This is a genomic window from Staphylococcus sp. Ze2 (assembly GCF_048568365.1).
GTDB lineage: Bacteria > Bacillota > Bacilli > Staphylococcales > Staphylococcaceae > Staphylococcus > Staphylococcus xylosus.
In genome coordinates, this window is sequence record NZ_CP183486.1 from 1499457 (window position 1) to 1557127 (window position 57671).

The 57671-nt window shown below is 33.0% G+C and carries 55 protein-coding genes, 1 riboswitch and 3 other annotated features (2 of these 59 cut by a window edge); of the genes, 52 read left to right on the forward strand and 3 right to left on the reverse strand.

Translation table 11 applies throughout. The features are described from left to right. The 3 genes from pfkA to ACM591_RS06950 all read left to right on the forward strand — a co-directional run. On the forward strand, window positions 1-805 hold the 3' portion of the coding sequence (pfkA, locus tag ACM591_RS06940; RefSeq protein ID WP_029377067.1) for a 6-phosphofructokinase. It extends 164 nt beyond the left edge of the window; only the last 805 of its 969 coding nucleotides appear in the window; its start codon lies beyond the left edge, outside the window; the stop codon is at window positions 803-805. A 20-nt stretch (window positions 806-825) separates the two neighbouring features. Next, on the forward strand, window positions 826-2586 hold the full coding sequence (pyk, locus tag ACM591_RS06945) for a pyruvate kinase (RefSeq protein ID WP_029377068.1): 1761 nt from the start codon (window positions 826-828) through the stop codon (window positions 2584-2586). 237 nt (window positions 2587-2823) lie between these two features. Then, a protein-coding gene (locus tag ACM591_RS06950) for an IS3 family transposase (RefSeq protein ID WP_107539410.1) occupies window positions 2824-3965 on the forward strand; the annotation gives its coding sequence in 2 pieces (ribosomal slippage) (window positions 2824-3094 and window positions 3094-3965; 1143 coding nt in all). Window positions 3966-4059: 94 nt separating this feature from the next. On the opposite strand, the gene ACM591_RS06955 is transcribed toward ACM591_RS06950, so the two are convergent. Continuing rightward, entirely contained in the window at window positions 4060-5421 is a 1362-nt protein-coding gene (locus ACM591_RS06955; protein WP_029377071.1) for an amino acid permease, read from the reverse strand. Between the two features lie 353 nt (window positions 5422-5774). Here ACM591_RS06955 and ACM591_RS06960 point away from each other — a divergent pair, with 353 nt between their 5' ends. The 28 genes from ACM591_RS06960 to ACM591_RS07095 all read left to right on the forward strand — a co-directional run bounded on the left by ACM591_RS06960 (window position 5775) and on the right by ACM591_RS07095 (window position 38803). Beyond that, window positions 5775-6893 (forward strand): citrate synthase, encoded by a 1119-nt coding sequence (locus tag ACM591_RS06960; RefSeq protein WP_029377072.1) that lies wholly within the window; start codon window positions 5775-5777, stop codon window positions 6891-6893. A gap of 113 nt (window positions 6894-7006) precedes the next feature. Further along, window positions 7007-8272, forward strand: coding sequence for an NADP-dependent isocitrate dehydrogenase (icd, locus tag ACM591_RS06965; protein ID WP_029377073.1), 1266 nt, complete (start codon window positions 7007-7009; stop codon window positions 8270-8272). 489 nt (window positions 8273-8761) lie between these two features. After that, window positions 8762-9472: a response regulator transcription factor gene (locus tag ACM591_RS06970; protein WP_029377074.1), complete on the forward strand. Its 711-nt coding sequence runs from the start codon at window positions 8762-8764 to the stop codon at window positions 9470-9472. Then, window positions 9472-11160, forward strand: coding sequence for a two-component system histidine kinase PnpS (pnpS, locus tag ACM591_RS06975; protein ID WP_058625548.1), 1689 nt, complete (start codon window positions 9472-9474; stop codon window positions 11158-11160). The genes ACM591_RS06970 and pnpS overlap by 1 nt, the downstream gene beginning before the upstream one ends. A 420-nt stretch (window positions 11161-11580) precedes the next feature. After that, window positions 11581-14211, forward strand: coding sequence for a DNA polymerase I (polA, locus tag ACM591_RS06980; protein ID WP_029377076.1), 2631 nt, complete (start codon window positions 11581-11583; stop codon window positions 14209-14211). Between the two features lie 15 nt (window positions 14212-14226). After that, on the forward strand, window positions 14227-15099 hold the full coding sequence (gene mutM / locus ACM591_RS06985) for a bifunctional DNA-formamidopyrimidine glycosylase/DNA-(apurinic or apyrimidinic site) lyase (protein ID WP_029377077.1): 873 nt from the start codon (window positions 14227-14229) through the stop codon (window positions 15097-15099). A gap of 15 nt (window positions 15100-15114) precedes the next feature. Beyond that, window positions 15115-15735: a dephospho-CoA kinase gene (gene coaE / locus ACM591_RS06990; protein WP_029377078.1), complete on the forward strand. Its 621-nt coding sequence runs from the start codon at window positions 15115-15117 to the stop codon at window positions 15733-15735. A gap of 281 nt (window positions 15736-16016) precedes the next feature. Beyond that, window positions 16017-17042, forward strand: coding sequence for a type I glyceraldehyde-3-phosphate dehydrogenase (gene gap, locus ACM591_RS06995; protein ID WP_029377079.1), 1026 nt, complete (start codon window positions 16017-16019; stop codon window positions 17040-17042). A gap of 325 nt (window positions 17043-17367) precedes the next feature. Next, window positions 17368-17838 carry a transcriptional regulator NrdR gene (gene nrdR, locus ACM591_RS07000; RefSeq protein ID WP_029377080.1) on the forward strand — a complete coding sequence of 157 codons (471 nt, stop codon included), beginning with the start codon at window positions 17368-17370 and terminating at the stop codon, window positions 17836-17838. Continuing rightward, the gene (locus ACM591_RS07005; RefSeq protein WP_029377081.1) at window positions 17839-19218 is read left to right on the forward strand and encodes a replication initiation and membrane attachment family protein; all 1380 of its coding nucleotides are present in this window, start codon (window positions 17839-17841) and stop codon (window positions 19216-19218) included. Then, window positions 19219-20142, forward strand: a complete 924-nt coding sequence (dnaI, locus tag ACM591_RS07010) for a primosomal protein DnaI (protein WP_029377082.1) — start codon at window positions 19219-19221, stop codon at window positions 20140-20142. It begins immediately after the preceding gene. A 350-nt stretch (window positions 20143-20492) separates the two neighbouring features. Next, the gene (thrS, locus tag ACM591_RS07015; protein WP_038678701.1) at window positions 20493-22430 is read left to right on the forward strand and encodes a threonine--tRNA ligase; all 1938 of its coding nucleotides are present in this window, start codon (window positions 20493-20495) and stop codon (window positions 22428-22430) included. Window positions 22431-22490: 60 nt separating this feature from the next. Next, window positions 22491-22665: riboswitch (Lysine riboswitch) on the forward strand. Between the two features lie 215 nt (window positions 22666-22880). Next, window positions 22881-24371 (forward strand): amino acid permease, encoded by a 1491-nt coding sequence (locus ACM591_RS07020; RefSeq protein WP_029377084.1) that lies wholly within the window; start codon window positions 22881-22883, stop codon window positions 24369-24371. Window positions 24372-24430: 59 nt separating this feature from the next. Beyond that, window positions 24431-24559 (forward strand) — a sequence feature (ribosomal protein L20 leader region). A gap of 23 nt (window positions 24560-24582) precedes the next feature. Further along, on the forward strand, window positions 24583-25110 hold the full coding sequence (infC, locus tag ACM591_RS07025; protein ID WP_029377085.1) for a translation initiation factor IF-3: 528 nt from the start codon (window positions 24583-24585) through the stop codon (window positions 25108-25110). A gap of 29 nt (window positions 25111-25139) precedes the next feature. Next, window positions 25140-25340, forward strand: coding sequence for a 50S ribosomal protein L35 (gene rpmI / locus ACM591_RS07030; protein ID WP_002507378.1), 201 nt, complete (start codon window positions 25140-25142; stop codon window positions 25338-25340). Window positions 25341-25402: 62 nt separating this feature from the next. Then, window positions 25403-25759: a 50S ribosomal protein L20 gene (rplT, locus tag ACM591_RS07035; RefSeq protein ID WP_017724704.1), complete on the forward strand. Its 357-nt coding sequence runs from the start codon at window positions 25403-25405 to the stop codon at window positions 25757-25759. 214 nt (window positions 25760-25973) lie between these two features. After that, window positions 25974-26585, forward strand: a complete 612-nt coding sequence (locus tag ACM591_RS07040; RefSeq protein WP_326026758.1) for an NUDIX domain-containing protein — start codon at window positions 25974-25976, stop codon at window positions 26583-26585. Window positions 26586-26597: 12 nt separating this feature from the next. After that, window positions 26598-27521: a hypothetical protein gene (locus ACM591_RS07045; protein WP_029377087.1), complete on the forward strand. Its 924-nt coding sequence runs from the start codon at window positions 26598-26600 to the stop codon at window positions 27519-27521. Between the two features lie 167 nt (window positions 27522-27688). Continuing rightward, window positions 27689-28999 (forward strand): trigger factor, encoded by a 1311-nt coding sequence (gene tig / locus ACM591_RS07050; RefSeq protein ID WP_029377088.1) that lies wholly within the window; start codon window positions 27689-27691, stop codon window positions 28997-28999. Window positions 29000-29184: 185 nt separating this feature from the next. After that, complete coding sequence (clpX, locus tag ACM591_RS07055; protein ID WP_029377089.1) at window positions 29185-30447, forward strand: ATP-dependent Clp protease ATP-binding subunit ClpX; 1263 nt, start codon at window positions 29185-29187, stop codon at window positions 30445-30447. A gap of 275 nt (window positions 30448-30722) precedes the next feature. Continuing rightward, a complete protein-coding gene (gene yihA / locus ACM591_RS07060; RefSeq protein ID WP_418354315.1) occupies window positions 30723-31310 on the forward strand; it encodes a ribosome biogenesis GTP-binding protein YihA/YsxC in 588 nt (195 codons plus the stop codon). Window positions 31311-31483: 173 nt separating this feature from the next. Further along, complete coding sequence (gene hemA / locus ACM591_RS07065; RefSeq protein ID WP_029377091.1) at window positions 31484-32818, forward strand: glutamyl-tRNA reductase; 1335 nt, start codon at window positions 31484-31486, stop codon at window positions 32816-32818. Between the two features lie 21 nt (window positions 32819-32839). Next, window positions 32840-33676: a cytochrome C assembly family protein gene (locus tag ACM591_RS07070; protein ID WP_029377092.1), complete on the forward strand. Its 837-nt coding sequence runs from the start codon at window positions 32840-32842 to the stop codon at window positions 33674-33676. Window positions 33677-33724: 48 nt separating this feature from the next. After that, the gene (gene hemC, locus ACM591_RS07075) at window positions 33725-34651 is read left to right on the forward strand and encodes a hydroxymethylbilane synthase (RefSeq protein ID WP_029377093.1); all 927 of its coding nucleotides are present in this window, start codon (window positions 33725-33727) and stop codon (window positions 34649-34651) included. A gap of 18 nt (window positions 34652-34669) precedes the next feature. After that, window positions 34670-35356 carry a uroporphyrinogen-III synthase gene (locus ACM591_RS07080; protein WP_029377094.1) on the forward strand — a complete coding sequence of 229 codons (687 nt, stop codon included), beginning with the start codon at window positions 34670-34672 and terminating at the stop codon, window positions 35354-35356. Beyond that, the gene (gene hemB, locus ACM591_RS07085) at window positions 35346-36326 is read left to right on the forward strand and encodes a porphobilinogen synthase (RefSeq protein WP_029377095.1); all 981 of its coding nucleotides are present in this window, start codon (window positions 35346-35348) and stop codon (window positions 36324-36326) included. The genes ACM591_RS07080 and hemB overlap by 11 nt, the downstream gene beginning before the upstream one ends. Window positions 36327-36339: 13 nt before the next feature. Next, window positions 36340-37623 carry a glutamate-1-semialdehyde 2,1-aminomutase gene (hemL, locus tag ACM591_RS07090; RefSeq protein ID WP_029377096.1) on the forward strand — a complete coding sequence of 428 codons (1284 nt, stop codon included), beginning with the start codon at window positions 36340-36342 and terminating at the stop codon, window positions 37621-37623. Between the two features lie 94 nt (window positions 37624-37717). Beyond that, complete coding sequence (locus ACM591_RS07095) at window positions 37718-38803, forward strand: AbrB family transcriptional regulator (RefSeq protein ID WP_135059045.1); 1086 nt, start codon at window positions 37718-37720, stop codon at window positions 38801-38803. A gap of 156 nt (window positions 38804-38959) precedes the next feature. On the opposite strand, the gene ACM591_RS07100 is transcribed toward ACM591_RS07095, so the two are convergent. Continuing rightward, window positions 38960-39538, reverse strand: a complete 579-nt coding sequence (locus ACM591_RS07100) for a DNA-3-methyladenine glycosylase I (protein ID WP_038678696.1) — start codon at window positions 39536-39538, stop codon at window positions 38960-38962. A gap of 58 nt (window positions 39539-39596) precedes the next feature. After that, window positions 39597-39839, forward strand: a binding site (T-box leader). 42 nt (window positions 39840-39881) lie between these two features. On the opposite strand from ACM591_RS07100, the gene ACM591_RS07105 reads away from it, so the two are divergent. The 6 genes from ACM591_RS07105 (at window position 39882) to ACM591_RS07130 (ending at window position 46922) form a co-directional block, all read left to right on the forward strand. Continuing rightward, entirely contained in the window at window positions 39882-42512 is a 2631-nt protein-coding gene (locus ACM591_RS07105; RefSeq protein ID WP_029377099.1) for a valine--tRNA ligase, read from the forward strand. Between the two features lie 11 nt (window positions 42513-42523). Then, window positions 42524-43789, forward strand: coding sequence for a bifunctional folylpolyglutamate synthase/dihydrofolate synthase (locus tag ACM591_RS07110; RefSeq protein ID WP_029377100.1), 1266 nt, complete (start codon window positions 42524-42526; stop codon window positions 43787-43789). A gap of 220 nt (window positions 43790-44009) precedes the next feature. Next, entirely contained in the window at window positions 44010-44828 is an 819-nt protein-coding gene (locus ACM591_RS07115) for a squalene/phytoene synthase family protein (RefSeq protein WP_029377101.1), read from the forward strand. A 252-nt stretch (window positions 44829-45080) separates the two neighbouring features. Continuing rightward, complete coding sequence (locus tag ACM591_RS07120) at window positions 45081-45797, forward strand: prepilin peptidase (protein WP_080661251.1); 717 nt, start codon at window positions 45081-45083, stop codon at window positions 45795-45797. A gap of 19 nt (window positions 45798-45816) precedes the next feature. Continuing rightward, on the forward strand, window positions 45817-46494 hold the full coding sequence (gene radC / locus ACM591_RS07125) for a RadC family protein (RefSeq protein WP_029377102.1): 678 nt from the start codon (window positions 45817-45819) through the stop codon (window positions 46492-46494). Window positions 46495-46640: 146 nt separating this feature from the next. Further along, complete coding sequence (locus ACM591_RS07130) at window positions 46641-46922, forward strand: hypothetical protein (protein WP_029377103.1); 282 nt, start codon at window positions 46641-46643, stop codon at window positions 46920-46922. A gap of 263 nt (window positions 46923-47185) precedes the next feature. Here ACM591_RS07130 and ACM591_RS07135 read toward each other — a convergent pair whose 3' ends face one another. After that, entirely contained in the window at window positions 47186-47362 is a 177-nt protein-coding gene (locus tag ACM591_RS07135) for a hypothetical protein (protein WP_099265706.1), read from the reverse strand. Between the two features lie 151 nt (window positions 47363-47513). Between ACM591_RS07135 and ACM591_RS07140 the strand changes: the two genes are divergently transcribed. The 15 genes from ACM591_RS07140 to secDF form a co-directional block, all read left to right on the forward strand. Then, a complete protein-coding gene (locus ACM591_RS07140) occupies window positions 47514-47972 on the forward strand; it encodes a DUF4930 family protein (RefSeq protein ID WP_029377104.1) in 459 nt (152 codons plus the stop codon). Window positions 47973-48041: 69 nt separating this feature from the next. Further along, window positions 48042-48224 carry a hypothetical protein gene (locus ACM591_RS07145; protein ID WP_380499028.1) on the forward strand — a complete coding sequence of 61 codons (183 nt, stop codon included), beginning with the start codon at window positions 48042-48044 and terminating at the stop codon, window positions 48222-48224. A 582-nt stretch (window positions 48225-48806) separates the two neighbouring features. Next, the gene (gene mreC / locus ACM591_RS07150; protein ID WP_029377105.1) at window positions 48807-49649 is read left to right on the forward strand and encodes a rod shape-determining protein MreC; all 843 of its coding nucleotides are present in this window, start codon (window positions 48807-48809) and stop codon (window positions 49647-49649) included. Further along, the gene (gene mreD / locus ACM591_RS07155; RefSeq protein WP_029377106.1) at window positions 49649-50173 is read left to right on the forward strand and encodes a rod shape-determining protein MreD; all 525 of its coding nucleotides are present in this window, start codon (window positions 49649-49651) and stop codon (window positions 50171-50173) included. The genes mreC and mreD overlap by 1 nt, the downstream gene beginning before the upstream one ends. A 29-nt stretch (window positions 50174-50202) precedes the next feature. Continuing rightward, window positions 50203-50276, forward strand: a sequence feature (ribosomal protein L21 leader region). Window positions 50277-50288: 12 nt separating this feature from the next. Next, entirely contained in the window at window positions 50289-50597 is a 309-nt protein-coding gene (gene rplU / locus ACM591_RS07160) for a 50S ribosomal protein L21 (protein ID WP_017724677.1), read from the forward strand. Window positions 50598-50599: 2 nt separating this feature from the next. After that, a complete protein-coding gene (locus ACM591_RS07165; protein WP_026113597.1) occupies window positions 50600-50920 on the forward strand; it encodes a ribosomal-processing cysteine protease Prp in 321 nt (106 codons plus the stop codon). Between the two features lie 12 nt (window positions 50921-50932). Continuing rightward, on the forward strand, window positions 50933-51217 hold the full coding sequence (gene rpmA, locus ACM591_RS07170) for a 50S ribosomal protein L27 (RefSeq protein ID WP_017724675.1): 285 nt from the start codon (window positions 50933-50935) through the stop codon (window positions 51215-51217). Between the two features lie 131 nt (window positions 51218-51348). Next, on the forward strand, window positions 51349-52644 hold the full coding sequence (gene obgE / locus ACM591_RS07175; RefSeq protein WP_029377107.1) for a GTPase ObgE: 1296 nt from the start codon (window positions 51349-51351) through the stop codon (window positions 52642-52644). Window positions 52645-52656: 12 nt separating this feature from the next. After that, on the forward strand, window positions 52657-53112 hold the full coding sequence (locus ACM591_RS07180) for an ACT domain-containing protein (RefSeq protein ID WP_029377108.1): 456 nt from the start codon (window positions 52657-52659) through the stop codon (window positions 53110-53112). A gap of 12 nt (window positions 53113-53124) precedes the next feature. Continuing rightward, window positions 53125-53727, forward strand: a complete 603-nt coding sequence (gene ruvA / locus ACM591_RS07185; RefSeq protein ID WP_029377109.1) for a Holliday junction branch migration protein RuvA — start codon at window positions 53125-53127, stop codon at window positions 53725-53727. Window positions 53728-53758: 31 nt separating this feature from the next. Further along, window positions 53759-54763: a Holliday junction branch migration DNA helicase RuvB gene (ruvB, locus tag ACM591_RS07190; RefSeq protein ID WP_029377110.1), complete on the forward strand. Its 1005-nt coding sequence runs from the start codon at window positions 53759-53761 to the stop codon at window positions 54761-54763. A 2-nt stretch (window positions 54764-54765) separates the two neighbouring features. After that, window positions 54766-55791 (forward strand): tRNA preQ1(34) S-adenosylmethionine ribosyltransferase-isomerase QueA, encoded by a 1026-nt coding sequence (gene queA / locus ACM591_RS07195; RefSeq protein WP_029377111.1) that lies wholly within the window; start codon window positions 54766-54768, stop codon window positions 55789-55791. 20 nt (window positions 55792-55811) lie between these two features. Continuing rightward, on the forward strand, window positions 55812-56951 hold the full coding sequence (gene tgt / locus ACM591_RS07200; protein WP_029377112.1) for a tRNA guanosine(34) transglycosylase Tgt: 1140 nt from the start codon (window positions 55812-55814) through the stop codon (window positions 56949-56951). Window positions 56952-56968: 17 nt separating this feature from the next. Continuing rightward, a complete protein-coding gene (gene yajC / locus ACM591_RS07205; protein ID WP_017724668.1) occupies window positions 56969-57229 on the forward strand; it encodes a preprotein translocase subunit YajC in 261 nt (86 codons plus the stop codon). Between the two features lie 407 nt (window positions 57230-57636). Continuing rightward, window positions 57637-57671, forward strand: partial view of a protein translocase subunit SecDF gene (gene secDF, locus ACM591_RS07210; RefSeq protein WP_029377113.1) — the start only. 2242 nt of this gene lie beyond the right edge of the window; only the first 35 of its 2277 coding nucleotides appear in the window; the start codon lies at window positions 57637-57639; the stop codon falls past the right edge of the window.

The following is a 57671-nucleotide window of genomic DNA, read 5'->3' on the forward strand; positions in this document are numbered from 1 at the left end:
TTCAGTGGGAGACACAATTCAACGAGGCGGAACTTTTTTATATTCTGCAAGGTGCCCTGAATTTAAAGAAGCAGAAGTTCGTAAAAAAGGTATTGAGAATTTACGTAAAAGAGGCATCGAAGGACTTGTAGTTATCGGAGGAGACGGTAGCTATAGAGGTGCACAACGTATAAGTGAAGAATGCGAAGAAATCCAAACTATAGGAGTGCCAGGTACGATTGATAATGATATCAATGGCTCTGACTTTACGATTGGATTTGATACAGCATTAAATACTATAATTGATTGTGTTGATAAGATTCGTGATACAGCATCAAGTCATGCCAGAACGTTTATCATTGAAGTCATGGGTCGTGATTGTGGTGATTTAGCACTTTGGGCTGGTCTTTCAGTCGGTGCAGAAACAATCATCGTTCCTGAAGTTGAGACAGATATGAAAGATGTAGCTGAAAAGATTGATAGTGGTATTAAACGAGGCAAAAAACATTCAATTGTTATGGTTGCTGAAGGTTGTATGTCAGGTGAAGTTTGTGCTCAAGAACTGACTAAATACATTAATGTTGACGCTCGTGTTTCTGTGCTTGGACACATCCAACGTGGTGGAAGTCCAAGTGGGGCAGATAGGGTTCTAGCTTCACGTCTTGGAGGCCATGCGGTAGATTTACTGTTAGAAGGTAAAACTGCGATTGGCGTTGGGATTAGAAACAATGAACTTACTGATACATCATTTGAAGAAATATTTAGATCAAATGAACATGAATTTGACTTTGAAACTTTTGAATTAACGAATGAATTATCTATATAAAATACTGGGAGGAAATAATAATGAGAAAAACTAAAATTGTTTGTACAATTGGACCTGCGTCTGAATCAGAAGAAATGCTTGAGAAATTAATTAAAGCTGGAATGAATGTGGCGCGATTAAACTTCTCTCATGGTGACCATGCAGAACATAAAGCGAGAATCGATACAATCCGCGAAGTTTCTAAGAGATTAGGGAAAACAGTTGGTATTCTACTAGATACGAAAGGTCCTGAAATCCGTACTCACAACATGAAAAATGGTGTGATTGAACTTGAAAAAGGCAATGAAGTAATCGTTAGTATGACTGAAGTAGAAGGTACTTCAGACAAATTCTCAGTAACTTATGATAACCTTATCAATGACGTAGACGAAGGTTCTTATATCCTTCTAGACGATGGTTTAATCGAATTACAAGTTAAATCAATTGATAAAGCTAATGGCGAAGTTCTATGTGATATTTTAAACACAGGAGAATTAAAAAATAAAAAAGGTGTTAACTTACCAGGAGTGAAAGTTAGTTTACCAGGTATCACTGATAAAGATGCTGAAGATATTGAATTCGGTATCAGTGAAGGCGTAGACTTTATCGCTGCAAGTTTCGTACGTCGTCCAAGCGATGTATTAGATATTCGCAAACTATTAGAAGCACAAAAAAATACAAACATAAGCATTATTCCTAAAATTGAAAACCAAGAAGGTATTGATAATATCAAAGAAATTCTTGAAGTTTCTGATGGTTTAATGGTTGCTCGTGGCGATATGGGTGTTGAAATTCCGCCAGAATCAGTACCAATGGTACAAAAAGACTTAATTAGACAATGTAATAAATTAGGTAAACCTGTAATTACAGCAACACAAATGTTAGATTCTATGCAACGTAATCCACGTGCTACACGTGCGGAAGCTAGTGACGTTGCCAACGCAATTTATGATGGTACAGATGCTGTTATGCTTTCTGGTGAAACAGCAGCAGGACAATATCCTGAAGAAGCAGTTAAAACAATGCGTAATATCGCAGTTTCAGCAGAAGCTGCTCAAGATTATAAAAAACTATTATCTGACCGTACTAAATTAGTTGAAACTTCATTAGTTAATGCTATTGGTGTATCAGTTGCGCATACTGCTTTAAACTTAAATGTTAAAGCAATTGTTGCTGCTACAGAAAGTGGTTCAACTGCACGTACAATTTCTAAATACCGTCCACAATCAGATATTATTGCCGTGACACCTAGTGCAGAAACTGCACGTCAATGTGCATTAGTTTGGGGTATTCATCCAGTAGTTAAAGAAGGACGTAAGACAACTGATGCATTATTAAATAATGCGGTAGCAACTGCAGTTGAAACTGAAAGAGTTCAAAACGGTGATTTAATTATTATCACTGCTGGCGTACCTACAGGTGAAAAAGGTACTACAAACATGATGAAATTACACCTTGTTGGGGATGAACTTGCTAAAGGTCAAGGCGTTGGAAGAAACTCAGTTGTTGGACAAACATTAGTTGTAAACGACGCTAGTGAATTAGAAGGTAAGGATCTATCAGAATCAATTATCGTTACAACTTCTGTAGATGAAACGCTTGTGCCATACATTGAGAATGCAATTGGTCTTATCACTGAAGAAAATGGTATTACATCACCAAGCGCTATCATTGGATTAGAAAAAGGAATTCCTACAATTGTTGGTGTTGAAAATGCTACTTCAAAAATCCAAAATGACGTTTTAATTACTGTAGATGCTAACCAAGGAAAAATCTTCGAAGGTTATGCAAACGTACTATAATCTAAACAAATTTCGATTAACAGCTTAAATTAAGCTTTATAATAACTAGGGATAAATTCGCCTAAGTATATATAAATAAAAGACGAAGTCTATAATTAAAATGACTTCGTCTTTTATTGCTAAGTATGAAACATAAAAAACCGTTATCTCAATTGAACTGACCCCAAATAGTGGGAAGGAAATAAAAACACTTTCGTTGAATTCATTTAAAATGAATCATACGGAGGTGTTTTTTCTATGAAAATAATGTCTTATTCAATAGAAACAAAATATAAGACTATTGAAATGAAAGAAGCTGGATATACTGTAAAAGAAATTATGGAAGTATTAAATATCAAAAACAGCACACAGGTAAAAACTTGGTGGCGATGGTATCGAAATGGTGAAACTTATAGATTTTATCAACAAAGAGGCAAGCAATATACTTATGGCAAAGGAGTGAAAGAATTATCAGAAATAGAACAATTAAAGTTAGATAATAAGAAAAAAGATATTGAATTAGATATTTTAAAAAAGTACAAGGAATTAGAAAGGAAGTGGTACCAAAAGTAATTGTAGAATTAGTTAATCAATTAAAGCATAAGTATTCAATCAAAATGATACTTGATGTTTTAGAAATACCTAAATCGACATACTATAGATGGAAACACAAGAACAATGAAAAAGATAAAGTGACTCAAAAGATTATTGAATTATGTGAAGAAAATAATTTCACCTACGGTTATCGCAAAATTACAGCGTTGATTAATCAATTGTATTCAGCATCAATTAATCATAAAAGAGTTCAGCGAATCATGCGAGAGTATAATCTGAACTGCCGAGTTAGGCCTAAAAAATCTAAAAAAATTGGCAAACCTTATTATAAAACAGAGAATTTATTACAAAGACAGTTTAAAGCTAACCAACCAATGGAAGTATTAACAACTGATATTACTTATTTACCTTTCGGTAACTCTATGTTGTATTTATCTTCAATTATGGATGTTTATAACGGAGAAATTGTGGCGTATAAAATAGATAACAAACAAGATCAAAGCTTAGTAAATGATACATTGAATCAAATAGATATACCTGAGAATTGCATACTACATAGTGACCAAGGCAGTGTTTACACCTCGTACGCTTACTATCAATTATGCAAAGAAAAAGGCATTATCAGAAGTATGTCCCGAAAGGGAACACCAGCTGATAACGCCCCTATAGAAAGTTTCCATTCCTCGCTAAAGTGTGAAGCTTTCTACATAAACAATGAGCTCAATAGCTCTAACCAAATTGTAATAGATATTGTCGAAAATTACATTAAAAACTATAATAATAATCGAATTCAACAAAAACTAGGCTACTTAGCTCCCATAAAATATAAGGAATTAGCAGCCTAGAACAAAGTGTTTTTATTAAGTTCCCATTCTAAGGGTTCAGTGCCCAATTGAGGTAACGGTTTTTTATGATTTATCTGTTATTACTGATTATGGGTTATTGTTGCTTGCGTGACACTTGCTTATATCTTAGATACATAAGCGTTAATAAGATAAACCAGATTGGAGTTAAAAATACTGCTATTCTTGTATCAGTGTTTACAAATAACAAACAAAAAACTAATAAGAAGAAAGCTAAAATAACATATCCCATATATTTTCCGCCGGGCAATTTAAATGTTGCTTTTTTATGTAGTTCAGGATTTCTACGATGATAGTTAATATAAGCTACAGTGATTAAGCCCCAAACAACGATAAATAATACAGTTGAAACTGTTGTGATGTATGTGAAAACAAGTGTTGCATTTGGAATAATATAGTTTAACAACGCCGCAATCATAAGCAATGCACACGATACAAATATTGCAATATGTGGCACACCATTTTTATTCGTTTTCTCAAAGTAAGGTGGAGCTTGATTTTGTGTTGAAAGCCCAAATAACATACGACTATTTGAGAATATACCACTATTACAAGAAGAAGCCGCAGCTGTTAATACTACAAAATTTATGATTCCTGCTGCAAAAGGTATACCAATGAGTGCAAACAATCTCACAAACGGGCTTTCCTCAGGATTAATTTGATTCCATGGAATGATAGACATAATAACAGCTAATGCACCTACATAGAATACTAAAATACGAATAGGAACACTATTAACAGCCTTAGGTAATGTCTTTGAAGGATCTTTCGTTTCTCCAGCTGTTACTCCTATAAGTTCAATACCTACAAACGAGAATAACGCCATTTGGAAAGACATTACGAAGCCGCTCATACCTTTAGGGAATATGCCATTGTTATATAGGTTGGTTAATGATGCATGACCAAATTGTGTGTCATAAGCCATAATAATCATAATTGCACCAACTATAATTAAAGCGATAATTGTAAATATTTTAATAAGTGCAAACCAAAACTCTAACTCACCAAATAGTTTAGCACTTAATAAATTGAGTGACATTAATACAAGTACACAAAATAATGCACTTATCCAGTTTGGTATGTTAGGAAACCAAAAACTAACATACTTTGCAACAGCAGTTACTTCTGCCATACCTGTTATGATCCAACAGAACCAATAAGTCCATCCTGTTACAAAACCTGCAAATGGGCCAATATAATGATTGGTGACATCTGCAAATGATTTGAAATTCGTGTTTGTTACTAATATTTCTCCCAATCCACGCATAAACATAAAAAGCATAAAACCAATTATGATATATGTAAGTAAAATAGAGGGGCCAGTTAACGCGATAGTTTGACCTGCTCCTAAAAATAGTCCTGTACCAATTGCTCCCCCGATTGCAATTAGCTGGATGTGACGATTACTTAGTTCTCTTTGTAATTCATGATTAGCCATAAAATTATACTCCTTTATTTAGTTAATTATTATTATGCTATGCAATATAAAATAAAACAACTATTTTTTTAAACAGAGTCTATAGCGTTTAGTATAATAATACATTAATTATTTGTTATTAATCATGATAACCAATTAAAATGCTATAAAAATTGAAGTGAGACACTTTCCATATTAAAATGAATTTATAACAATGCAAGAGATAGAAGCGTTTTAAAGGGCATATTAATAAATAAGTATTTCATATTGATTTGGTAAGAAAATATACTCAAAATATTCACAAAAGAGTCAATATTGGATATAATGAGTTGTGAAAGCCATTTCATAATGAAATAGAAAAGGGGAATTTATATATGGCAGAGTTACAGAAAGGTTTAGAAGGGGTAATTGCATCTGAAACAAAAGTAAGTTCTATTATCGATAGCCAATTAACTTATGCTGGTTATGATATTGATGACTTAGCACAGAATGCTGAATTTGAAGAAATTATCTTCTTATTATGGCATTATAGATTGCCGAATGAGGATGAATTAAAAAACCTAAAACAAAAGCTTTTTGAATATATGACTTTGAATCCTAGAGTGTATAACCACTTTAAAGAATACGCGACAGGCAATGTTCATCCAATGACAGCTTTAAGAACTTCAGTTTCATACATTGCTCACTTTGACGAGCATGCTGAAGACGAAGATGAAAGCCAAACACTGGATCGTGCTATACGTATTCAAGCCAAAATTGCTTCATTAGTTACGGCTTATGCACGTGTTAGAGAAGGAAAAGAAATTATTAAACCAAGTAGTGATTTAAACTATGCAGGTAACTTCTTGTATATGTTAAGAGGAGAACTACCTTCTGAAATCGAAATTGAAGCATTTAATAAAGCACTTGTATTACATGCAGATCATGAATTAAATGCATCAACGTTTACAGCTAGATGTGCAGTATCCTCATTATCCGATATGTATTCAGGTATCGTAGCAGCTGTTGGTTCATTAAAAGGACCGCTTCACGGTGGTGCAAATGAACGTGTAATGAGCATGTTATCTGAAGTGAAATCTATTGATGAAGTCGATGCATATATTGATAACAAAATTAAAAACAAAGAAAAAATTATGGGCTTTGGACATCGTGTATACAAAGATGGTGACCCAAGAGCTAAATACTTAAAAGAGATGAGCAGAAAAATTACTTCTGAAACAGGCCAAAGTCAATTATTTGATATTTCAGTGAAAATTGCAGATAAAATGAAAGCTGAAAAAGGATTAATTGCAAATGTCGATTTCTTTAGTGCCACTGTATATCATAGTATGAATATTGAGCATGATTTATTCACTCCAATATTTGCAGTGAGTAGAACATCTGGTTGGATTGCACACATCTTAGAACAATATAGAGATAACAGAATTATGCGTCCAAGAGCTCAATATATTGGTGAAACAAACAGAACTTATGAACCAATCGAGAAAAGATAAACAAATAATTAAATAATTAATTTAATTTATGAAAATTGAAAATATTTTTGATTCGTGTATGATAGTGGTTAGTACAACTAAAATAGAACTCAAAATGACGGAGGTTTTTTTACATGGCAGGAGAAAAAGTAGTTAAAACAAATGAAGGTTTAACAGTACCAAATAATCCAATCATTCCATTTATAATCGGCGACGGTATCGGTCCTGATATCTGGAATGCAGCAAGTCGCGTAATTGACGCTGCAGTTGAACAAGCTTATAACGGTGAAAAGAAAATCGAATGGAAAGAAGTATTAGCTGGACAAAAAGCTTATGATGAAACTGGCGAATGGTTACCTAAAGCAACACTTGAAACAATTGAAGAATATTTAATTGCAATTAAAGGTCCATTAACTACACCAATTGGTGGCGGTATTCGTTCGCTAAATGTTGCATTACGTCAGGAATTGGATTTATTCACTTGCTTACGTCCAGTGCGTTGGTTCCAAGGGGTACCTTCACCTGTAAAACGTCCTGAAGATACAGATATGGTAATTTTCCGTGAAAATACTGAAGATATCTATGCTGGTATTGAATTTAAAGAAGGCACTCCAGAAGCGAAAAAATTAATTGACTTCTTACAAGACGAAATGGGTGCTAAAAATATTAGATTCCCAGAAACATCAGGTATTGGTGTGAAACCAGTTTCTAAAGAAGGTACTGAGCGTTTAGTTCGCGCTTCTATTCAATATGCTATAGATAATAATCGTAAATCATTAACTTTAGTACATAAAGGTAATATTATGAAATTTACTGAAGGTGCTTTCAAACAATGGGGTTATGATTTAGCACATAATGAATTTGGAGACAAAGTATTTACATGGCAACAATATGATGAAATTGTTGAAAAAGAAGGTAAAGACGCTGCAAATGCTGCGCAAGATAAAGCTGAACAAGAAGGGAAAATTATTGTAAAAGATTCAATTGCTGATATCTTCTTACAACAAATTTTAACACGTCCAGCTGATCACGATGTAGTAGCTACTATGAACTTAAATGGTGACTATGTATCAGATGCATTAGCTGCACAAGTTGGTGGAATTGGTATTGCTCCTGGTGCCAATATCAACTATGAAACTGGACATGCCATTTTCGAAGCTACACATGGTACTGCGCCTAAATATGCTGGATTAAACAAAGTGAATCCATCTTCTGAATTATTAAGTGCTGTATTAATGTTAGAACATCTTGGTTGGCAAGAAGCTGCTGATAAGATTACAAGTTCAATCGAAAAAACGATTGCTTCTAAAGTTGTAACTTATGACTTCGCACGTTTAATGGATGGCGCAAAAGAAGTTTCTACTTCTGACTTCGCAGATGAATTAATTAAAAACCTATAATTATATATAATCAAAGGTAATTTACCTTGAATTAAAATCAACAGATAAGTCTGGGACATGATTAAATGTCTCGGGCTTTTCTTTTTTTATAGTTATCCAAGATATAACAAATAAAATTTTAAAATGCTTTTATGTTTAAATTAAAAAAATAAAGGACTAGAGCGAGTATAAATAAAATCTTTGATTTAATGTAAAAGTGTAATTTTTTCATGATGTTAGTTTACTCTTACTTGACTATCATAGAATAAATGTTCATATTATGAATTTAATGTTAAGATTTTATTAATAAAGGGTAATGAAAATGGTATAATAATTCAAATAAATTTGTTGGATTCTTTGTAGGGACTAATGTTACAAAAATCGCATATATATAGGTGTAGTTAGGAATTAAACCCATTGTAAAGATTATGTTAAAAAGTTTTAAACTATGTTATTTTTATTAAAATATAAGTTATAATTAATTTGTAAACACAATTATGGAGGTATACTATGTCACAAAAAGTACTTGTAGTAGATGATGAACAATCAATCGTAACCTTATTAAAATATAATTTAGAGCAAGCCGGATACATAGTAGAAGTGGCTTATGATGGAGAAGATGCATTAGAAAAAGTTAACTCTACAAATCCTGAATTGATTGTGTTAGATGTCATGCTTCCCAAAAAAGATGGTATAGAAGTTTGTAAAACAATTCGTTCTGATAAAAACTTAGTGCCTATTTTGATGTTAACTGCCAAAGATGATGAATTTGATCGTGTTTTAGGTCTGGAGTTAGGGGCAGACGATTACATGACTAAACCATTTTCACCAAGAGAAGTGGTAGCAAGAGTAAAGGCGATATTAAGAAGGTCAGCAATTGTCAATGAGGCAGTACCAGTTGAAAATGATGAAGACGATATACTGATTGGATCAATAAGAATTAGACCAGAATATTTCGAAGTGTATAGAGAAGATGAATTGCTAGAGTTAACTCCAAAAGAGTTTGAATTATTATTATATCTTATTGAAAGACAGGGTAGAGTGATTACCCGTGAGCATATGTTAAATTCAGTTTGGAACTATGAATTCGCAGGAGACTCGAGAATTGTGGACGTACATATTAGTCATTTAAGAGATAAGTTAGAAGAAAACCCTAAACAGCCTAAACTCATTAAAACAGTTCGTGGATTAGGGTATAAATTGGAAAGACCAAAAGTCTAATGCTTAAGTTTCACCAAAGACTTTTATTTTTATTATGTACCATCGTTATTGTTAGTTTTTTAATATTGGGTACTATTATTACACATGTAATTAATAATACCATTACAACTGGTCAAGAAGGCGATTTAGAACATCAAGCTCAACATTTTGTTAATCTTTATAACGATGATAAAGAAGATGAGATGAGAGATGTCGCTAAAAGTGAAGAACTTACAGTATATATTAAAGAAAATAACGATGTCTTGTTTTCGACAAAACAAGGGACACAAATTAATAATGATATAAATAATCCTGCTATTCCATCTAAATTGACTTATGATAAGCAAGATGAAGACCATAGATTCACTTTTAAGACATCTATAAATAATAAAGATGTTTTAATTAGTGGTATAAACAATGAGATTTTAGAAATACAGATTGAAGTCTGGAAATATATAGCGATTATTGGTTTATTTGTATTAGTTATTATATTTTTAGTTGTAAGAAGTATTAATCGGACTTATATAAGACCAATTAATGAGGTGACCTACGCTACAAATCTATTGGCTGAAGGTTATTATCATGTAAGAGTACCAGAAAGCAATGTCAAAGAGACAAGAGAATTATTTGTAACTACTAATGAGCTAGCTCGTAGGTTGCAAAGGCTTAATCATAAGCAAAAGTTACAATCAAATAGGTTGAAAACTACTGTGGAAAATATCCCGAGTTCGATCTTAATGATTGATAAATATGGTGAAATTGTTGTAGCAAATAAATCGTTTTATCATGTGTTTACGCCAGATGAAGCTGTCGAACATAAAAGTTATGTTGATTTTACAGATATTAAATTACAAAAGTTAATTACTGAAGCTTTTAAGGTTGAGAAGCCTATCTATGATCAAATCAAATTGACTATAGATCAAGTACATGAGAAATATTTTGATACGGCGTGTGTTCCAATATTATCAAGAACAAGAAAAAATCTTTATGGGATGGTTATTGTTTTACATGATATAACGAATCTTAAAAAACTTGAGAATTTAAGACGTGAATTTGTAGCTAATGTATCGCACGAATTAAAAACACCTATCACGTCAATTAAAGGTTTTGCGGAAACTTTATTAGATGGTGCTAAAAATGATGAACAAACACTCAATGAGTTTTTAAAAATTATCTCTAAAGAATCTGATCGTATAGAGACTCTAGTATTTGATTTATTAGATCTCTCGCATGTAGAACAACAAACTGAAATAGAAACAGCGTACATGAGTTTGTCAGATATTGCAGAAACAACAATTAAGAACATGCGAAAAATTGCGGAAGACAAAAATATAACTATAATAAATGAAATTGATTCTGATATTGTTATTGATGCAAATCAAGACAAAGTATCTCAAGTTGCGCTTAATTTATTATCAAATGCAATTAGTTATTCTAAGGAAGATAGTGACGTAATAATTCGTGTATATAAAGACGAACAGAAGCGCATCATGGAAGTGCAAGATTTTGGAATTGGAATAAGTCAGGAAGACCAAAAGCATATTTTTGAACGCTTTTATCGGGTTGATAAAGCAAGAAGTAGAGATTCAGGTGGCACTGGCCTTGGTTTATCGATTACTAAACATATTATGGAAGCACATGGTGGTAGAATTAATGTCTTTAGTACAGTTGGTAAAGGTTCGACATTTAGAGTTACTTTTTTTAAATAATGTTTGTGAATAAAAGAATTTGATGATTGAGTTATAAATATAACTATTATCAATAATGTGTATTTATCTAAGTAAATATAAGAAGGCATTGTATCTGTGCACTGAACTGACACTAGTTTGTGGTTTTATGTAAGATGCGTGAGTTAGAAATCGGCGTCTGAATTTTAAATTCGGCGTCGTTTTTTATGCTTTTTAAGAGGGAGGAATTGTGTGACTTTGGAATTTTTAAGCGTATATTTAAAATGGGGAAACATGTTAAGCTAGAAATAGGATTAAGAGACTCATTCAAGATAATTGAAAGCAATCTCATGCTTACAATAAAAATGATGATTACAAAATAAGATATAATAAAGTTTCGATATAGGTAAGTTAGTAATTTATGCTAAAATGTTAAATAAATATGTGTTGGAGGTTAAAATAGTGAATAAATTAATTCTAATTGATGGTAATAGCCTTAGCTTCAGAGCCTTTTATGCTTTACCACTATTACAAAATAAAGCAGGTATACACACTAATGCTGTGTATGGATTTGCAATGTTACTAGAAAAAATAATCAAAGAAGAACAGCCTACACATTTTCTTGTTGCGTTTGATGCAGGAAAGACTACATTTAGACATGATAAATATAGTGAGTATAAAGGGGGGCGTCAAAAAACGCCACCCGAGCTGACTGAGCAATTTCCTTATGTAAGACAGTTATTGGATACTTATCAAATTAAGAGATATGAATTAGAAAACTATGAAGCAGATGATATTATAGGGACATTAAGTAAAGAAGCTGACAACGCACACTTTGAGACTATTATCGTTACAGGCGATAGAGACTTAACACAATTGGCAACGGATGATGTTACAATTTATTATACTAAAAAAGGTGTGACAGACGTTGATCATTACACACCTGACTTTATTGCGGAAAAGTATGACGGCTTAGTTCCAAATCAAATCATAGATATGAAAGGTTTGATGGGGGATGCATCAGATAACATACCAGGTGTAGCTGGAGTTGGTGAAAAAACTGCAATTAAATTATTAAAACAATTTTCAACTGTGGAAAATGTTTATGAACATTTGGATGAAGTTTCTGGTAAGAAATTGAAAGAAAAACTAGAAAATAGTAAAGATGATGCATTGATGAGTAAAGAACTTGCAACTATTAATTGTGCGAGTCCTATTGAAGTATCACTTGAAGATACAATGTTGCCAGAAAATCCAGATACTTCAGCTAAAATTGATTTGTTTAAAAAATTAGAATTTAAGCAATTGCTTGAACAAATAGACGTAGATGGCACACATTCTACAGCTGAAGAGAAAGAATTAAATGTAGAATCTGATTTTAAAAACATTGACTTTAAATCTTTAACTTCTGCAACTATACATTTTGAATTAGATGGCTCCAATTATTTGAAAGATGATATTTTGAAATTTGCATTGTTTGCAGATGAACACCATGTTGTTGTTGATGCAGCAAATATTCATGACTATCCTGAACTTATAGCTTGGTTAGAAGATGACACAACAGAAAAAAATGTTTATGATGCTAAAAAGACATATATTGTTGCGCACAGATTGAAAATATCGATTTCAAACATTATTTTTGACGTGATGCTTGCAAGTTATATTATCGACCCATCTCGAGCTATTGACGATGTGAACTCTGTAGTTAGCAATTACGGTCAACACTATGTTCAACAAAGTGTTGAAGTATATGGCAAGGGGAAAAAGAGACATTTACCTGAAGATGATGTTTTGAATCATTATGTTGCGACAGTGATAGAAGCAATTAATCAAGTTAAACCAATCATGCAAGAACAATTAATCGAATATAACCAGACGAACCTGTTAGATAATTTAGAACTACCACTAGCGCGGATATTAAGTGAAATGGAAGAAACAGGGATTTATACGGTTGCTAATGATTTAGAAGAAATGGAAAAAGAAATTCAAACTAAATTAGATGTATTGATTGACAATATTTATCAAGCTGCAGGAGAATCTTTCAATATTAATTCTCCAAAGCAATTAGGTGTCGTGTTGTTTGAAACATTAAAATTACCGGTAATCAAGAAAACAAAAACAGGATATTCTACTGCAGTAGATGTACTTGAACAATTACAAGGACAACATCCAATTATTGAATATATACTAGAGTATAGACAACTTGCAAAGTTACAATCTACTTATGTTGAAGGTTTACAAAAGGTAATAAGTGCTGATAACCGTATCCATACAAGGTTTAATCAAACATTAGCGCAAACGGGTAGATTATCGTCTATCGATCCAAATTTACAAAACATCCCTGTTCGTTTAGAAGAAGGAAGAAAAATAAGAAAGGCATTTAAATCTAGTGATGAGAACAGTGTTATATTTTCTGCAGATTACTCTCAAATAGAACTCCGAGTGTTAGCTCATATCACACAAGATGAAAGTATGAAACAAGCATTTATAAATGACGATGATATTCATACGGCGACAGCGATGAAAGTATTTGGTGTAGAACCTGATGAAGTAGACGGTATGATGCGTAGACAAGCTAAAGCAGTTAATTTTGGTATTGTTTATGGTATTAGTGATTATGGTTTGAGCCAAAGTTTAGGAATCACACGGAAACAAGCTAAACAATTTATTGATGACTATTTAGATAGTTTTCCTGGCGTAAAACAATATATGGAGGATATCGTCAAAGACTGTAAAGCACAAGGCTATGTAGAAACCTTGTTACATCGTCGTAGATATATTCCAGATATAACAAGTAGAAATTTCAATTTGCGTGGATTTGCTGAGAGAACTGCAATGAATACGCCCATTCAAGGTAGTGCTGCTGATATAATTAAATTAGCTATGGTTAACTTTGACAAAGAAATTAAGAATACAGATTTTCACGCAAAATTATTATTGCAAGTACACGATGAATTGATTTTTGAATTACCGAAAGATGAAGTGGAAGCATTCAGTGAATTTATAGAAGATATCATGGATAACGCCCTTGAACTAGATGTTCCATTAAAAGTAGAATCTAATTATGGCGCTACATGGTATGACGCAAAATAGAAAGAAGGTACTTAAATGCCTGAACTCCCAGAAGTAGAACATGTAAAAAGAGGTATACAACCGTTTGCTACCGGCCAAAAAATTGAATCTGTTATCTTTTCCGAGAAAGTTAAAGAAGGTAAGGCAAGCCAACGTGAAACCATAATTAAAGGTATGGCATTAGATACATTCCAAAAATTCACGGAACAATATGTGATTAAAGAGATTGAACGCCGTAGTAAATATATTGTGTTTTACCTTGAAAAAGGTAAAGAGGAGAGAATACTTATCAGTCATTTAGGTATGGCTGGTGGATTCTTTGTAGTTGATAAAATAGAAGATATTAGTGTGCCGAATTATAGAAAGCATTGGCATGTTATATTTAAATTAGATAATGATAAATTGCTAGTTTATTCAGATATTAGACGATTTGGAGAAATTAGGAATGTACCTGATTTTCAGGCGTATCCTTCATTTTTAGAAATTGCGCCAGAACCTTTTGAGAAAGATGCAAAGAGTCATTATTTAGCTTGGTTTGATAAAAAGATGTATCAAAATAAGCCTATTAAACAAATGATTTTAGATCATAGAGTGATTTCAGGATGCGGTAACATTTATGCGTGTGAAGCACTATTTAGAGCAGGTATACATCCAGCTCGATTATCTAAATCTTTAAATAGTCAAGAGCGCGACATATTGTTTTATTATGTTCGAGATGTGTTAGAATCGGGTATAAAATATGGTGGAACGAGCATCTCCGACTACCGTCATGCAGATGGTAGTACCGGAACGATGCAACTACATCTTAATGTTTATAAACAAAAGGTTTGTAAGGTTTGTGGAAGTGACATAGAAACTCAAGTAATTGCAACTAGAAACAGTCATTACTGCCCTACTTGCCAAAAATAAAGGAAGAGTGAGAATATGCCAAAAGTTATAGGACTAACTGGTGGTATCGCATCAGGTAAATCAACCGTATCAGAGCTTTTAACAGCGCACGGATTTAAAGTTGTAGATGCAGATATTGCATCTCGACAAGCTGTAGAAAAAGGGACTGAAGGACTAGCACGCGTCAAAGAGGTGTTTGGCGATGAAGCAATAGATGAAGACGGGAATATGAATAGATCGTATGTTGGTGAAGTTATTTTTAATCAACCAGAAAAAAGATTGATTTTAAATGAAATCGTTCATCCAATTGTTCGTGATATAATGGAAAAAGAAAAGGAAGAATATCTCGAGCAAGGTTATAATGTGATTATGGATATTCCGTTGCTATTTGAAAATGATTTACAAGAAACAGTAGACGAAGTGTGGTTAGTGTACACCTCTGAAAGTATCCAAATAGATCGATTGATGGAACGTAATGACTTATCGATGGAAGAAGCGAAAGCACGTGTATATAGTCAAATATCAATTGATAAAAAACGTAGAATGGCAGATCATGTCATAGATAACAGAGATACCAAATTAGAACTTAAACAAAACTTAGAAAATTTGTTGTTTGAAGAAGGTTACATTGAGAGCGACACTGAAGAAGCGCAATAATAGAATTGTAAAAAGCCATCTAGTTTTCTTTATGAAAATTGGATGGCTTTTTTATAAAAAAACATAAATTATATAACAATATATAATGCGAAGAATTTCTTGTTACATCTGGGATTTTAAAGAAGGAAATTAAAATTAAATTGTATGTATTTGTATTACTAAAGGTATAGATTAGTTAAATTAGAAAAGTTTTACATTTGTTTAAGAAAACGCTTTCTTAAAAACGAATTTATGTTATACTATTTCCATAAAGTATAACACTAAGACGAGGGGTGCTTCGAATGACGACAAATATTGCAATTAATGGAATGGGTAGAATAGGCAGAATGGTATTGAGAATTGCGCTCAATAATAAAGATTTGAATGTAGTAGCGATAAATGCGAGCTACCCACCTGAAACAATTGCTCACCTAATTAACTATGACACAACACATGGTGCTTTTGACTTAAAAGTAGAGCCGACGGAAGCAGGTATTAAAGTAAATGACCATGTAATTCAATTGGTATCTGATAGAAACCCGGAAAATTTACCCTGGGAAGCGTTGGACGTTGATATAGCAATAGAGGCAACAGGTAAATTTAATCACGGAGATAAAGCAATCGCGCATATTCATGCAGGTGCTAAAAAAGTATTGTTAACAGGACCGTCTAAAGGTGGCGATGTGCAAATGATCGTCAAGGGTGTGAATAATGATCAATTAGACATAGAGCAATACGATATCTTTAGTAACGCTTCATGCACAACTAATTGCATTGGACCAGTCGCTAAAGTCTTAAATGAAGAATTTGGTATTCAAAATGGATTAATGACTACTGTTCATGCTATTACTAATGATCAGAATAACATCGACAACCCTCATAAAGATTTAAGACGTGCACGCTCTTGTAATGAAAGCATTATCCCAACTTCTACAGGTGCTGCAAAAGCGTTAAAAGAAGTCTTGCCTGAATTAGAAGGTAAATTACATGGTATGGCTCTAAGAGTACCAACGAAAAATGTATCTTTAGTAGACTTAGTTGTAGATTTAGATACAGATGTAACGGCGGAACAAGTTAATCAAGCGTTTAAAGACAATGATTTAGAAGGTGTTATATCTACTGAAGATGCACCATTAGTATCAATGGATTTCAATACTAATCCACATTCAGCTATCATCGATACACAAAGTACAATGGTTATGGGTGATAATAAAGTGAAAGTAATTGCTTGGTACGATAATGAATGGGGTTATTCGAATAGAGTAGTGGATGTTGCTGTTCAAATTGGTCAATTACTTAAAAGTGATGTTGCAGCAGTAACGTACTAAAAATAAATTTATACAAACAATAAAAATATGATTATACAAATTTAAGAACTCCTTCTAAGCCAGGGTGTATTCAATTACACTGTCTTAGAAGGAGTTTTATTAATCTTAATAATATAATGATGAAGTGATAGGTATATAAAACATTTGGCGTAATGAGAGCGGGCATTTTATAATAGTAATCGTCATCAGATAAAAAGTATAGGGAGTTTTTTGAAATAATTTAGTATTAATTCCTGTATGCTAAAATGTGTAATAGCGATTCTTTTGTGACATGTATATTTATAGTATAATAAAAGATAATCATAAATGAGAGGGTGAAAATTCGATGAAATGCCCGAAATGTAATTCGACTCATTCTCGTGTTGTAGACTCTAGACATGCAGATGAAGTTAATGCGATTCGTCGTAGAAGAGAATGTGAAAATTGTGAAACAAGATTCACGACCTTTGAACATATAGAGAAAAGACCACTTATCGTGGTGAAAAAAGATGGAACACGAGAGCAATTTTCGCGTGAGAAGATATTAAATGGTTTAGTGCGTTCTTGTGAAAAGAGACCGGTTCGCTACCAACAATTAGAAGATATTACTAATAATGTAGAATGGAAGTTACGTGATGAGGGACACGCAGAAATTTCTTCTAGGGAAATAGGAGAGCACGTGATGAATTTACTCATGCATGTAGATCAAGTGTCTTATGTGCGATTTGCATCTGTTTATAAAGAATTTAAAGATGTAGACCAATTATTGCAATCAATGCAAGGTATATTAATTGATAATAAACGGAGTGAATCGTAAATGGGGTTACAATCATATGATTATGGATTACGACCACATGATAATTTTACTGTCGTGCGTGAATTCTATTTGAATAATAACCATTTAGAAATCTTAAACAGGTTGTTCACACCGATGATAGGCCCTAATGCGACAGGGTTATATCATTATTTAAATCAATTTGTAGACCACGAAGTAGATGCAGTGTTGACGCACTATATTGTTATGAGTGAGTTGAAAATCAATCTGCTAGAATTCAGAAAAGAAATGGATTTATTAGAAGGTATTGGATTGGTAAAATCCTATGTAAATCATAATGAGCAGCATTCTTCATTTGTTTATGTGCTTAAACAACCACCTACTGCGAAACAGTTTTTTAGTGATCCTATGTTATCAGTTTATCTATATAGCGAGGTGAGTAAACAACGTTACCAACAATTAAAACGTCACTTTGAAACCAAAACTTCTGTAGATTTAAGTAATTATCAGGATGTAACGCGCACATTTACTGATGTTTTCAAAATACCTAATAAAGCATTAGCGCAAGATACAGCATATATTCAAGATGAAAAGTCGTATGAAGGTTTAGACCTTACTCGTGTTCACTTTGACTTTGAAACATTATATGATTTGTTACAAAATCATTTTATTAGTTCAAAAATAATAACCAGTGATGCTAAGGCTTTAATAACACAAATCGCAACATTATATGGTTTGACGCCTGAATCGATGAAACGTATTATTTTAAAGTCGATAACTAGTGCACAAGAATTATCTTTTGAAGAATTAAGAAAACACGCACGTACGTATTATTTAATGGAACACGAACAACAATTACCAAATTTACAAGTTAAATCAGAAAAGGATAATGTTAATTCACAGGTGAATACTTCTGAGGAAACGGCAAGCCAATCTGATAATTGGTTAGTGCAATTGGAACAAACAAGCCCAATTGATATGTTAGCATCGTGGTCAGAGTCAGAACCTACTACTCAGCAAAAATTCATGATTGAAGAATTGATTGAACGTGAAAACCTATCTTTTGGTGTTATAAATATTTTGTTACAATTTGTCATGTTGAAAGAAGATATGAAATTACCTAAAACTTATATATTTGAAATAGCGTCAAATTGGAAGAAAAAAGGTATTAAAACTGCTGAACAGGCGTATGAATATGCGATGAAAGTTAACCAGCCTAAAAAAGAAACTTATCCGAACAAAACTCGATATAAACAAAAACAATTAGCTTCTAGAGAGATGACACCGAAATGGTTAGAAGAGCGAGATAAGAAATCGGAAAAAGATAACCAACAGCATAACCATGAAGAAGATGAGAAATTAAAAAATGACAGAGAGCAATTTTTAAATCAATTAAAAACTAGATGGAAGGAGGGCGAATAAATGAAATCTTTTAATAATATCATGGGAGAGTCAGATGATTTATCAAAACGCATAGAAAAAATAAAAAAAGATGTAATTAGTGATTCTGATGTTCAACGATTTTTAAATGAACATCAATCAGAATTGACAAATGCCATGATAGACGAAGACTTAAATATTTTACAAGAATACAAAGACCAAGTAAAACACTATGATGGACATACTTATAAAGAATGTCCCAACTTTGTAAAAGGCCATGTTCCAGAATTATATGTTGAAAGTAACCACATTAAAATTCGTTATTTACCATGTCCATGTAAGATAAAGTATGATGAAGAAAAGTTTAACTCGCATCTAATTACTTCACATCATATGCAACGTGATACTTTAGACGCTAAACTTGAAGATATATACATGGATAGAAGAGATAGATTAGATGTTGCAATGGCAGCGAATAAAATTTGCGATAAAATCACGAAGCACGATCCTCAAGTTAAAGGATTATATTTGCACGGACCATTTGGGACAGGAAAGTCATTTATTTTAGGTGCGATTGCGAATCAGTTGAAAACTGAAAAGATTCCTTCTACTATCGTCTATTTACCTGAATTTATCCGTTCACTTAAAGGCGGTTTTAAAGATGGAAGTTTTGAAACAAAATTATCCAGAGTACGAGAAGCGAATATTTTGATGTTAGATGACATCGGCGCTGAAGAAATTACACCATGGGCTAGAGATGAAGTAATTGGCCCATTATTACATTACAGAATGGTGCAGGAATTACCTACATTTTTCAGTTCTAACCTAAGCTTTGAAGAATTAGAGTTCCATCTTTCTGTAACTCGTGATGGTACAGAGAAGACTAAAGCGGCTCGAATCATGGAACGTATCAAAACTTTGGCGACACCTTATTATTTAGAAGGAAAAAATTATAGGAACGATTGAAATCTAAAATAAATGTTGTATAATATAATTAAATCTAAATCAAACGAAATTAAACGAAGATACGATTGATATTTCACTACTTCACAGAGAGCCATTGAATGTTGAGATATGGTAAGTATATTTATTGATTACTCCTTCGTCAGTGATGTTGTAATGAACATCCGGCTCAAGACCGTTATCTTACGTAGAGAGAAGCTATTTTGTAATTATGCAGAAAAGCTTTAATTTAGGGTGGTACCACGAAGACCTCGTCCCTTTTTAGGGATGGGGTCTTTTTATTTTCTCTGCGGTTATTGATAAATTGTATTTCGCTTTGATTTAAGTGCTTGAATAAATAGGAGGAATGTTAAATGGACCAAATTAATATAAAATTTCCAGATGGTAATGCAAAAGTGTTTGATAAAGGCATAACAACAGAAGATATAGCACAATCAATAAGTCCAGGATTAAGAAAAAAAGCCGTAGCTGGAAAGTTGAATGGCCAATTAATTGATTTAACTAGACCAATTGAAGAAGATGGCGATATAGAAATCGTTACACCTGGTACAGATGAAGCTTTGGAAGTGTTACGACATTCAACAGCTCATCTTATGGCGCAAGCGTTAAAACGTTTATATGGAAATGTGAACTTTGGTGTTGGCCCTGTAATTGAGGGCGGTTTTTATTATGACTTTGATATGGAAGAGAGTCTTTCTTCGGATGATTTTGAGAAAATTGAAAAGACAATGAAACAGATTGTTAATGAGAATTATCCAATAGAACGTAAGGTTGTTTCTCGTAATGAAGCTAAAGCGTTTTTCTCAGAAGATCCTTATAAATTAGAACTTATAAATGCAATCCCTGAAAATGAAAATGTCACATTATACACTCAAGGTGAGTTTACAGATTTATGCCGTGGCGTGCATGTACCTTCAACTTCGAAAATCAAAGAATTTAAATTGTTATCAACAGCTGGAGCTTATTGGCGTGGTGATAGTAACAATAAAATGCTACAACGTATTTATGGTACAGCGTTTTTCGATAAAAAGGATTTGAAAGCACACTTACAAATGCTAGAAGAAAGAAAAGAACGTGATCATCGTAAAATTGGTAAGGAATTAGAGCTATTCTCAAACAATCCATTAGTAGGCGCTGGTCTACCACTTTGGTTACCAAATGGTGCAACAATTCGTCGAGAGGTTGAACGTTACATTGTAGACAAAGAAGTGAGCATGGGTTATGACCATGTTTACACACCAGTTATGGCTAATGTTGATTTATATAAAACATCTGGTCACTGGGATCATTATCAAGAGGATATGTTCCCGACAATGAAACTGGATGAGCATGAAGAAATGGTGCTTAGACCAATGAATTGTCCACATCACATGATGATTTATGCTAATAAACCACATTCATATCGTGAACTACCAATCAGAATTGCTGAATTAGGCACAATGCATCGTTATGAGGCAAGCGGAGCTGTGTCAGGATTGCAACGTGTACGTGGTATGACTTTAAATGATGCGCATATCTTTGTTCGTCCAGATCAAATTAAGGAAGAATTCAAGCGTGTTGTTAATCTTATTATTGATGTATATAAAGACTTTAACTTTGAAAACTATAGCTTCAGACTAAGTTATAGAGATCCAGAAGACAAAGAGAAATACTTCGATGACGATGAAATGTGGAATAGAGCAGAGAGCATGTTGAAGGAAGCTGTTGATGAGTTAGGCTTAGATTATGAAGAAGCTATTGGTGAAGCGGCATTCTATGGTCCAAAATTAGATGTACAAGTACAAACTGCAATGGGTAAAGAAGAAACTTTATCTACAGCACAACTTGATTTCTTATTACCGCAAAAATTTGATTTAACATATATTGGTAATGATGGAGAACAACATAGACCAGTTGTCATTCATCGTGGTGTTGTTTCAACAATGGAACGTTTTGTTGCGTTCTTAACTGAAGAAACAAAAGGAGCTTTTCCAACTTGGTTAGCACCTAAACAAGTAGAAATCATTCCTGTGAATGTTGATTTGCACTATGATTATGCGAGACTGATTCAAGATGAGCTTAAGTCACAAGGTGTTCGAGTTGAAATTGATGACAGAAACGAAAAAATGGGCTATAAAATTAGAGAAGCACAAATGCAAAAAATCCCATACCAACTTGTCGTAGGTGATAAAGAGGTAGAAAATAGTGAAGTGAATGTGAGAAAATATGGTTCACAAGATCAAGAAACTCTAGAGAAAGACGAGTTTATTTGGAACTTAGTCGATGAGATTAGATTGAAAAAACAAAGATAGTCTTGAAAGTAATGTAGAAATCATGTATATTACAGGTTAGTGAGTTAAATATAAAATTAAATTTGAGTTAGAGGTTGCATTTTTAAAGAGTAAGTATTCAGAAGCCGTATGGGGCGTATGTTGAATGCATGAAAGGTAAAAATGCCGAAACTGGTATTGACCATTGACACAATATCAGTTGGGACAGTTTTCGAAAGAGACTGGACTGTCACATATGTGATGTGCTACCTATATAAATGCTATTATTAAAATGGTTGCATATCTAATAGGTATGCAACCATTTTGTTTTGGTTAAATGATTAAAATTAATACTTTTACGGGATAGAGTAAAAATTATAATAAATGTAGTTGTACAAATATTTAACGCTGCATTTAGGTTTTTTATACTATAAATTGTATTCTTTAATCATATAGTAAGTTAGCCTCTAAGTTTAAAGAAAGGACGCTTCTATGGCAAAACAAGAAAATCAAAGCAATGGGGTTCAAAGAGGATTAAAAGATCGCCATATTTCCATGATTGCGATTGGTGGATGTATTGGAACAGGACTATTTATGACTTCGGGGGGAGCGATTCACGACGCCGGAGCCTTAGGTGCATTATTAGCTTATGCAATTATCGGGGCAATGGTCTTCTTCCTTATGACGTCATTAGGAGAGATGGCGACATATTTACCAGTATCGGGATCATTTAGTACTTATGCTACACGTTTTGTTGATCCATCACTAGGATTTGCATTAGGTTGGAATTATTGGTTCAACTGGGTTATTACAGTTGCAGCGGATGTTACGATTGCAGCGCAAGTTATACAATATTGGACACCTTTAGCAGGCATGCCAGCTTGGGCTTGGAGTTGTCTATTCTTATTAATTATTTTTGGTCTTAATGCCTTATCTGTTCGCGTATACGGTGAAAGTGAATACTGGTTCGCATTAATTAAAGTAGTTACAGTGATTATATTTATCGGAATTGGACTACTAACAATCTTAGGTATTATGGGTGGAGAGTTTGTTGGTTTTGATACCTTTACTAAAGGTGGCGGACCAATACTTGGTGACGGACTAGGCGGTAGTTTATTAACTATCTTAGGCGTATTCTTAGTCGCTGGATTCTCATTCCAAGGAACTGAATTAATAGGTATCACTGCAGGTGAATCAGAAAACCCAGAACGCGCGGTACCAAAAGCAATTAAACAAGTGTTTTGGAGAATATTAATTTTCTATATTATGGCAATTTTTGTAATTGGTATGTTAATTCCTTATGATAGTGCAGCATTAATGGGTGGAGGCGAAGATATTTCAACCTCTCCATTTACACTTGTATTCCAAAATGCAGGGTTAGCATTTGCGGCATCATTTATGAATGCTGTAATCTTGACGTCGGTTCTATCTGCGGGTAACTCAGGTATGTACGCATCAACACGTATGTTGTATTCAATGAGTAAAGATAAATTAGCTTATCCTGTATTTGCTAAAACAAACAAATATGGTGTGCCTTATGTATCATTGTTAGTCACAGCGCTTATTGTAATAGGTATATTTGTATTACAACATTTAAGTGGTGACGCTTATGAATATATTGTTGCAGCTAGTGGTATGACTGGATTTATTGCATGGGTTGGTATTGCAATCAGCCATTATAGATTTAGAAAAGCATTTGACAAACAAAATTACGATAAATCAAAATTAAAATACAAAGCTAAGTTATTCCCGTTCGGGCCGATATTTGCAGGTGTACTCTGTGTACTTGTTATTGTTGGGCAAGACGTAGACTTTATAAAAACGGGTGATTTTAATTTAAATAGATTCGTTATAACTTATATGGGTATACCTGTATTCTTAGCATTTTTCATTTATCATAAGTTAAGATACAGAACGAAAATCGTTCCGTTAGAACAAGTGGATTTGCGTCAAAATGTTGATATGGATGAAATAAATAAATAGTAAAAAGCAGTTGACTAATGTCATTATTGTTGTTATGATAGGTAACGTTGAATACGAAACGAACCAAGTAGAAGCTCCCGCTTCTCACCTGTTGCGACGCAAAAGCTGTTGGCAGGTCTTATATACACACGATTAAGTCATGTGTAGAGAAGAGCGGGTATATTGTATACTCGCTCTTTTTGCTTGGGATAATTTCGTAAAAATCTTGGAGGTGTCAACCATAGCAAAAGATCAGACTCAAGTTAACGAAAAGATTCGTGCAAAAGAATTACGCTTAATCGGTCAAGACGGAGAACAAATTGGTGTAAAAACTAAGACAGAAGCTCTTGAAATGGCAGATAGAGTTGGTTTAGATGTAGTCATCATGGCTCCGAATGCTAAACCACCTGTTGCTAGAATTATGGATTATGGTAAATATAAATTCGAACAACAGAAAAAAGAAAAAGAAATGAAGAAAAAACAAAAAACAATTAACCTTAAAGAAATACGTTTAAGTCCAACTATTGAGGAACATGATTTCCAAACTAAGTTGAAAAACGGACGTAAATTCTTAGAAAAAGGCGATAAGTGTAAAGTTTCAATTCGTTTCAGAGGTCGTGCGATTACGCATAAAGAAATTGGTCAACGTGTTTTAGAGAAATTTGCAGAAGAATGTAAAGATATCGCTACAGTTGAACAAAGACCTAAAATGGATGGACGTCAAATGTTTATAACATTAAATCCAATCAATGAAAAATAATAATAAGATATTACAGGAGGAAATGAATCATGCCTAAAATGAAAACACACCGTGGAGCAGCTAAACGTGTTAAAAGAACTGGTTCAGGTAAATTAAAACGTTCTAGAGCTTTCACATCTCATATGTTTGCAAACAAAACAACTAAACAAAAACGTAAATTACGTAAAGCTTCATTAGTATCAAAATCAGATATGAAACGCGTAAAACAATTATTAGCTTACAAAAAATAATGACTAAAATGTCATAACGTATCAATTCGAAAGATTGAACATATTTAGAGGAGGAATTTATTATGCCACGAGTTAAAGGTGGAACAGTAACAAGAGCGCGTCGTAAAAAGACGATTAAATTAGCTAAAGGTTACTTCGGTTCAAAACGTACATTATATAAAGTTGCAAAACAACAAGTTATGAAATCAGGTCAATATGCATTCCGTGACCGTCGTCAAAGAAAACGTGATTTCCGTAAATTATGGATTACACGTATCAATGCAGCAGCTCGTCAACACGACATGAGTTATTCAAGACTTATGAACGGTTTGAAAAAAGCTGAAATCGACATTAACCGTAAAATGCTTTCAGAAATTGCTATTTCAGACGAAAAAGCTTTCGCTGAGTTAGTAACTAAAGCTAAAGATGCTTTAAAATAGTATCGAATTATAAAGGGAGTGCGACAGAAATACTATTATAAAAAATAGATTTCTGTCGCACTCCTTATTTTTAGTTATTAAACAGTTTTAAATAAAAATTTGATATAAGCGCAAATGAATTCATTTGGTTGTATTTTAAGATACGAATTATCATTTTGATAAATAACCATCATTTGATAAAATAGCTTAGAAGTCATAAATGGAGGAGAAACTAATGTCTAAATTCGATGAAATGATTACAGTAGTTCCGAGAAAAATTTTATTTAATGATGAAGAGAATAAATTCAATGGTTTCTTAGATAAAAATACTGTTAAAGGGCAAGAAATTTTTGACACACTTTCTAAATTTGAAGTTAAACGACGCGGAGATATGGAAGAAGATCCGACATTCAAACAATTAATTTCTTATTGTATATTGGAAAATGAAAACGATGAGTTATTAGTGTACGAACGTTTATCTGGCGGAGGAGAAGCTCGTTTGCATGGCCAATCATCTATTGGCGTAGGCGGTCATATGAATGATGTTAAAGGTGCCGAGTCAATTAATGAAGTATTAAGAGTTAATGCCCAAAGAGAATTAGAAGAAGAAGTAGGCTTATCAGAAAGTAAGTCTCAGAATCTAGCTTACATAGGTTTTATCAATGATGATACGAATGAAGTCGGTGAGGTCCATTTAGGCGTTGTGTTCAAGATTCATGTGAACAGTAATGATGTACAAGCAATGGAAACTGACACGCTTCGTATAAAATGGGTAGATCAAAGTAAAATTGAAGATTATGATGAATTTGAAACATGGAGTGCTTTAATATTACAAGCTATAAAATAGGGGTGTCTAAAGATGTCTGATATCATTCCTTTTCCGCGTTCGAAAGATAAATTAGTGAGAGAAATAAAGCAATCATTTAATGATAAAGATTTTGAACAAACTTATGACTTATTTGAAGACTTTGAAGAACAATTTGAACTAGATGAGCAAATGTCTTTATTAAAATGTTCGATGCTATATAAGATGGGGCATTTTCTTGAACTACGTGAAGAAGCTATTATTTTATTAAAACAAGGCACGACTAAGTACGATGACTTGATGATGTATTATATTAAAAGTTTGAATGGTTTAGGGCAGTATTTTGAGGTGGTGGAAGTCATCAATCAAATTATTGATGAAGTTCACGATCATAGAACACGTATGGAGTTATTTCCGATTAAAGAATATGCTTTAAGCCAAATCGATAAACACAACGAGCATGCTACACATATGTTGCAAAATTTCGATGCGATTTCTCTGAGAGAGCAAATCAATACTATATTAACTTTGATTGACCATAACCAATTTAGATATCAGGAAACGATTGTTAATATTATCAATGAAATGGATTTACAACCCAATGTGGTAAGTATAATGCTTGAATATTTACGTTTTGGTGGTTACAATCAGACCATTCAAATTCAAAAATTTGGATTTAATATTGAAGTTGTCCCAGCCCAATTATCTGGCTTAGAACATACTATGTTTAAGACGAAAATAATACCACAAGTTATTAATCAAATTGAAGATAGTGCGCCACAAATGATTGAAGAGGCGCTTCGTTTAATGAATAATCATGCGATTTTATTTTATCCATTAGAATTAGAACGCATAGCACTAGAACCAGTATGGATGGAAGCTTACGTAAATTATTTTAAATCTATGCTAGGTTTAGAAAGTTTAGATATGTCAAATGATGTTGTGAAATTTATAACTAATATTGATAGTATAGAATAATTAATCATTTGATTTTCGGGTAATGGAAGAAAGTAGCTAAAATAGAAATTTTCAAGTTTGCATTTTAAATCACGTGTTATAAACAGAGTGTTTGTGTAGAGCGTAGACGTGTGCTATAATAGTGAAGTTGAAAAAATAAAATAGGATAATCATGGAGGTTTTTATACATGACAGCAACTTGGGAAAAAAAGGAAGGTAACGAAGGCGTTTTAACCGTTACAGTTCCAGCAGAAAAAGTAGACAAAGCAATTGATCAAGCTTTCAAAAAAGTGGTTAAACAAATAAACGTACCGGGCTTCCGTAAAGGGAAAGTGCCTCGTCCAATCTTTGAACAACGCTTTGGTGTAGAAGCATTATATCAAGATGCAGTTGATATCTTATTACCAGAAGCTTATGGTGAAGCTATAGATGAAACTGGCATAAAACCAGTTGATCAACCAGAAATCAATGTAACATCTATTGAAAAAGGTAGCGAAATGACATTTGAAGCAAATGTCGTTGTAGAACCAGAAGTACAATTAGGTGATTACAAAGGTTTAGAAATTGAAAAACAAAACGTTGAATTAACTGATGAAGAATTACAAGAATCAATCGATCATCAATTAGGTCATTTAGCTGAAATGGTAGTTAAAGAAGACGGCGCTATTGAAAATGGCGATACAGTTAATATTGATTTCGATGGCTATGTTGATGGCGAACAATTTGAAGGTGGACAAGCTGAAGGCTATGACCTTGAAATTGGATCAGGTTCATTTATTCCAGGGTTTGAAGAGCAATTAGTAGGCGTTAAAACTGGTGAAGAGAAAGACGTTAACGTTACTTTCCCAGAAGAATACCACGCTGAAGAATTAGCTGGAAAAGAAGCTACTTTCAAAACTAAAGTAAATGAAATTAAATTCAAAGATGTTCCAGAATTAACAGACGAAATTGCTAACGAATTAGATGCAGAAGCAAATACTGTTGATGAATTCAAAGAAAACTTACGCAAACGTCTAACTGAACAAAAAGAAACTGACGCTGAAAACAACCAAAAAGAAGAAGCGATTAGCAAAGCATCAAACAATGCTACAATTGATGTTCCAGAAGCAATGATTAACACTGAGTTAGACCGTATGGTTCAAGAATTTGGTCAACGTATGCAACAACAAGGTCTTAATCTTGAAACTTACTTCCAAATCTCTGGTCAAGATGAGTCACAATTAAGAGAACAAATGAAAGATGATGCAGAAGAACGTGTTAAAACAAACTTAACACTAACTGCTATCGCAGATGCAGAAGAAGTTGAAGTGTCTGACGATGACATCGATAAAGAATTAGAAAAAATGAGTGGACAATTTAATATCTCTGTTGAAGATATTAAACAAACACTTGGTAATACTGACATTGTTAAAAACGATGTACGTATCCAAAAAGTGATTGACTTATTAGTTGATGAAGCTAAATTAGTAGAACCATCTAAAGATGACTCAGAAGCGTAACTAAATATAGAGTGAGCAAATTATTTTGTGAATTATATGTTAGTCGTTTAATATAGTAAACTAGTAGCAGATGCATTCAAAGATGTATCTGCTACACTACTTTGTGCAAATAACTTGTGAAAGGTGCAAGTTGCATATTAAAATACTATCTAGTATAGTCTTTAGGGAATAGGGGTGTAAATAGAATGTTCAAATTCAATGAAGATGAAGAAAATTTAAAATGCTCTTTCTGTGGTAAAGATCAAGATCAAGTGAAAAAATTAGTTGCAGGAAGTGGCGTGTATATTTGTAATGAATGTATTGAGCTATGCTCAGAAATTGTCGAAGAAGAATTAGCTCAAGGAGAACCTGAAGGTTTAACTGAATTACCAACACCTAAAGAAATTATGGACAAATTAAATGATTATGTAATTGGCCAAGAAAAAGCTAAGAAATCATTAGCTGTTGCAGTTTATAATCATTATAAACGTGTTCAACAATTAGGTCCAAATGAGGATGAAGTTGAACTCCAAAAAAGTAACGTAGCATTAATTGGTCCAACTGGTAGTGGTAAAACACTTTTAGCACAAACATTAGCTAAAACATTAAATGTCCCATTTGCGATTGCAGATGCTACTAGTTTAACTGAAGCTGGTTATGTCGGCGACGATGTTGAAAATATTTTACTTCGTTTAATACAAGCGGCAGATTTCGATGTAGATAAAGCTGAAAAAGGTATTATTTACGTTGATGAAATCGATAAAATTGCAAGAAAATCAGAAAACACATCAATTACCCGTGATGTTTCTGGTGAAGGTGTACAACAGGCCTTGCTTAAAATTTTAGAAGGTACAACTGCAAGTGTTCCACCACAAGGAGGACGTAAACACCCAAACCAAGAGTTAATACAAATTGATACTACAAATATCTTGTTTGTACTTGGTGGTGCGTTTGACGGAATAGACGAAGTGATCAAGCGTAGATTAGGTGAAAAAGTTATTGGTTTCTCAAGTAGTGAAGCTTCTAAATACGATGAAGATGCTATTCTTGAACAAATTAGACCAGAAGATTTACAATCATATGGCTTAATTCCTGAATTTATTGGTCGTGTGCCAATCGTAGCTAATCTTGAAACTTTAGACGTTGATGCGTTGAAAAATATCTTAACGCAACCTAAAAATGCGTTGGTAAAACAATATACTAAGATGCTTGAACTAGATGATGTTGAGTTAGTGTTTACAGACGAAGCATTATCTGCAATTAGTAACAAAGCAATAGAACGTAAAACAGGTGCACGTGGATTACGCTCAATTATTGAAGAAGCTTTAATCGACATTATGTATGATGTACCATCTTCAGATGGTGTCGTAAAAGTAGTTATTACTGAGCAAACAATAACTGAAGAAAAAGATCCAGAACTATACGATAAAGAAGACAACCTTGTAAACAAGGAACAAACTTCTGCGTAACTTATCTATAAATAAGAAAGCATTTATAGTGTATACTTTTCAAAAGTATTCGTTTTATAATGCAAACTTGGCAAAAGGGACAAACTTTGAATTGAGTTTAAACAAATACTTTTCAAACTCGTTTATTATTGCCAATATCATATTTGAGGCCGACACGTTTATGATGTCCGGCCTCATTTTTTATGAAAATAATACGATATTTAAAAAATACATATTCATATTAGACTTTGTGTAATATAATTAACAAGTGAATTTATAAGAAAAGAGGGTCGATAATGAAAATTAATCCTAACGAAATAGAATTATTAATTAGCGCAGTGAAACCAGAACAATACCCAGAAACTGGACTAAGTGAAATTGGCTTAAGTGGCAGATCTAATGTGGGAAAATCAACATTTATAAACAGTATGATTGGCAGAAAAAATATGGCGCGTACATCGCAACAACCTGGTAAAACGCAAACGCTGAATTTTTATAATATAGATAACCAACTCGTATTTGTAGACGTGCCAGGTTATGGTTACGCAAAAGTAAGTAAAAAGCAACGTGAAGCTTTTGGAAAAATGATAGAAAAATATATCTCACAAAGAGAAGAATTAAAATTAGTAATACAACTTATAGACTTAAGACATAATCCGACTGAAGACGATATTTTAATGTATAACTATTTAAAATATTATGAAATTCCAACTTTTGTAGTAGCTACAAAAGAAGATAAGATTGCTAAAGGTAAAGTACAAAAACATTTAGCTAATGTACAGCAGAAATTAGAAATGGAACCTGAAGATGAAATTATAAGCTACTCTTCAGTGAAAAATAATAATCAGCAACAGATTTGGAATATTATTGCCAAATATCTTTAGTAACAATTAAAAACGGTTATAAAACTTTTAAGATATAGTTTTATTTAAGTTTAATTATGACAACAATATGAATGTAAATTATAATTCTTCTAATTTACTGGTGCAAGTTACTTAACTCAAACTATAATTGTGTTATAATTTACTTATTGTAATATGTATGGAGGGCGTTATAAATGCATTTAATTGCGGTTAGCATAAATCATCGCACAGCAGATGTAGCACTTAGAGAAAAAGTTGCTTTTAAAGATGATGCCATACGTTCAGCCAATGTTGGTTTATATGAAACGAAGTCTATATTAGAAAACGTAATATTATCAACTTGTAATCGTACAGAAGTATATGCTGTAACAGATCAAATTCATACGGGTCGCTATTATATTCAAAGATTTTTAGCGAGATCATTTGGTTTTGATGTTGAAGAAATTAAAGAAATGACTGAAGTAAAAGTGGGGGACGATGCAGTAAAACACTTATTGCAAGTCACTTCAGGATTAGATTCTGTAGTTCTAGGAGAAACACAAATTCTTGGACAAATAAGAAATGCATTTTTCATTGCTCAAGAAGAGGACACAACAGGTACAATCTTTAATCATTTGTTTAAACAAGCAATTACTTTTGCGAAAAAAGCGCATAATGAAACAGATATTGCTGATAACGCGGTAAGCGTTTCATATGCTGCAGTTGAACTAAGCAAAAAAGTGTTTGGCAAAATTAATAACAAGCAAGCTTTGATTATTGGTGCAGGAGATATGAGTGAGTTATCACTCCTTAATTTAATCGGTTCAGGTGTCACGGATATTACAATTGTAAATAGAACATTGAGCAAAGCTCAAAATCTAGCAATGAAACATAACGTAAAATTTGAAGCAATGACATCTTTACCACAACTTTTAGCAAACGTGGATATAGTAATCAGTTCAACAAGTTCTGATGAATATATTGTAACGAATAAAATGTTGCAATCATATGCGTCTGAACGTAAAAATGATTCTTTAGTATTAATCGATATCGCTGTTCCTAGAGATATTGAACCTACAATCGATGCGATAGAAGATGTGTTTAATTATGATGTAGATGACTTAAAAGGATTGGTAGATGCCAATTTGAGAGAACGTCAAAATGCAGCTGATCAAATTATGCAAAGTATTCCAAATGAAATTGCAGCACATAATGAGTGGGTGAACATGCTAGGTGTTGTACCAGTTATTCGCGCATTGAGAGAAAAAGCAATGAATATTCAAGAAGATACTATGGATAGTTTAGATCGCAAATTACCTGGCTTATCAGAAAGAGAACGAAAAATAATCTCAAAACACACGAAAAGTATTATCAATCAAATGTTGAAAGATCCTATAAAACAAGCTAAAGAATTAAGTAGTGATAAGAAAAGTACCGAAAAATTAGAGCTATTTCAAAACATTTTTGATATTGAGGCTGAAAATGCATATGAACCTAAAAGGGAATCTACTAATAAGGTGGCAAACAGCCAAATATTGAGTTTTGAATAAGCATATTCAAATGGTGATGATATGCAAGAAATTATGTTCATAAGGTTAAATGAACTTATACTATTATTTTATTTTTTTAGTATCGCTTGTTATTTTTTCGATTTTATCAAAAAGTTTTACAAAGTAAGAAGAATTGGATTTGTTACATTAGGGATTGTTTGGGTGTTGCAAACAATCTCTTTATCATTTTATATCAATGTTACAAAACAAGTACCTTTGGGTAATATTTTTGATGTGTTTTTCGCATTAGCATGGTTGATTATTTCTATTTCTATTGTGATTAGTGTTATTAAGCAAATAGATTTTTCAATTTTTTTATTCAACTTAATTGGATTTGTCTTTATTGCGATGAGTACTTTTCAACCAATGCATTACCATGGTACAGGTGAAAAATTAAACCTAATTAACGAATTGCTTATTGTACATGTTACATTTGCAATTATTAGTTACGCACTATTTGCCTTTGCCTTTGTAAATAGTATTTTATACTTAATTCAGTATAAAAATTTAAAACAAAAGCGATTCGATCAAAAATATTTTAGAATAGCAAGCGTTGCCACGCTTGAACAAATAGTATTTTATAGTAGTTTAATTGGGTTTTTATTTATCATTTTAAGTATTATTTTAGGTGCTCAGTGGGGATTCAATGCTTTAGGATTGAATATTTTGATTGATCCTAAAGTAGTTATGTCTATAGTTATCACTTTGCTATATGGCATTTATATCATTTTTAGAGTGAAGCATACATTAACTAAACATAAATTAATTTATTTTAATATCATCTTATTTTGTTTAAGTATGATAAATTTATTTTTTGCTTCACATGTTTCTGATTTTCATCAATGGACAGGGATATAATTATAAAAATTAAATGATAAATAGTTGTATTTTAGGAGGTTGCGCATGATGCGTAAGTTAGTCGTTGGTTCAAGAAGAAGTAAATTAGCTTTGACACAAAGCCAACAGTTTATAGACAAATTAAAAGCAATAGAGCCTGATTTAGATATTGAGATTAAAGAAATAGTAACAAAAGGCGACCGAATAATAGACAAACAATTATCAAAAGTTGGTGGCAAAGGACTGTTTGTTAAAGAAATACAAAATGAATTGTTCGACCATTCAATAGATATGGCGATCCATTCTTTAAAAGACGTACCAAGTGTTATACCCGAAGGTTTGACCCTAGGGTGTATACCAGACCGTGAAAATCCATATGACGCCTATATAGCTAAAAATCACGTTAAATTGGATGAACTTCCAGATAATAGTATTATAGGTACTAGTTCATTACGCCGAGGTGCACAAATTCTGGCAAAATACCCAAACCTACAAATTAAATGGATTCGAGGCAACATTGATACGCGATTAAGTAAATTGGAAACTGAAGATTATGATGCTATTATTCTCGCTGCTGCTGGTCTCAAACGTATGGGATGGTCTGATGATATCGTCACGACTTATTTAGATAAAGAAACCTTAATCCCTGCAATTGGACAAGGTGCCTTAGGTATTGAATGTCGTTCAGATGACAAAGAGTTGCTAGATTTGTTGAGCAAAGTCCATAACAGTGACGTTGCTTCGTGTGTGACTGCTGAAAGAACATTTTTAACGCGTATGAACGGTAGTTGCCAAGTGCCTATCGGTGGCTATGCAACTAAAGAGAGTGATGGTACAATTGAGTTTACCGGATTAATTATGTCACCTGATGGCAGAGAACGTTATGAACACACAGAGCGTGGTACAAACCCAGTTGAACTCGGTGAAAAAGTTACTGAAGTATTAAATGAGCAAGGCGCTTACGAAATAATTAAAGCACTAAACGAAGAACAATAATCCTTCGAGGTGAAAATAATGAGACCAGTTATAGTTATGACGCAAACCAGTGAATTTAAAAGAAATGATGCTTGTATCTTACACAGACCATTTATACGTGTAGAGCCATTATCATTCGATTTAAATTTATTGAATGTGAACTATGACTGGCTTATTTTTTCGTCCAAAAATGCGGTGAAATTTTTTCAACCATATCTAAAACATGTTAATGTAGATAAAATAGCAGTTATTGGTGAGAAAACTGCAAACTATTGTAAATCATTGGGATTAAAGGTATCTTTTTGCCCAAAAGACTACTCTCAAGAGGGGTTTCTTGAAGCGTTTTATGCTGAAGAAGGTAGTAAAATATTGTTGCCTTCAAGTGAGGCGGCAAGACCTTTGCTGCAAGATGAACTGTATAATCAAAATTATATAGTTCAGAAAATTGACTTGTATAAACCAGTTCCACATACTGATAATATCAGTGATGTTAAAAAGATGATTAATAATGGTGAAATAGATGCTGTAGCTTTTGCAAGCTCATCAGCTGTACGTTATTATTTTAATCATAAAATGACAGTAAACTTTGATCATTATTTTGTGATTGGTCTACAAACATTGGAAACATTACATCAATATCATGCTAAAGGTATGGTATCAGAAACTCAAACACTGGAATCATTAGTAAGCAAAATAATAGAAAGTTGGGAAACAAATGCAATTTGATAGACACAGAAGATTACGTAGTAGTAAATCAATGAGAAGTATGGTTCGTGAAACGCATATAAGAAAAGAAGATTTAATTTATCCTATTTTTGTTGTTGAGCGTGATAACGTTAAAGAAGAAATCAAATCTATGCCAGGCATATATCAAATAAGTTTAAATATGCTTGGAGAAGAAATTAAAGAAGCTTATGATTTAGGTATCAGAGGTATTATGTTTTTCGGTGTACCAAATGAAAAAGATGCTGTAGGTACTGGTGCTTATGACCATAACGGTATAATACAAGAAGCCACTAGAAAAGCAAAATCAATGTACAATGATTTATTGATTGTGGCAGATACATGTCTATGCGAGTATACAGACCATGGACACTGTGGTGTCATCAATGAAAAAACAAAAGATGTAGACAATGATAAATCATTACCATTACTTGTGAAAACAGCGATCTCTCAAGTTGAAGCAGGAGCTGATATCATTGCCCCAAGTAATATGATGGATGGCTTTGTAGCAGAGATTCGTGAAGGCTTAGATGAAGCGGGTTATCATAACGTGCCAATTATGAGTTATGGCATTAAATATTCATCAAGTTTCTTCGGGCCATTCCGTGATGCTGCTGAATCTGCACCACAATTTGGCGATCGCAAAACATATCAAATGGATCCAGCAAATCGTAGAGAGGCATTAAGAGAATTGGATAGCGATTTAAATGAAGGTGCAGATATGATGATAGTTAAACCTGCGTTAAGCTTTTTAGATATTATTAGAGACGTTAGAAATACAACAAATGTACCTGTCGTTGCATACAATGTAAGTGGTGAATATAGCATGACCAAAGCTGCTGCAATTAATGGATGGATAGACGAAAAAGCAGTAGTCATGGAACAAATGATTTCTATGAAGCGTGCAGGTGCAGATTTGATAATTACTTATTTCTCAAAAGACATTTGTCGTTATTTAGATGAAGAACAATAGGAGGATGGATACAATGCGTTATACTAATTCTGAAAAAGCAATGGAAGAAGCTGAACATTTAATGCCTGGTGGCGTAAATAGTCCAGTTAGAGCTTTTAAATCTGTAGATACACCGGCAATTTTTATGGATCATGGTGAAGGTTCGAGAATATATGATATTGACGGCAATGCTTACATTGATTATGTACTTAGTTGGGGGCCGTTAATTTTAGGTCATAAAAACAAACAAGTTATTGATAAAATTCATGAAGCAGTAGATAAAGGTACAAGTTTTGGCGCATCTACAACACAGGAAAACAAATTAGCGCAACTTGTCATAGATCGTGTGCCATCAATAGAAAAAGTGCGAATGGTATCATCTGGAACAGAAGCGACATTAGATACTTTGCGTTTAGCACGTGGTTATACTGGAAAAAATAAAATCATTAAATTTATTGGGTGTTACCATGGTCATAGTGATTCTTTACTAATTAAAGCTGGTTCAGGCGTTGCGACGTTAGGTTTACCCGATTCTCCAGGCGTTCCTGAAGGTATCGCCAAAAATACAATTACAGTACCTTATAATGATTTAGAGGCAATTAAAGTTGCATTTGAAGAATTTGGAGACGACATTGCTGGTGTTATTGTAGAACCTGTTGCAGGTAATATGGGTGTCGTTCCACCAATTGAAGGCTTTTTACAAGGTTTAAGAGATATTACGACTGAATATGGATCGTTATTAATTTTTGATGAAGTTATGACTGGCTTTAGAGTAGGTTATAATTGTGCGCAAGGGTATTTTAATGTGACACCAGACTTAACTTGTTTAGGTAAAGTAATCGGTGGCGGCTTACCAGTAGGTGCTTTTGGTGGTAAGAAAGAAATCATGGATCATATTGCTCCAGCAGGTGACATCTATCAAGCTGGTACTTTATCAGGTAATCCACTAGCTATGACTAGCGGTTATGAAACATTGGTACAACTTAAACCAGAAACATATGATTATTTTAATAAATTAGGTGACCAATTAGAAGCAGGATTAAAAGCAGTGTTTGCAAAACATAATGTGCCAATCACTGTAAATCGAGCTGGTTCTATGATAGGATATTTCTTGAATGAAGGGCCTGTTACAAATTTTGAAGAAGCAAACAATAGTGATTTAGAAATGTTTAGCCAAATGTATAGAGAAATGGCAAATGAGGGAGTATTTTTACCACCATCACAGTTTGAAGGTACATTTCTTTCAACAGCACACACCGAAGAAGATATTAAACAAACTATAGAAGCGTTCGATACTGCTCTAAGTCGAATTGTATAAAGCTTAAATTATGCCCGAACAACCAATGTGTTGATCGGGTTTAAATATGGATAGCTCAGTTAAGTATGACGATAACTATGAAAGTTGTGAGAACATGAGTAAGCAATTAAGAAATAATATCATCGTTTTATTGCTAGCTATTTTGTTAAGTCTAATATTAAATGCAGCAAATGTACTGTTACCGTTTATGTTTGGACCTATAATTGCCAGTGTTATTTGTGTTAGATGTTTTCACATGGAAGTTGAATGGCCGTTTTGGCTAAGCCAAATTGGATTGGTTTTATTAGGTGTCCAAATAGGATCAACTTTTACTGAAAACGTAATATTTGATATCAAAGATGATTGGCTAACTATTGTATTAATCACTGTTATGCTATTAGGTCTTGCATTAGTCATAGCCTTTTTCTTTAAAAAGATAGCTAACGTAAATACTGAAACTGCAATATTAAGTGTGATACCAGGCGCATTAAGTCAAATGCTTATAATGGCAGAGGAAAATAAGAAAGCGAATATTATGGTCGTCAGTTTAACACAAACATCAAGAATTATATTTGTTGTTATTCTTGTACCTTTTATTTCGTATTTCTTCCAAGACAGTGGCAGTAATCGTTCGGAAGAGGACAGTGTAGTTAACACACTAACCGAAGCATTAACTATTCCAAATATACTTTTATTAGTACTTGCAATATTTTTAGTATATGTCATTATGGGAAAAATTCACTTTCCGACTAGACAATTACTTGCACCGATATTAGTACTTATATGTTGGAATTTATTAACCGGTGTTACATTCACTTTAGATAATTATATTATTGCGGCAGCACAAGTGATTTATATGATACGTATAGGTATACAAATTGCTAAATTATTAGACCAAATGAAAGGTAGAATTGCTTTAGCAATCGCATTTCAAAATGTACTATTAATATTATTGGCTTTTGTAATGGTATTATTTATTGCAATGGTTTCTGACCATTCTGTTAATGAATTGTTTTTAGGCGCAGCACCAGGTGGCATGAGCCAAATAGTATTAGTTGCAATTGAAACCGGTGCAGATGTAGCATTGATTTCAAGTTATCACATCTTTAGAATCTTCTTTATACTATTTTTAATTGCTCCATTACTAAGTTATTTCCTTAAATATAGGCTAGCAAAAGATTCTATTAATAAGAAATCTTAAAAATTATGATGAATATAATAAAACCTCAACAAGCATATAATGTTTGCTGAGGTTTTATCTATAAATGATAAGGATAGAACTTATTTTCAATTATATAACTATTATATTGATATATCTTAATGCGTAAGGTGAAATATTAAAAATTTCACAAATTGGTTAGGCAAAACCTTTTCCGTTATATACTTTAGGATTATTCGGACAACTTTGAAGATGTGCATTGTAAAGACCTGCAGCTTCTAAAAAAGAAAAGACAGTAACAGGGCCTAAAAATTTAAAACCATATTTTTTAAGTTGCTTTGAAAGTTTTGTGGCACGTTCATCTACTGTAATGCGATCACTTGATGTAACATAAGCACAATCAATTGGCTTATAATCTACGAAGGACCATAAAAAGTCGCTAAAGCTTCCGTAATCTTTTTCTATATCGAAATAACCTTGTGCTTGGCTAACGATTGCTTCTATCTTTTTGCGATTATGTACGATATTGGGAAAAGTCATTAAACGATCAATATCTTCAGTTGTCATTTTTGAAATTTTAGTTGGGTCAAAGTTATAAAAAGCTTGTTCGTAAGATTCTTTTTTCTTTAAAATTGTTAACCATGAAAGACCGGCATGTTGTGATTCAAGTGCAATTAATTTAAATAATTTTAAGCTATCATAAATAGGTTGTCCCCATTCCTCATCGTGATAGTGGAGGTATAGTGGGTCTTTTGTTCCAAATGCGCATTCATTCATAAATTTCACTCCAGTCCATTGACTTATTTTAACATCCATTATACTATAATTAAGTAAAAGAATATTGTCTACTGGGAAGAGTAAATAAGCTGAAATTTATAAGAGAGTACATGGTTGGTGTAAATGTACAATTTAACTTATTGAAGGTAGCCCACATTGAACTTTAGCTGAAATATAATGCTCATAAATGATTGTAGTATAGGCTAAAGCGTGTTTGAGCGTTAATCAGATAATTAAGTGCTTGAAATTATATTTATAATTTCTTGAATTTAGGTGGTACCACGGAATATCCGTCCTATATTGATAGGGCGGGTATTTTTATTTTTAAGGAGGATTTTAACGAATGGAAATGAAACCAAAATATAATCCGAACGAAGTCGAGTCCGGACGTTATGACCAATGGGTTAACAACGGTTATTTTAAAGCGACAGAAGATAGTTCAAAAGAGACATATACAATTGTAATTCCACCACCAAACGTAACTGGCAAATTACATTTAGGGCATGCGTGGGATACGACTTTACAAGATATATTGACACGAATGAAACGCATGCAAGGTTACGACACTCTATATTTACCAGGCATGGATCATGCTGGCATTGCTACGCAAGCAAAAGTAGAAGCAAAGTTAAATGAGCAAGGTTTATCAAGACATGATTTAGGTCGAGAAAAATTCCTTGAACAAGCTTGGGATTGGAAAGAAGAATATGCAACTTTTATCAGAGAACAATGGGCAAAACTTGGTCTAGGTTTAGATTACAGTAGAGAGCGTTTCACGTTAGATGAAGGTTTAAGTAAAGCCGTGAAGAAAGTATTCGTTGATATGTATAACAAAGGTTTGATATATCGCGGTGAATACATTATAAATTGGGATCCAATCGCACGTACTGCTTTGTCTGACATTGAAGTAATACATGAAGATGTTGAAGGTAAGTTTTACCATTTTAAGTATCCATATGCAGATGGTAATGGATTTATTGAAATTGCTACAACACGTCCTGAAACAATGCTAGGTGATACTGCGATTGTCGTAAACCCTAATGATGAGCGTTATAAAGATGTCATAGGTAAGAAAGTGATTTTACCTATCATTGGTAGAGAACTACCTGTATTAGCAGATGAATATGTTGATATTGAATTTGGTAGTGGTGCAATGAAAGTAACACCTGCACATGACCCTAATGACTTTGAAATAGGAAATCGCCATGATTTAGAACGTATTATCGTAATGGATGAATCAGGCAAAATGAATGATAAAGCTGGTAAGTATCAAGGTATGGATCGGTTCGATTGTCGCGAACAATTAGTCAAAGATTTAGAGGCTGAAGACCTTGTTATTAAAATTGAGGCGCATGAACATTCAGTAGGACATTCAGAACGTTCTGGTGCAGTTGTAGAGCCATACTTATCAACACAATGGTTTGTTAAAATGAAACCTCTTGCTGAACAAGCACTAGATAATCAAAAAACAGACGATAGAATTGATTTTGTTCCTGCACGTTTTGAAAAAACTTTTAATCGCTGGATGGAAGAAATTAGAGATTGGACGATATCACGTCAACTTTGGTGGGGCCATCAAATTCCAGCTTGGTACCATAAAGAAACAGGTGAAATTTACGTAGGTGAATCAGCACCTGAAGATATTGAAAATTGGACTCAAGATGAAGATGTATTAGATACTTGGTTCTCAAGTGCGTTATGGCCATTTTCAACATTAGGCTGGCCAGATGTTGAAGAAGAAGACTTCCAACGTTACTTCCCAACTAATGCATTAGTAACTGGATATGACATTATATTCTTCTGGGTCGCAAGAATGATATTCCAAGGTTTAGAATTTACTGGAAAACGTCCTTTTAATGATGTATTATTACATGGATTAGTCCGTGCAGAAGACGGTAGAAAGATGAGTAAATCACTTGGCAATGGTGTAGATCCTATGGATGTCATTGAGGAGTATGGTGCAGATAGCTTAAGATATTTCCTTGCTACTGGTTCATCGCCTGGTCATGACTTACGTTATTCTACTGAAAAAGTTGAATCTGTATGGAATTTCATTAATAAAATATGGAATGCTGCGAGATTTAGTATAATGAATATTGGTGAAGACTTTAAGGTAGAAAATGTAGATTTGTCAGGTAATCTTTCTCTTGCAGATAAGTGGATTTTAACTCGATTAAATGAAACCATTGCAAATGTTACTGATTTAAGTGATAAATATGAATTTGGTGAGGTTGGTCGTACCCTTTATAACTTTATTTGGGATGAATTCTGTGATTGGTATATCGAGATGAGTAAGATACCTATGAATGGTGAAGATGAAGCACAAAAACAAGTTACACGTTCAGTACTTACGTATGTTCTTGATAATACAATGAGAATGTTACATCCATTTATGCCATTTGTTACAGAACAAATTTGGCAAAGCCTACCTCATGAAGGTGAAACAATTGTAAATGCATCTTGGCCAAAAGTGAACGACGCGCTCACATTTGATGACAGTAAAGAAACGATGCAACAACTTGTTGAAATTATTAAATCAGTAAGACAATCACGTCTTGAAGTAGATACACCACTTTCAAAAGCAATACCAATCTTTATTAAAGCGAAAGATGACAATATCAAAGAGACATTGTTAAATAACTCAAATTATATTGATAGATTCTGTCATCCGAGTGAATTGACAATTGATACAGATATTAATATTCCTGAGAAAGCCATGACCTCTGTTACGACTGCTGGTGAAGTTGTGTTACCATTGGAAGGTCTAATAGATATGGATAAGGAAATTGAGCGTTTAGAAAATGAACTCTTGAAATGGGAAAAAGAGCTTGATCGCGTGAATAAGAAATTAGCAAATGAAAACTTCGTCAATAAAGCACCTGAAAAAGTTATTAATGAAGAACGTGAGAAAAAACAAACGTATCAAGAAAAATATGATGGTGTGAAATTACGAATTAATCAATTAAAAGCATAGGAGTCCTTAAGATGAATTACCTAGATAGCTTATATTGGATACATGAACGAACTAAATTTGGTATTAAACCAGGCGTCAAACGTATGGAGTGGATGTTAGATAGACTAAATAATCCTCAATTTAATATAAATGGTATTCATGTCGGTGGCACAAATGGTAAAGGATCCACGGTGTCATATCTAAGGTCAGCACTTGTTGATAATGGGTATGATGTGGGAACTTTTACATCGCCATTTATTGAGACATTTAACGAACGTATTAGTTTGAATGGTGTGCCAATAAGTGATGATGATATTGTTAAATTAGTTCAAAAAGTTAAACCAGTAAGCGAAGCCTTAGAAGTAGAAACTGACCTTGGAACTGCAACCGAATTTGAGATTATTACAACGATGATGTTTTTATATTTTGGTGAAATCCACCCAGTTGACTTTGTAATTGTTGAAGCGGGATTAGGGATTAAAAATGATTCAACTAATGTTTTTAAACCAATCTTATCTATATTGACAAGTATAGGTTTAGATCATACTGATATATTGGGTGACACGTATGTAGATATTGCAAAAGACAAAGGTGCGATTGTAAAGCCAAACACGCCTATCATTTATGCTGTGAAAAATGAAGAAGCACTTAAAGTTATTCGTGATTATGTTGAACAACAAAATGCTGAAGGTATTGAGTTGGATAGAGACATTAGTGTTATCTCCGAAGAAGAAGAATTCACTTATCGTTATAAAGATTATGAACTTGAGACGCTTTTGTTAAATATGTTAGGTGAACATCAAAAAGAAAATGCCGCGTTAGCAATTACCGCACTCATTGAATTGAATGAGTCAGATATCGTTGATTTAGACTTCAATAAAATGATTGATGGTATTGAAGCGGTCAGTTGGACAGGTCGAATAGAACAAGTAAAAGAACGCCCTTTAATGATTGTCGATGGCGCGCATAATGTTGAAAGCGTAGAAGCACTCATAAGTACGATGAAAAATTATTACCACACTGAAAGTATTGATATTTTATTTTCAGCAATCAAAGGTAAACCTTTAAATGCTATGGTGGATCAACTTAAAACGATTGCTTCTACGTTCTATATAACAGATTTTGATTTTCCGAAAGCTTTAACAAAAGAAGCAATTTTTGATGAAGTTCGATTTGAGCAAAAAGAACTCGTCGATGATTATGTGAAGTTTATCGAATCATATGAAGGTGATGGTTTAATCATTACAGGAAGCTTGTACTTTATAAGTGAAGTAAAAGCTAAAGTTGATTTTAGCTAAATGTATATTTAATAAATAAGCGAATGGTTCGACAGTTTATTGGACCATTCGCTTATTTTTGTTTTAAATAAAAGAAAAGTGGTATCTAGATATAGTTTTAAAAATTTAAATTTGTCAATTTTTGGGCGAGTCAATTTTGATTAAACTAGGTGGCAAGCATTTCCTATTTTATTTTGTAATTATATGATAATATTTAAAAAAGGGGAGGTATTAGATAAAAATGACTGAAAAGAAATTCCCAAAAGATGCAATGCGTGTTTTAAAAGAAACAAGTCGTACTTTTTATATTCCGATAACTTTTTTAGAAAAAGAATTAAAACATACGGTAGCATCTGCTTATTTAGTATTAAGAGCTATTGATGAAATTGAAGATCATGAAGAATTGGATAACGATTTAAAACATTCAATATTGATGCAAGTGAGTGAATTATTTAAAGCGCCGTTTGATGAAGTGAAATACATGCAAATTCTTGAACCAGTAAAGGATAAAATGCCTGAAGTCACTTTAAGATTGGGTGAGTGGATTGAAGCTTGTCCTAATAAGACAGTATCAATTGTATTAGATTCTTCTAGTGAAATGGCATTTGGTATGGCAAAATGGGCAAAGGCGAACTGGGAGATACATACCAAGGATGATTTAGATGATTATACATATTACGTAGCGGGACTTGTCGGTGTTATGCTCTCGCAACTATGGGACTTATGTGCAAATGTTAAAACAGATAGAGAATTGGCAATTGGATACGGACGAGGCTTACAAGCTGTAAATATTCTTAGAAATGAACAAGAAGATTTGACAGAACGTGGTGTGAGTTTTGTGCCTGATGATTGGACGCGTGATGATTTGTTTAAATACGCTGAAGATAATCTAGCTAAAGCAGATGCATATATGAAAGATATTAATAAAAAAACTATTTTGCTATTTTGTCGTTTACCATTAGCACTTGCTCATAAATCACTTAAAGCAATGAAAAATGGTAGAGAGAAGATATCTAGAAAAGAAGTTGAAGAAACTGTCGATGAAATTCAAAAAGATTAGTTACTAAAATCCTTTTGGAACGCTTCATTTTTTATTAATGTTATAAAATTAAATGCTATAAGTAACTTTATGAACGACAACCAGCTCATTATATTGTTGAGCTGGTTTTTTATTCGAAGATGTAATTCGTAAACGAAATAATGTATGATAACGATGCTTAATCAAAAATGTGAATACAAAATTTGGTTTGTTGGTTGAGTATCGCTAAAATTATTTTATTAGTGATATTTTTCTTATTGGTATTATGAATTGATGCTACAATACTTATTAGGAGGTGAAGTGTTGCTAACACTGCTCTTAATTTGTCCTATATTATTTAGTTTTTTATATCAACTTTGTTTTATAGAAAACATGAAATTAAGTTATCTCACAATCCGTTCAAGATGTGATTATTGTCGCAAAAATATAACTATATTAGAAACAATACCGATTTTAAGCTTTGTTTTTTTAAGAGGTATTTCAAGGTGCTGTAATCGCAGAATTAGTGTTTTTCACCTACTTGGGGAGTTACTTTCTTTGATTCCTATATTTTACATATTTTATTCACCGCATAAACTAATGATTGATAATGCTACTTTAATATTAATTTATTTATTTCTTCTCACCTTTGCTATATTCGATATTAAGACGTACACAGTCCCTTTACATGTGATAGTCGTTTTTGCTATCTGCATCTGTTTTATTACTTCAATTCATATTATGTCATTTCTCTTCGTAACAAGCTTGCTTCATGTATTTTATTTACTTTTTCATAATGCCATTGGCTATGGAGATATAATTATCTTTTCTTTACTAGCTTTAGCTTTACCGTCTTCAGGATTTTTAATCACACTTTTATTTACATTTCTCTGTGGTGGTGTTTTTGCCTTGATTGTTTTACTCGTCTCCCGTAATGAAAGAGCAAGACTCCCGCTTATTCCTTTTATTTATATCGCATTTAATATAATGTTATTAACATTTCAAAATTAAACTTTGGAGGTTTTTAATTATGAAAATAAAAGAACTCGCCAATAATCAGAAACCTAGAGAAAGGTTGATAAATAATGGTTCTGCACATTTATCTGATGTTGAATTATTAGCCATTTTAATTAATACAGGTAGGAAAGGATTTTCAAGTTTAGATATAGCTAATGAATTATTGAAGTCAGTAGAAAGTTTAAAACAGTTAAAGGCATTATCCATCAATGATTTAAATAAAGTAAAGGGGATTGGCTTGTATAAAGCTTTGATTCTAAAAGCTGCGTTTGAACTTGGAGAGCGTATGCATTCCGGTAGTTTAGAGGAAAAAATACAAATTACTAGTCCTCAAGATGTTGCTAATTTTATGATGGGGAAAATGGAACATTTAACTCAGGAAAAGTTTATTGTGTTATTTCTTAATTCTAAAAATGTGATTATTAAGCAGAAAACAATATTTATCGGAACATTGAATTCATCAGTTATTCACCCTAGAGAAATTTTTAGTGAAGCTATAAAGTGTGCAAGCAATGCAATTGTAGTCCTACACAATCATCCATCGGGTGATACTACTCCATCTAAAGAAGATATTAGGGCAACTAATAGATTAAGGGAGTGTGGAGAAATACTTGGAATAGACTTACTAGATCATATTATTATTGGAGATCATACTTATATGAGTATGGTAGAGGACGGCTATTTTGATTAAACATGATATACGAAGTTGCTTACATAATCACATAGAACGATTATCACATTATTAGTTTTTTATTGTATGCTTTAGAATTAATTTTGGCTTTCTGTACTCACTTAGTTACGGTATAATCAAGTTGATGTTTAAGGAGGCGTTATTAAGTGGGAACGATATTATTGATTGGTTTATTACTGCCTGTAGTTTATTTAATGCAATTAGTTAAAAATAAAAAACCTATTAATTTTAAAAGTACTAAAAAAACAGTGGTCATTTCTATTGTAGGGGTCTTATTAACTACTATGCTATTCTTTATTTTTAGCACAAATCACACATCTTTTTGGCTATACTTAATTGGAGCATTGATTATCGCAGTTATATGGGCACTATTGTTGTGTGCTTGTTATTATTTTTATCAAGTGCTATCAAACAATGTTAAAAAATAACTATAATGTTTGTGAAACGTTAGTTTTTATATTAAGGTTAGAAAATATCTTTGATTAAGAAATAATTTTTACATTGCAATTTCCATAGATGTAACTATAGTTGAATGTTAAAAAAAGACGGAGCAAGGAATCAAAATCGATCCCTTGCTCCGTCTGAACAATCAAACTATAATATTACAAGTATATTTAAGTGATATTATAGTCTGCTACTGGAATGATCTATATATGATAACATGCATAGATTGTGTCATTTATATTCTAATTTATATAAAATTAAAGTGATTATTAAAGTTTTCCATTATCCAAAGAATACCTTGATAACCTAGATATATACATAAAACGATAATTCCAACGTATATTAAAAATCTTAAAATTGATAAACCTACTCTAAATAATAATATAACTAAGAGGGCAAGTAGGATTATAGATATAATACTCATATTATATTTCACACTCCCTTTGTACATAATTGTACTATGAAAAAAGCATGTATGCATCAGTCTATCGTTAACTTTTGCATACTACTACAGACTGATGATATTTAAAGTAATTGATTTTATAATATAGGGTGAAATTATAGGAGGGTGGTTCATGCGGTTTATATTTAGCATTATTAAAAACTTTATAGCTATTATAGCAATTATAGTCATTGTATTCTTCGCGTTGAAATATGCGCCTTTTTTAAAAGACCAACAATGGAACCCTGTACATAATAATGAGCCACCTACTGGCAACATGAGAACAGAAGGTAACTTAACTGGTGGTCAACGTTATTCTGTAGAAGACAATGATATTTTGAAAAATGTCCCTCGCAGTCAGGCTAAAAATGTATTTGATTGGATAGATAAGAAAGAATTTATGTCTGTATCGGGCATTGGTAGAATGGGTTACAGTGATAAATACCTAGCAGGTCAACGTGGTGATGAATTTATAATATATAAATTTGGCTCAGACTCCATTCGTGTATATAAAACTGAAATAGAAATGAAACAAGACCTTGATCAACTTGGGGAGCATATAGAACTACTGCCACCATCTAATTACGAGTAAGTGGTTTGAATTCTCAGCAAAAATGCGTTAGCCTTATATAAGTAAAAACGTAAAGGTTGGTGTCTAATTATGAGTGAACAGTCTAAAGATAATAAAAAAGTAGATGAACAAGCAAAAGCACAAAATCTATTCGCACGTTGGCGTAAAGAGGAAACTTTATATAAAGAAGACGAAAAAGAAGCTGAAAAAGAAGCTGAAAAAGAAGCTGAAAAATCTGCTAAGACTGAAAAAAGCGATGTAGAAGAAAAATAATTATATTTTTTGTTGATATTGATAAAAGATAAATTATTTATAAGACATGGATTTATTTGAATCGAAACTGTGACTTCCATATTAGTTACTGTTGTAAATATTCTACCGAAAGCTGAGACATGATGCCATGTGTCAGCTTTTTTATTTGTACATAGAGCGAGCGTTAATAGATAAAAAGTTAATGGTAAATAAACGTAATCTCATTCTAAGTCTAATCAATGAGATTATAAAAGTTAGCAAAGACAAAAATCACCGTTGAGCTGGTGCAATAGCCTTATTTCAGTAATTCTCTCTTTTATATTCAAAACATTTTTAACTTATATACATAATTTTAAATTTAAAAAATTGGAAAATTCAAGATTTTAATACACTATTTACTTTGAAAGTTGTTATAATACAAATTAACACTATATTTTATATTTTAAAGTAGAACCGCAACAACAATTGTTCTTCCGTTCAGTATATGGAATGAAGCGGCTAGAATTTAATTTGCGAATAATAAGGTTACTACTTTATTTAGATCTACGAGTAATATAAAATGATATAAAGTAGTAAAATAGTCGGGTAATAGAGGTGTTTAGGTTGTCAAAGTTTTTTAAAAACAACAAGTTGATTGTTATCTTATGTGCAATCATTGTATTTATTGCCTTAATTGGTGTATCTTTACGTTCGCAATCACAATCACCAGTAGAACAATACGTAGGAGATTCAGTTGCATTCGGTCAAAAAGCGGTTAGTTATCCCGTTCATTTCGTAACAGGTTCAATCAATACCCTTTTTGCAAAAGATAGTTCAAAAGAGCAACAAAGCAAGGTTAAACAATTAGAAGCTGAAAATGAAAGACTGAAATCTGAAAACAAAAAGTATAAAAAAGAATTGGATATAGAGGATATATCTAAATTCGAACCAATTTCTAGTACGGTATTATCTAGAAATCCAGATCAATGGATGAATACACTAGTCATTAACCAAGGTGCTAAAGACGGTATAAAAAATAATATGGCCGTGATGACATCAGAAGGTTTGGTAGGTCGAATATCTAAAGTAAATCAATTTTCATCACAAGTAGATTTGATTTCAACAAATACACGTGCTAATCGTTTATCAGTTAATATCCAACATGATGGTAAAAATGTTTTTGGGTTAATCGATCATTATGACTCTAAAAATGAAGAATTGATTATTACTGATATTAATAACAAAGATAGTGTGAAAAAAGGAGATAAGGTTGTTACAAGTGGTTTAGCTGATCAATTACCAAGTAGTATATACATAGGTGAAGTTTCAAAAGTAGAAAATGATGAATATGGCTTATCAAAAGAAGTAAGATTAAAAACAGCTGCTAATTTATCAGATTTAAATCATGTATATGTAGCTAAAAGAGACCCTAAGACAATACCAGATAGTGAAAGTGGTGAAAATTAATGCGTGCGTTATACTACTTTCTTATTGGTATTGTATTATTTTATATTGATACGGCAATTGGGTTAATTATCCCAATGCAAATTGGCACGAAGGACATAATTTTTGTGCCACACTTGACTCTAATGTATTTACTGATAATATGTGTCCACAGAAGTTTTGGTGTAGCTATTATTTTATCTACGGTGTTAGGCCTAATTACTGACCTGTATTTTGGTAGTTTTTATGGTTTGTACCTATTTGGTTATATACTATTCGTAGTAATACAAGACTTTTTCTTTAAAACATTCTATAGAGACTATACAATGTTATTCTTTATAGTTTTATTAAGTACAATTTTCATAGAAATTTATGTAGCTATAATTTATAGTATATTAGGATTGATAGCATTTGATTTATTTGATTTTGTGTTGTATAGATTAATACCTACGTTGGTGCTTAATTTTATATTACTCATTATTTTCTATCCAATTATCACTAAATTCTTTAGAAAAGTACAATTGAAGATTGACAGTAAGAAACCCTAATGCTAAAATGCAGTAGTTGAGTAGTTTTTAGCTACATACAACCGCTCGGATTTAGGTTAAAGAACATGTATGTCACCTAAATTTGGCGTGACTTAAATTATAGGAGGTGCAAAGTATGTTTGCTATTATTGAAACAGGTGGAAAACAAGTTAAAGTAGAAGAAGGACAAGAAATCTTTGTTGAGAAATTAGATGTTAACGAAGGTGACTCTTTCACATTTGACAAAGTATTATTCGTAGGTGGAGACGCAGTTAAAGTTGGTGCGCCAACTGTTGAAGGTGCTTCAGTTACTGCTACTGTTAAGAAACAAGGTCGCGGTAAGAAGATCACTGTATTCACATATAAACGTCGTAAAGACTCAAAACGTAAAAAAGGTCATCGTCAACCATACACTAAATTAACAATCGACAAAATCAACGCATAATTATGATTACTGTTGATGTTACTTTGAACGATGTCGGTCAAATCACTGATGTTATCATGGATGGCCATGCAGAACATGGCGAGTATGGACATGATATAGTTTGTGCAGGTGCATCCGCAGTGCTTTTCGGAAGTGTTAATGCTATAATGGGATTAACAAATGAGAAGCCCGATATCGATTACAATGATGACGGTGGACATTTTCATATTAGAAGTGTTGATACTTCTAATGAACAAGCGCAATTAATTCTTCAGGCAATGTTAGTTTCATTGCAAACAATTGAAGAAGAATATAAAGAAAATATCAGATTAAACTATAAGTGAGGTGCAATCATAATGTTAAAATTAAATTTACAGTTCTTCTCATCTAAAAAAGGACTTGGTTCTACAAAAAACGGACGTGACTCAGTTTCTAAACGTTTAGGAGCTAAACGTGCTGATGGTCAACACGTTACAGGTGGTTCAATCTTATTCCGCCAACGTGGTACTAAAATTTATCCTGGTGAAAATGTAGGTCGTGGTGGCGACGATACATTATTCGCTAAAATCGACGGCGTGGTTAAATTTGAACGCAAAGGTCGCGACAAAAAACAAGTTTCTGTTTACGCAGCAGCTGAGTAATTTGTCATCGTTAACACCAGAAGTGATCACTTCTGGTGTTTATTTTTTGTCTTTATTTTCTAGTTAATGAGATAATGATATAATATAAAGAATGATATAAAAAATAAATATTAAGAAAAAGAGGTGAAATCATGTTTGTCGATCAAGTTAAAATATCACTTAAAGCGGGTGATGGAGGTAACGGTATAACAGCATATCGTAGAGAGAAATATGTTCCATTCGGTGGTCCAGCTGGTGGTGATGGCGGTGATGGTGCGTCTATTATATTTGAAGTGGATGAAGGATTGAGAACATTATTAGATTTTAGATACCAAACACATTTCAAAGCCAAAAGAGGCGATGCCGGTCAAAGTAGTAATATGCATGGTAAAAATGCTGAGGAACTTGTATTAAAAGTGCCACCTGGCACAATTATTAAAAGTGTTGAGACAGAAGAAGTCTTAGCTGATTTGGTTGAAAATGGTCAACGCGCAGTAGTAGCTAAAGGTGGTCGAGGCGGTCGAGGAAATTCACGTTTCGCATCTCCTAGAAACCCAGCACCAGATTTCAGTGAAAATGGTGAACCTGGTGAAGAAATTGATGTTACCTTAGAATTAAAATTACTAGCTGACGTTGGTCTAGTAGGGTTCCCAAGTGTGGGTAAATCTACTTTATTATCTATTGTATCTAAAGCTAAACCTAAGATAGGTGCATACCATTTTACAACAATTAAACCTAATCTTGGTGTGGTTTCTACGAAAGATCAAAGAAGTTTTGTAATGGCAGACTTACCAGGGTTAATAGAAGGTGCGTCTGAAGGCGTAGGCTTGGGACACCAGTTTTTAAAACACGTTGAACGTACAAAAGTAATAGTTCATATGGTAGATATGAGTGGTTCTGAGGGACGTGACCCTTATGAAGATTATAAAGTTATCAATGAAGAATTAAATGCCTACGAACATCGTTTAGAGGAACGACCTCAAATTGTAGTTGCTAATAAAATGGATATGCCTAATGCAGAAGAGAATTTAGAAGCATTTAAAAAAGCTTTAAATGATAATTCTATTCATATTATCCCACTTTCTACATTTATGCATGACCATATTGATGAGCTACTTTATGCAATAGCAGACAAATTAGAAGAAGTAAAAGACATTGACTTTAGTAAAGATGAAGAAGAAGATTTAGGTGTTAATAGAGTGATTTACAAACATACACCTAGTCAAGATAAATTCACTATTACACGCGATGATGATGCTGCATACGTTGTAAGTGGTAAAGCAATCGAAAGAATGTTCAAAATGACTGACTTTAATAGTGATCCTGCCGTACGTCGATTTGCACGTCAAATGCGTTCTATGGGTATTGATGAAGCGTTGAGAGCACGCGGATGTAAAAATGGAGATATTGTTAGAATCCTTGGTGGAGAATTTGAATTCGTTGAATAGGAGTGCTTGAAAATGGACAAAAAAGATTATAAAAAGTTTTACTTAATTCGCGAGGATGTATTACCAGAATCTGTTATAAAAACCTTGAAAATTAAAGAAGTTTTGAAAAATGATCCATCACTGTCCATATTTGAAGCAGTTAAACAATTCGATTTATCAAGAAGTGCTTTTTATAAATATAGGGATACAATATTCCCTATTGATGAAAAAATGGAGTCCACACGTGAATTCACATTAATATTATATGTGAATGATATCATAGGAATGTTGGCAGAAGTTTTAAATACTTTATCAAGTTTAAGTTTGTCAGTATTAACAATTCATCAAAGTATACCAATGGAAAGTAGAGCAACGATTACACTTTCATTAGACGCTAAAGGTACAAATTTAGAAATCGATGATGTTATGGAAGCATTGCGAGTAATTGATCACGTTTCCAAAGTAGAATTAATTAGTATGACTATATAAGGAAGTGTAACCATGTATGCATATATAAAAGGAACATTAGCAGTTTTAAATCCTACACACGTAGTTGTAGAGGCCTCAGGCGTTGGGTACGAAATTCAAACGCCCAATTCTTATCGTTTTCAAAAATTTATGGATCAAGAGGTTGTAATTCACACTTCATTAATAGTTAGAGAAGATGCTCAACTTCTTTATGGATTTATAAATCAAGAAGAAAAAGACATGTTTTTAAGCTTAATTAAAGTAACAGGTATTGGACCGAAATCTGCGTTAGCTATATTAGCTAGTAGTTCACCTAATGAGGTCAAGATAGCTATAGAGAACGAAAATGATACCTATTTAACAAAATTTCCTGGTATTGGTAAAAAAACAGCACGCCAAATCGTACTAGACCTTAAAGGAAAAGTTCAAATAAACGAAGTAGATAGTAGTCAAATATTAAATGCTGAGGCTTCATTTGGTGATAATACACCAATTATTAAAGAAGCAATCTTAGCATTGGAAGCGTTAGGATACTCAAAACGAGAGTTAACAAAAGTGGAAAAAGTATTAGCAAAAGATTCGTTCGAATCTGTAGATGATGCAGTTAAAAAAGGATTGCAATTATTGATATCATAATTGAAAATAATATTTTAAAGGGGTGTAATCAATGGACGATAGAATGGTAGATCAATCTATGCATGATGAGGAATCTTCATTTGAATTTTCATTGCGACCGACTAAATTACGTCAGTACATAGGTCAATCAACAATTAAATCGAATTTAGAGGTGTTTATAAAAGCAGCTAAAATCAGACAAGAACCATTAGACCATGTGCTGTTATTCGGCCCCCCTGGATTAGGTAAAACGACATTGTCCAATATTATTGCAAATGAAATGGATGTTAACATTAGAACAATTTCTGGGCCTTCAATAGAAAGGCCGGGAGATTTAGCAGCAATTCTGTCTAGTTTACAACCTGGTGATGTTTTATTTATAGATGAAATTCATAGACTAAGTAGTGTTGTAGAAGAAGTTTTGTACCCAGCCATGGAAGATTTCTTCCTTGATATCGTTATAGGCAAGGGTGAAGAAGCACGTAGCATACGTATAGATTTACCGCCATTCACATTGATTGGCGCGACGACACGTGCAGGTAGTTTGACAGCCCCATTGCGTGACAGATTCGGTGTGCACCTCAGATTAGAATATTACAAAGAACATGAATTAAAAGAAATTATCGTGCGTACAGCAGAAGTACTTGGTACCTCAATAGATGACGATAGCGCTATAGAATTAGCAAAACGTAGTCGTGGTACGCCAAGAGTAGCCAATAGATTATTAAAACGGGTTCGTGATTTTCAACAAGTCAATGATGATGAGTCAATCTGTATTGAAACCACGAAAGCATCATTGCAATTACTCCAAGTTGATGATGAAGGATTGGACTACATAGATCATAAAATGATGAATTGTATTTTGGAGCAATATAAAGGTGGACCTGTTGGGTTAGATACAATTGCTGTTTCGATTGGAGAAGAGCGGATTACAATTGAAGATGTGTATGAACCTTTTTTAATTCAGAAGGGTTTTATCGAACGCACACCCCGTGGTCGTAAAGCAACACCTTATGCATTTGAACATTTTAGTAAGAAGAATGAAAAGAGGGAATAAGTTTGGATATTGAAGCATTTGATTATCATTTGCCTGAATCATTAATTGCACAAACACCTCTGAAAAACAGAGATGAAAGTAGATTGCTAATTCTTGGCAGACAATCTGGTGATATTGAACATCAACATTTTAAAGATGTAATAAATTATTTAGAAAGCGGGGACACCCTTGTATTAAATGATACAAGAGTGATGCCTGCAAGGCTATTCGGTTTAAAAGAAGAGACTGGAGCAAAGGTAGAAATGTTAATGCTTACTCAAATCGAAGGTAATGATTGGGAAGTGTTACTAAAACCAGCTAAAAGAATTAAAGTAGGTAACAGATTAACCTTCGGTGAAGGTAAAATTGTAGCCGAGTGCATAAAAGAGCTAGATCAAGGCGGTCGTATTATGAGACTACATTATGATGGCATCTTACAAGAACGTTTAGATGAATTAGGTGAAATGCCTTTGCCTCCTTATATTAAAGAGCGTTTAGATGATCAAGATCGCTATCAAACTGTTTACGCAAAAGCTTCAGGTTCAGCAGCAGCACCGACAGCGGGGCTCCATTTCACAGATGAATTATTAGCCAATATTAGAGATAAAGGTGTTAATATTGCTTTTATTACATTACATGTAGGACTAGGAACATTTAGACCAGTTAGCGTAGATAATATAGATGACCATGAAATGCATAGTGAATACTATCAAATGGATAGTGAAACTGCGGACCTATTAAACGAAACGAAAGAAAGAGGGAACCGAATTATATCGGTTGGTACAACATCTACAAGAACATTAGAAACAATTATGCAATCAAATGACAAATTTGTATCACAAAGTGGTTGGACAGATATTTTTATCTTCCCAGGATTTACTTTTAAAGCCATTGACGGATTGATTACAAACTTCCATTTGCCGAAATCTACACTTGTAATGTTAGTTTCAGCGTTTAGTTCGAGAGATAATATTTTAAATGCTTATAATCAAGCAGTTTCTTTAGAATATAGATTCTTTAGCTTTGGAGATGCAATGTTAATTATTTAGGGAATGAAAGGAGCGTTTATATGCCAGCAGTAACATATGAGCATATTAAAACTTGTAAACAATCTGGTGCGAGATTAGGTATCGTCCACACGCCGCATGGCTCTTTTGAAACACCAATGTTTATGCCTGTAGGAACAAAAGCGACAGTTAAAACGATGAGTCCAGAAGAATTAAATCAAATGGAAGCAAAAATCATTCTAGGAAACACATATCATTTGTGGTTACAACCTGGAAATGATATCATCAAAAAGAGTGGGGGATTACATCAGTTTATGAACTGGAACGGTCCCATACTGACTGACTCTGGTGGTTTCCAAGTATTTAGCTTAAGTAATTTGAGAAAGATTAGTGAAAAAGGTGTAGAGTTCCGTCACCATACAAATGGTTCAAAATTATTTTTGAGTCCAGAAAAAGCTATGCAGATACAAAATGATTTAGGTTCTGATATCATGATGGCTTTTGATGAATGTCCGCCTATGCCTGCTGAATATAAATATGTGAAAGATTCAATTGAAAGAACAACTAGATGGGCAGAACGTTGCCTCCAAGCACATAAGAGACCTGATGATCAAGCTTTGTTTGGAATTATACAAGGTGGGGAATATAAAGATCTGAGAAAACAAAGCGCTGAGGAATTAGTTGCTTTAGATTTTCCGGGATACGCAATTGGCGGTTTGTCTGTAGGCGAACCTAAGCCAGTTATGTATGATATGGTAAAACATACTGAACAATTTATGCCGAAAGATAAACCACGTTATTTAATGGGTGTGGGTTCACCAGATGCATTAATAGAATGTAGTATCAGAGGTATGGATATGTTTGATTGTGTATTACCAACACGAATTGCACGTAATGGTACTTGTATGACATCGCATGGCCGTGTGACTATTAAAAATGCTAAGTATGCAGAAGATTTAGGTCCGCTTGATGAAAACTGTGATTGTTATACTTGTAAAAATTATAGTAGAGCATACATAAGACATTTAATAAAAGCAGAAGAAACTTTTGGTATCCGTCTTACTACTTATCATAATTTACATTTCTTGCTTAAATTAATGGAAAATATCCGACAAGCAATTCGTGAAGATCGACTTCTTGATTTTAAAGAAGAATTCTTTGAACAGTATGGACTGAATGTTGAAAACCCAAAAAACTTTTAAAAGGGAGAAATAAAATAATGCAATTTACTTCATTGATATTACCAATTTTATTATTAGTATTAATGTGGTTCTTCTTAATTAGACCACAACAGAAAAAGGCTAAAGAGCATCGTGAAATGATTAGCCAAGTTACTTCTGGCCAACGTGTAACAACTATCGGCGGTATCAAAGGTACTGTACGTAGTGTTGACGAAACTACAGTTGTATTAACTTTGAATGGTAATGGTACGGAAATCACTTTAGAAAAACCTGCTATTAAACAAGTTGATCCTTCATAATAAATAATGTATCGATACATGGGAATGGATTAATTTCTAAAATAAAAACAAGCCAAATGCTAATTATTAGCGTTTGGTTTGTTTTTTTATTTTAAGTAAATAAGTAAATTAAATGACGCAACTTTGTTTACTTAAAGGTCATTTTATTCAGGTCATGTTATACTTTAAGATATATCATACGCATTTTAGGAATAATATCTTTAAAACATTCAAAACTACTAAGCCTAAATCTTGTAACGCTTACAATTAAATTTTCTTACAATTTTTAATAGAGTTAGTTTTTACGCAGGATGTAATATGTTAAGATATATAGGTCGTTTAGATAATTTAGCGTAGTTTAATAAAACTTGCAATAATTGATATTAGAAGCGTATTCTTAAATTATAAGCTTAGAATGAGGTGTTCAAGTGAAGAAAAGTAATCGAATAGTTGCGTTTATATT

Excerpts from the sequence above, each read along its gene's own strand:
- pyk (WP_029377068.1), top strand. The coding sequence starts at position 826 with ATGAGAAAAACTAAAATTGTTTGTACAATTGGACCTGCGTCTGAATCA.
- ACM591_RS06955 (WP_029377071.1), bottom strand. The coding sequence starts at position 5,421 with ATGGCTAATCATGAATTACAAAGAGAACTAAGTAATCGTCACATCCAG.
- ACM591_RS06960 (WP_029377072.1), top strand. The coding sequence starts at position 5,775 with ATGGCAGAGTTACAGAAAGGTTTAGAAGGGGTAATTGCATCTGAAACA.
- icd (WP_029377073.1), top strand. The coding sequence starts at position 7,007 with ATGGCAGGAGAAAAAGTAGTTAAAACAAATGAAGGTTTAACAGTACCA.
- ACM591_RS06970 (WP_029377074.1), top strand. The coding sequence starts at position 8,762 with ATGTCACAAAAAGTACTTGTAGTAGATGATGAACAATCAATCGTAACC.
- pnpS (WP_058625548.1), top strand. The coding sequence starts at position 9,472 with ATGCTTAAGTTTCACCAAAGACTTTTATTTTTATTATGTACCATCGTT.
- mutM (WP_029377077.1), top strand. The coding sequence starts at position 14,227 with ATGCCTGAACTCCCAGAAGTAGAACATGTAAAAAGAGGTATACAACCG.
- coaE (WP_029377078.1), top strand. The coding sequence starts at position 15,115 with ATGCCAAAAGTTATAGGACTAACTGGTGGTATCGCATCAGGTAAATCA.
- gap (WP_029377079.1), top strand. The coding sequence starts at position 16,017 with ATGACGACAAATATTGCAATTAATGGAATGGGTAGAATAGGCAGAATG.
- nrdR (WP_029377080.1), top strand. The coding sequence starts at position 17,368 with ATGAAATGCCCGAAATGTAATTCGACTCATTCTCGTGTTGTAGACTCT.
- ACM591_RS07005 (WP_029377081.1), top strand. The coding sequence starts at position 17,839 with ATGGGGTTACAATCATATGATTATGGATTACGACCACATGATAATTTT.
- dnaI (WP_029377082.1), top strand. The coding sequence starts at position 19,219 with ATGAAATCTTTTAATAATATCATGGGAGAGTCAGATGATTTATCAAAA.
- thrS (WP_038678701.1), top strand. The coding sequence starts at position 20,493 with ATGGACCAAATTAATATAAAATTTCCAGATGGTAATGCAAAAGTGTTT.
- ACM591_RS07020 (WP_029377084.1), top strand. The coding sequence starts at position 22,881 with ATGGCAAAACAAGAAAATCAAAGCAATGGGGTTCAAAGAGGATTAAAA.
- rpmI (WP_002507378.1), top strand. The coding sequence starts at position 25,140 with ATGCCTAAAATGAAAACACACCGTGGAGCAGCTAAACGTGTTAAAAGA.
- rplT (WP_017724704.1), top strand. The coding sequence starts at position 25,403 with ATGCCACGAGTTAAAGGTGGAACAGTAACAAGAGCGCGTCGTAAAAAG.
- ACM591_RS07040 (WP_326026758.1), top strand. The coding sequence starts at position 25,974 with ATGTCTAAATTCGATGAAATGATTACAGTAGTTCCGAGAAAAATTTTA.
- ACM591_RS07045 (WP_029377087.1), top strand. The coding sequence starts at position 26,598 with ATGTCTGATATCATTCCTTTTCCGCGTTCGAAAGATAAATTAGTGAGA.
- tig (WP_029377088.1), top strand. The coding sequence starts at position 27,689 with ATGACAGCAACTTGGGAAAAAAAGGAAGGTAACGAAGGCGTTTTAACC.
- clpX (WP_029377089.1), top strand. The coding sequence starts at position 29,185 with ATGTTCAAATTCAATGAAGATGAAGAAAATTTAAAATGCTCTTTCTGT.
- yihA (WP_418354315.1), top strand. The coding sequence starts at position 30,723 with ATGAAAATTAATCCTAACGAAATAGAATTATTAATTAGCGCAGTGAAA.
- hemA (WP_029377091.1), top strand. The coding sequence starts at position 31,484 with ATGCATTTAATTGCGGTTAGCATAAATCATCGCACAGCAGATGTAGCA.
- ACM591_RS07070 (WP_029377092.1), top strand. The coding sequence starts at position 32,840 with ATGCAAGAAATTATGTTCATAAGGTTAAATGAACTTATACTATTATTT.
- hemC (WP_029377093.1), top strand. The coding sequence starts at position 33,725 with ATGCGTAAGTTAGTCGTTGGTTCAAGAAGAAGTAAATTAGCTTTGACA.
- ACM591_RS07080 (WP_029377094.1), top strand. The coding sequence starts at position 34,670 with ATGAGACCAGTTATAGTTATGACGCAAACCAGTGAATTTAAAAGAAAT.
- hemB (WP_029377095.1), top strand. The coding sequence starts at position 35,346 with ATGCAATTTGATAGACACAGAAGATTACGTAGTAGTAAATCAATGAGA.
- hemL (WP_029377096.1), top strand. The coding sequence starts at position 36,340 with ATGCGTTATACTAATTCTGAAAAAGCAATGGAAGAAGCTGAACATTTA.
- ACM591_RS07095 (WP_135059045.1), top strand. The coding sequence starts at position 37,718 with ATGAGTAAGCAATTAAGAAATAATATCATCGTTTTATTGCTAGCTATT.
- ACM591_RS07100 (WP_038678696.1), bottom strand. The coding sequence starts at position 39,538 with ATGAATGAATGCGCATTTGGAACAAAAGACCCACTATACCTCCACTAT.
- ACM591_RS07105 (WP_029377099.1), top strand. The coding sequence starts at position 39,882 with ATGGAAATGAAACCAAAATATAATCCGAACGAAGTCGAGTCCGGACGT.
- ACM591_RS07110 (WP_029377100.1), top strand. The coding sequence starts at position 42,524 with ATGAATTACCTAGATAGCTTATATTGGATACATGAACGAACTAAATTT.
- ACM591_RS07115 (WP_029377101.1), top strand. The coding sequence starts at position 44,010 with ATGACTGAAAAGAAATTCCCAAAAGATGCAATGCGTGTTTTAAAAGAA.
- ACM591_RS07120 (WP_080661251.1), top strand. The coding sequence starts at position 45,081 with ATGCTACAATACTTATTAGGAGGTGAAGTGTTGCTAACACTGCTCTTA.
- radC (WP_029377102.1), top strand. The coding sequence starts at position 45,817 with ATGAAAATAAAAGAACTCGCCAATAATCAGAAACCTAGAGAAAGGTTG.
- ACM591_RS07135 (WP_099265706.1), bottom strand. The coding sequence starts at position 47,362 with ATGAGTATTATATCTATAATCCTACTTGCCCTCTTAGTTATATTATTA.
- ACM591_RS07140 (WP_029377104.1), top strand. The coding sequence starts at position 47,514 with ATGCGGTTTATATTTAGCATTATTAAAAACTTTATAGCTATTATAGCA.
- ACM591_RS07145 (WP_380499028.1), top strand. The coding sequence starts at position 48,042 with ATGAGTGAACAGTCTAAAGATAATAAAAAAGTAGATGAACAAGCAAAA.
- mreD (WP_029377106.1), top strand. The coding sequence starts at position 49,649 with ATGCGTGCGTTATACTACTTTCTTATTGGTATTGTATTATTTTATATT.
- rplU (WP_017724677.1), top strand. The coding sequence starts at position 50,289 with ATGTTTGCTATTATTGAAACAGGTGGAAAACAAGTTAAAGTAGAAGAA.
- ACM591_RS07165 (WP_026113597.1), top strand. The coding sequence starts at position 50,600 with ATGATTACTGTTGATGTTACTTTGAACGATGTCGGTCAAATCACTGAT.
- rpmA (WP_017724675.1), top strand. The coding sequence starts at position 50,933 with ATGTTAAAATTAAATTTACAGTTCTTCTCATCTAAAAAAGGACTTGGT.
- obgE (WP_029377107.1), top strand. The coding sequence starts at position 51,349 with ATGTTTGTCGATCAAGTTAAAATATCACTTAAAGCGGGTGATGGAGGT.
- ACM591_RS07180 (WP_029377108.1), top strand. The coding sequence starts at position 52,657 with ATGGACAAAAAAGATTATAAAAAGTTTTACTTAATTCGCGAGGATGTA.
- ruvA (WP_029377109.1), top strand. The coding sequence starts at position 53,125 with ATGTATGCATATATAAAAGGAACATTAGCAGTTTTAAATCCTACACAC.
- ruvB (WP_029377110.1), top strand. The coding sequence starts at position 53,759 with ATGGACGATAGAATGGTAGATCAATCTATGCATGATGAGGAATCTTCA.
- tgt (WP_029377112.1), top strand. The coding sequence starts at position 55,812 with ATGCCAGCAGTAACATATGAGCATATTAAAACTTGTAAACAATCTGGT.
- yajC (WP_017724668.1), top strand. The coding sequence starts at position 56,969 with ATGCAATTTACTTCATTGATATTACCAATTTTATTATTAGTATTAATG.